This is a genomic window from Pseudomonas sp. CNPSo 3701 (assembly GCF_028674975.1).
GTDB classification, from domain to species: domain Bacteria; phylum Pseudomonadota; class Gammaproteobacteria; order Pseudomonadales; family Pseudomonadaceae; genus Aquipseudomonas; species Aquipseudomonas straminea.
In genome coordinates, this window is the sequence record NZ_JAQZSI010000006.1 from 1 (window position 1) to 56,087 (window position 56,087).

Here is a 56,087-nt window from a genome sequence, read left to right on the forward strand (position 1 = left end):
TCGGGCTGGAAAAGACCATGGCCCAATACTGAGCGGCGCCAGGCAGGCGGCCAGAACGCACGCTGACCTGGGTATCGTTTCGCTCAACCGCAGGCTACGTAAGAGGCAGCCGTAAAGGCCGTACCGTAGCGATAAGTCGCTAGAGGTAAGTAGCCTGAACCTGACCTGGGTTTCGCTTCGCTCAACCGCAGGCTACGGAAGAAATAGCGGTATCGGAGCAGAGCCGGTTAGCGAGGTAACACTCGGGTAATGTTTGTCGCTCAGATAATCGGTATAACTGTGCGTTGCTTTCAGGGTCTCATTTAGAATGGTCGGTATTTTCGAGAACTCCATCTATGCCCGAGTCGGCCGCTCAACAGTCATTAGCTGAAGTACCTCTGACGGAACTGGTCGCCTGCCACGAATGCGATCTGCTGATGCGTCGGCCTGTGATTAGCGATGGTGAGCGCGTCGAGTGCCCGCGCTGTGGCTATGAACTCTACAGCCACCGCCCCCAAGTGATACGCCGGAGCCTGGCGCTGGTCTTGGCTGCATTGCTTCTCTACGTACCGGCCAACTTCCTGCCCATCATGCAGATGACCATGCTCGGGCAGAGCTCCCACGACACGGTATGGAGCGGTGTGCTAGGGCTGTATGACGCTGGCATGCAGAGCATCGCCGTAGTGGTGTTTCTGTGCAGCATGGCAGTTCCACTGCTCAAATTGCTATGCCAACTCTTGGTGCTGCTGAGTATCTGCCTGAAGGTCGGTCGGGGTTACGGGTTTCTGCTGTACCGCATTTATCACCATATGCGTGAATGGGGCATGCTCGAGGTCTACCTAATCGGCATTCTGGTTTCCATCGTCAAGCTAGCGGATATCGCCGAGTTGTCCGTTGGCTTTGGGCTGTTCTGCTTCATTGCGCTGCTTTTGGTGCAGGTCTGGCTGGAGGTGACCATGTCCCCCCACCAGATCTGGGAAGCGCTGGCCGGGGAGGACGCCCGTGCGCGCCATTGATGCCGGCCTGATCATCTGCCACGAATGCCACCAGCTCAATCGCCATGAGCCCGAGCTCAAGCGGCAGTTCTGCTCCCGCTGTGGTGGGCGCATTCACGAGCGTCGGCCCAATAGCCTAGCCCGCACCTGGGCGTTGTTGATCACTGCGGCGATTCTCTATATTCCCGCGAACGTGCTGCCGATCATGACGGTCAATTCTTTCGGCAAGGGAGCGCCCGACACCATCATGTCCGGCGTGATCACTCTGGTTGACAATGGCATGCTGCCGATCGCCATCGTGGTGTTCGTCGCCAGCATTCTGGTGCCGACCTTCAAGCTGGTGGGCATCGGCCTTTTACTGTATTCGGTGCAACGACATCAACCGATGTCGGCTCGCCAACGCATCTTGATGTACCGCTTCATCGAGTGGATCGGACGCTGGTCCATGCTGGATATCTTCGTCATCGCCATTCTCGTGGCAGTGGTGCGGTTCGGCAGTCTGGCCAGCGTCGAACCGGGTGTGGGAGCGGTGGCTTTCGCCAGTGTGGTGATTCTCACCATGTTGGCAGCACTTACCTTCGACCCACGGTTGATTTGGGATAACACGGAATCGGATGACGACCATGAATGATCTGCCCACCGCCAGGACGCGTCCGGCCTCCAACTGGTCTGCCATATGGGTACTGCCGTTGATCGCGCTGCTGATTGGTGGCTGGCTGGCCTGGCGCGCCTATAGCGAAGCGGGCATTGAGATCCAGGTGGTGTTCGCCAGCGGCGAGGGTATCGAGGCTGGCAAGACCGAGGTGGTCTACAAGGGTATGTCGATCGGCAAGGTCACCAGCCTGACCCTGGACAAGAGCGATAAGCAGCGTGGGGTAATCGCTACGCTGGAGATGAACAAGGATATCGAGCCTCAGCTGCGTACCGGCACCCGCTTCTGGCTGGTCAAACCGAGCGTCAGCCTGGCTGGTATCACCGGGCTGGAGACGCTGGTTTCCGGTAACTACATTGCCTTTAGTCCGGGCGCTGGTGAGCCGGCTTATGACTTCCAGGCTCTGGCCCAGGCGCCACCTTTGTCTGATGAACAGCCTGGTCTCCACCTGACCCTCAAGGCCGAGCGGCTGGGCTCACTGAATCGCGACAGCCCGGTGTTCTTCAAGCAGATCCAGGTCGGGCGTGTGAAGGACTACAAGCTCGCCGACGATCAGGCCTCGGTTGAAGTGAAGATATTCATCGAACCGGCTTATGCCCATCTGGTGCGCAAACACACGCGTTTCTGGAATGCCAGCGGGATCAGTGTTGACGCTGATTTCTCCGGAGTGAAAGTTCGCAGTGAGTCCCTGACCAGCCTCGTCGCCGGCGGCATTGCCTTTGCCACTCCAGAGCACCGCAAGGACAGTCCGCCGACGGATCCCAGCAAACCCTTCCGTCTTTATGAAGACTTCGATGCGGCCCAGGCCGGTATCAAGGCGGTGGTCAAACTCAGCGATTTCGAGGGCCTGCAGGCCGGGCGTACGCCGGTCATGTACAAGGGTATTCAGGCCGGTGTCCTGAAGACTCTCAAGGTCGATCCGGATCTGAAGAGTGCCACCGCCGAACTGGCCATGGACCCGATGGCCGAGGACTATCTGGTCGAAGGCAGCCAGTTCTGGGTGGTCAAACCGTCGATTTCCCTGGCCGGCATCACTGGGCTGGAGGCGCTGGTCAAGGGCAACTACATCGCCGTTCGCCCCGGTGAACTGGGCGGCCCGCCACGCCGTGATTTCGTCGCCCGAGCCAAGGCGCCGCCGCTGGACCTCGGCGCCGAAGGTCTGCATCTGGTGCTGTTCAGCGACACGCTCGGTTCGGTGGACGTCGGCAGCCCGATTCTTTACCGGCAGATGAAGGTCGGTTCGGTGCAGAGCTTCCAGCTCGCTCGCGATAACAAGCAGGTGGTGCTGGGCGTGCACATCGAGCCCGAATATGCCGGGTTGGTGAACCGTACCACGCGCTTCTGGAACGTCAGCGGCATCACCCTCAAGGGTGGTTTGTCCGGTATCGAGGTGAAGAGCGAGTCGCTGCAGACGCTGCTGTCTGGCGGCATCGCTTTCGAGACCGATGACCTCAAGGCGCCCGCCGATGCCAAGCGCGTGCAGCGCTTCAACCTTTACGCCGACCGCGAAGCGTCGCTCAAGAGCGGCGATGAGCTGAGCATTCGCGTGGAACGCGGTGACGGCCTCTCGCCTGGCACCGAGATTCGCTACAAGGGCCTGCAGGTTGGCAAGATCGAGCGGGTCGAGCTGACCGGTGATCTGCAGGCGGTGATGCTGCATGGCCGTATCACCACCGCAGCACAACAGGTTCTGCGGCCCGGCTCGCGCTTCTGGGTGGTCAAACCTGAGATCGGCCTGACCGGCGCCGCTAACCTGGATACGCTTATCGGCGGGCAATACATCGAAGTGCAGCCATCCAGTCAGGGCAGCGGCCGGCAGACCGACTTCGTCGCGCTCAAGCAGGCGCCCGAGCAGGTGGTCGAGGAGGCGGGCCTGCGTCTGGTGCTCAGTGCGCCGCGCCGGGGTTCGCTGAAGGCCGGCTCACCGGTGACGTACCGAGAAATACAGGTCGGCAAGGTGACTGGCTACGAGCTGGGCGCAACGGCTGACCGGGTGCTGATCCATATCCTCATCGAGCCCCGCTATGCCGCGCTGGTGCACACCGGCACGCGCTTCTGGAACAGCTCCGGATTCGGTGTGGACTTCGGCCTGTTCAAAGGCGTGCAGGTGCGCACCGAGTCGGTGGAAACCCTGGTCGCTGGCGGCGTGGCCTTCGCTACACCCGAGCCGACCGGCAATGCCGCAGTACCGGGCCAGACCTTCGCATTGTTCGATGAGGCGCAGCCGGAGTGGCTACAGTGGGCGCCGAAAATCGCCTTGCCCAAGTGATGAAGGCAGCTGCGCGTCGGCCCTGCTGCGTTAAAAACAGGCTCGGAATGCTCATGTACAAAAGTACAGTCGCCCGCGACCCCGGCCGCTTCCTCCTGTTTTTGCGGGGCCGCCCAGGCCTTGCAGGACTCTAGCTCGCAAGCCTTCAAATAATGTGAAAAGAAAAGGCCCGCGTACTCCGCGGGCCTTTTCTTTACGGCAACAAGATCACACCAGCTCGGTGGCATCCTGCTCGCTGCTGGCAGGTGCAGCGAACTGCTCGCGGCGCTTGATGTACTTCCAGTCCGCTTCGTCGATGTAGATGCCGTTCGGGCCGCTGCCGCCTTCCAGGTCGATGGCCACGGTGGCCGAGACCTGGGGTTTCACCGAGGCGAGGATCGGCACGAAGCCGAGCTGCAGGCTGGTTTCGATCAGCGCCTGCTGGTTGCGCTCATCGATGTCCGCCGCCTCGTCGAGGTAGTAGGGCAGGCGCACTCGGCCAGCCAGGTCGCGGTCCATCAGGTGCAGCAGCAGGTACATGTTGGTCAGCGCCTTGATGGTCATCGTGGTGCCGTTGGAGGCTGCGCCATCGATGTCGGTGTGGATAACCGGCTGGCCGTGCACCTTGGTGATCTCGAAGGCCAGCTCGAACAGGTCCTTGAGGCCCAGCTGGTTGCCGTTGGCGGCGACCAGGCGCGACAGGTAGTCCTTGGCCTCTTCGTTCCTGGCGTCCTGCTCGGCATTCTGGGTCAGGTCGAACACCGACAGGGTTTCGCCTTCCTCGTACTGGCCGGCGCTGTGGATGATCTGGTCGATATGCCGCAGGGCTTCCTTGTTCGGCGCCAGCACGATGCGGAAACTCTGCAGGTTGGAGACCTGGCGCTTGTTGATCTCGCGGTTGAACAGCGCCAACTGGTGCTCGAGGTTGTCGTAGTCGCTGCGGATGTTGCGCAGGGTACGGGCAATGTCGGTGACCGCTGCGCGGCGCGCCTTGGCGAGCGTCAGGGCTTCGTCCTGACGGTGGGCGTAGGCATTGACCAGCAGTTGCAGGCGGCGCTCCATGTCGTCTTCGCTGTCGAACTTGGCGACGCCCTTCAGGCGCACCTGGGCGTACAGCGCCTCGATCTGCCCGTCTACGCGCTGCAGGCCCTGCCAGGTGTCCTGATAGTCGTTGAGCAGCGGCAGCAGGTTGTCCAGGGAGTCGTCGACCGGCTCCATGTACGGCGTACCGAACGGCAGGTCGGCGGGCAGCAGCTGGCGACGGCGCAGGGCATCTTCGAGGGTGCGTTCCTTGGCCTCCAGGTCGGCGATCTGCCGGCCGACCAGTTGCAGCTTGGCGGACAGTTGCTGGACGCGTTCGGTGAAGGCGTCACTGGCGCGCTTGAGCTCATCCTGGGCGGCTTCCAGCTGGGCGAGCTTCTCCAGCTTCTGCGGCTCCTCGGCGGCCAGGGTCTGGCTCTTGCGGAAGTCTTCCAGGGCCTTCTGGGCATCCAGTACCGCCTGGTACAGCTGCTCGGCCTGGGCCTTGCTGGCGGCGCGGTCGGCGGCGACCGATTGCTGGGTCTTGAGCTGCTTGAGCTCGCGGTCGAGACGATCCTTCTGGTCGCGCAGCGCGGCGCGGTCGGCCAGGGCCTGCAGGGCTGGCGGCTCGACGTGGGACAGGTCGATATCCAGACCGGGCACCTGGAAGCGCTCGCCCTTGAAACCGTCGAGGATGGCTTCGAGGGATTTCACCCACACATCGCCCTCGTCGAGCTGGATGCCTTTCTCACCTAGCGGCAGGCTGAACAGCTGGCCGTTGAACAGGCGCATCAGGCGATCGACATCGGCCTGGGAGAACTCTTCACGCAGGCGCGAGTAGCTGTTGTTGTCGGCGTGGTCGAGCTGCTGCTTGACCGACTTGAGGCGTTTTTCCAGGTCGCGCAGGCGCTCGTCCAGGTCTTCGCTGGAGAACTGACGGGACTGCGCCAGGGCGCCGGCCAGTTCGTCGTGGGCATCCTTGGCGGCCAGCAACTGGGCTTCCAGCACCTTGATGTCGTCGACCAGGGCAAAGCGGTTCTTCAGTACCGCCAGCTCGCCCAGCCAGCGCTGGATCTCGCTGATCTCGCGCTCCATGCGCATCAGTTCCTGGGTGCCGCCACGCTGGTCGTTCTGCAGGCTGTCCTGCTCGTTACGATAATGCTCGGCCTGGATGACCAGCTCTTCCTTGCGGGCATCGGCGTAGTCGTGCCAGGTGCCCAACAGGTTGTCGAGCAGCGGCGAGAGGCGATGCAGCTTGCCGCGCAGCTGTTCGCGCTGGGTGACGCCGGATGCCAGGGCTTCGATCAAGGGGCCGGCAGTGACCAGCGCCTGGTAGTCCTGCTCCATGCGGCGCACGTCGCGGAAGGCTTCCTCGGTGGCGGCGATGTAATCGACGCTGCCCGAGCGCAGGCTGTGCTCGAAGGCATCGAGGAACAACTGCTTGAGCTTCGCCGCGGTGATCTCGCGCATGTGCAGGAGGTTGATGAACAGAGCGCGGAAGGTCTTCAGGCTCTGTTCGCTGGTCGAGCGCAGCGGGATCAGGGTCAGGTCCAGCGGGATGCTGGTGTGGCCGCCGACCAGCAGACGACGCAGTTCGTCGGGCTTGAGCTCGTAGGCGGTGATACCGGCCTGGCCGAGGTTCTTGAACAGCTCGCGTTGGCGCAGACAGGTGCCGTTCTGCTGGTAGTGATCCAGGTCCAGCTCGCCCTGGTAGGCGAAGAACTGGTGGCCGAAGCCGCCGCCCGGGCCGCGACCGGCCACGCCGATCACATGGGGGCCATGGGGCAGGGCGACTTCGACGAGGATGTAACTGGTGTCGGTGGCGAAGTAGAACTTGCGCGACTGCTCCAGGCTGTACTTGCCGAAGCTCATGTCCGACATCCGCGCCAGGATCGGGAACTGCAGCGCGTTGATCGACGCCGACTTGCCGAGGTTGTTGGCGCCGTACACCGACAGCGGGTTCTCCAGCGGGAACAGGCCGAGGCTGTAGCCAGCGGTGTTGAGCAGGGCGAAGCGGCGGATACCGTAGCGTTCCTGGGTCATGCGTCTTGCTCCTGTGCGGCGCGCTCTTCGGCCATGGCGCGGGCCATGGCGTCTTCTTCGGATTCTTCTGCAGCGTCGTCGAGGGTGATGATCGGGTCACCACTGTCGTCGTCGATCAGCACCGGTGCCGGCAGCGGCAGGTCGGTACTGTGCAGGCTGGCGGCCAGGTCGCGGTCGTGCTGCACTGCCAGGCACACGTCGAGGAAGCGGTGCATCGGCGGCAGGAAGCGGTACACGCCGTTGCTGTCTTCGGCGAAGCCAAGCTGGGTCAGGCGGCGGATGACCTTGTCTTCGAGCTCTTCATGGGTGGTGACTTCGGCCTGCAGGAACAGGTCGCGGTATTTGTCGAGCAGTGCCGGCAGCTCGTCGCGGCCGATGGTGCCGCCGTCGAGCACGGAGAGTGGGTCACGCCCCTGGTCGGCCAAATGCTCGACCAGGATGAAGGTGAACAGCGCCAGGCGCTGAGCCGTCTTGTTGACCTGGGGCGCGGCCTGCTCGGGCACGAAGTAATAAAAGCCACGCGGGTCGCAGACCAGCTCGAAGCCCAGGGCGCGAAACAGCGCGCGATACTGATCCTGCATGCTGGACAGCTGGGCGTAGCACTCGGGCTCGCTGCGCGAGATGTGGTAACCCTTGAACAGGTCGCGGAACGCGGCCGCGAGCTGGGTCATTTCTTTCAGGTCGATATTCATAGGTGATGCTCTTTGGCAGTTGCAGCCGTGGCTGCAACTGAAACGATTGGGCGGCCAATGGTGGACAAGCTTCGCGTTGTCCACCCTACGCCGCGCTTAAGCATTAGGACGGCCCACCAGGGCATAGGAGCTGATGCTGATTTCGTGCTCGCGGGTCAGGTAGGTCTGGCGCTCCAGGCGGTCACGCTGGAAGCGCGACTCGCGCGACAGGCGCGAGAACCAGTACAGCAACTCGTCGGTGGCGCCTTCGGGCTCCTGTTCCAGCAGCCAGGTCATCAGATCCGGCAGTGGCAGCGACTGCTCGCAACGGTCGATCATCTCCCGGGCGGTTTTCGGCGCACGCGGGTTGTCACCCTTGCGCTTGCCGGTGGCTTTCGGGAAGTGGTTGGGCTTGGCCTCGAAGCGCGCCAGGGCATAGACGTAGGCCTCGACCTGGGAGGCGCTGCCCAGGAAGTTGCTCTGCGGTCGGGTGAACAGCGGCATGGCGGCCTGTGGCACGGCGTCGATGCCTTTCTTGCGGATTACCGACAGGGCCAGCGCCGCACCACGGGTCACGGCGTTGTGGCGACGGGCTTCCTCGCGCAGCGGCAGCAGCAGTTCGCGGGCCTTGCGCAGGGTCAGCTGGGCGCTGGTCTGCATTTCCAGAATGCGTGCGTGGGTGCGCAGCAGCAGATCGTCGTCGACCAGTTGGCCGAGGCGCTGCTGCTCGCCGAGCAGTTTGAGCAGCACCTGCTCTACGCGGCGCACGCCTTGCTCGAAGGCGCCATCGGCGGCGACCAGCTGGATCATCGGCTCGACGTATTCGTCCCAGGTGGCCAGCACTTCGGCGTAACGCTGGCGCAGGGGAATCTGCCGGTCGCTGGTCTTGGCCCGCTCGGCCACGCCGATCAGCGCCTGCTCGTCGTTATTGAGCTTTTTCAACACATCGCGCACGCGCATGTCGAGCAGGCGCAGCTGGCGGGCCAGGTCGTTGCCGTCGCGCACTTCGAAGGCGTCCTGGATGTAGCCGGCCAGGCGCTCGAGGTGACGCAGGTAGGCTTCGATCTCCAGGCACAAGCCTAGGCGGTGCTCACGGCGCAGGTACGACAGGAAGTCGTGGATCTGCGCGTTGAGCTCGAAGCGGTTGGGGCTCTTGGCCACCGGCACCAGGATGTCCAGGCGGATCCACTGGTCGAGCACGGCGGTGACATCCACCGCCGTGCTTTGCGGTGGTAACTGGGCAGTCAGCTGGTTGCGCAGCTCCACCAGGCTCAGGGTGCCGGCATCGAAGCGTTCACCGAGCGGTTCGAGTAGGGCCCAGTGCTCGGCGAGGGCGCGCAATACGCGTTTGGGGTCGATCATCGCGGGACGGTCGCTCGCTTGCGAAAAAACGCCGATTGTACGGGAAACGGAGCCCGACCTTTAAGGGCAGCGACACATTGTCATGCACCGGTCACGCCGGGCGGGCATGCTCGGCGGCAGTCGGGCCGGGCAACGCGTCGAAATACCCCGATATGGACAAAATATGCTCAACGGCCTTTCGATCTGTGGCCGTTGTCGGCACAATTCGCGTCCGCTTTTTTCAGGAGGCTGGCGGGCTCCTGTTGGCCGACCTTTATTACGGACTGCGCAATGATCAAAACGCCGTACTACCTCATCGACAAACAGAAGCTGTTGGGCAACATGGAGAAGATCGCCTACGTGCGCGAACACTCCGGTGCCAAGGCGCTGTTGGCCCTCAAATGCTTCGCCACCTGGTCGGTCTTCGACCTGATGCAGCAATACATGGACGGCACTACCTCCAGCTCGCTCTACGAGCTCAAGCTAGGCCGCCAGAAGTTCGCTGGCGAAACCCATGCCTACAGCGTGGCCTGGGCCGATGACGAGATCGAGGAGATGCTCGCCAACTGCGACAAGATCATCTTCAACTCCATCGGGCAGCTCGAGCGCTTCGCCGAACAGTCCGAGGGCAAGGTGCGCGGCTTGCGCGTCAACCCGCAGGTCAGCAGCTCCGACTATCTGCTGGCCGACCCCGCGCGCCCGTTCAGTCGCCTCGGTGAATGGGACCCGTCAAAGATCGACGCGGTGATCGATCAGATCTCCGGTTTCATGTTCCACAACAACTGCGAGAACGGCGACTTCGGCCTGTTCGACAAGATGCTCAGCCACATCGAAGAGCGCTTCGGCCACCTGCTGCACAAGGTCGAGTGGGTCAGCCTCGGTGGCGGCATTCACTTCACCGGTGAAGGCTATGCGCTGGACGCCTTCTGCGCGCGCCTCAAAGCCTTCTCCGAGAAGTACGGTGTGCAGGTCTACCTGGAGCCGGGCGAAGCGGCCATCACCGGCAGCGCCTCGCTGGAAGTCACCGTGCTCGACACTCTCTACAACGGCAAGCACCTGGCAGTGGTGGACAGCTCCATCGAAGCGCACATGCTCGACCTGCTGATCTACCGCCTCAACGCCAAGCTGGCGCCCAGCGAGGGTGAGCACACCTATATGGTGTGCGGCAAATCCTGCCTGGCCGGCGATATCTTCGGCGAATACCAGTTCGAGAAGCCGCTGCAGATCGGTGACCGCCTGTCGTTCGTCGACGCGGCAGGTTACACCATGGTCAAGAAGAACTGGTTCAACGGCCTGAAGATGCCCGCCATCGTGGTCAAGCAGCTTGACAGCAGCGTCGAGGTGGTTCGTGAATTCGGTTTCGACGATTACCTGTCGAGCCTGTCGTAATACCGCAGCACCTTTCTCAACGAGCGCAGTACCCTGGAGGTGAAACAATTGAAGAAGAACGTCCTTATCATTGGTGCAGGAGGTGTCGCCAAGGTGGTGGCCCACAAGTGCGCGCAGCACAACGACGAACTCGGTCGTATTGCCATCGCGTCACGGAACATCTCCAAATGCCAGGCCATCATCGACAGCGTCAAGGCCAAGGGTAGCCTCAAGGTTCCCGCCGACATCCAGGCCTTCTCGCTCAATGCATTGGACATCGAGGCGACCAAGGCGCTAATCCGCGAGACCGAATCGCAGATCGTCATCAACGTCGGTTCCGCCTTCCTCAACATGTCGGTGCTGCGTGCGTGCATCGATACCGGCGTGGCCTACCTGGACACCGCCATTCACGAAGAATCGGGCAAGATCTGCGAAACCCCGCCCTGGTATGGCAACTACGAGTGGAAACACCTCGAGGAATGCCAGCAGAAGAACATCACGGCCATTCTCGGCGTCGGTTTCGACCCGGGTGTGGTCAACGCCTATGCGGCCCTGGCCCAGCAACAGCATTTCGACAAGATCGAGTCGATCGACATCCTCGACGTCAATGCCGGCAGCCACGGCAAGTATTTCGCGACCAATTTCGACCCGGAAATCAATTTCCGCGAGTTCACCGGTACCGTCTACAGCTGGCAGAACAGCCAATGGACGAGCAACCGCATGTTCGAGGTCAAGCGCACCGACGACCTGCCGGTCGTGGGTTCGCAGAACCTGTACCTGACCGGCCACGACGAAGTGCACTCGATCTCCAAGAACCTGGACGTGCCCAACGTGCGTTTCTGGATGAGCTTCGGCGAGCACTACATCAACGTGTTCACCGTGCTGAACAACCTTGGCCTGCTCAGCGAGCAGCCGGTAAAAACCGCTGAAGGCCTCGAAGTGGTGCCGCTGAAAGTGGTCAAGGCCGTGCTGCCGGATCCGGCTTCCCTGGCACCGGGCTACACCGGCAAGACCTGCATCGGTGACCTGGTCAAAGGCACCAAGGATGGCAAGGCCCGCGAAGTGTTCATCTACAACGTGGCCGATCACGAAGAAGCCTATGCCGAGACTGACAGCCAGGGTATTTCCTACACCGCCGGCGTGCCCCCAGTCGCCGCAGCCCTGCTGGTCGCCCGTGGTGAGTGGGATGCCAAGCGCATGGCCAACGTCGAAGAGCTGCCGGCCGAGCCGTTCCTCAAGGCGCTGGACGTGATGGGCCTGCCGACTCGGATCAAGGATGAGCACGGCGATCGTCCCTGGGATCAGTCGCTGTAAGACTGGCCTACGCAGTCGCTGCATGAAAAAAGGATCGCCTCGGCGATCCTTTTTCGTTTGCGGCATCAAGGTCAGACGGTGACCACTCCCAGGAGTACCGCCGCGGCCAGCATCACCAGGCTGATGCCCCAGGCCCACAGCACCGTGTAGCGGATGTGCTTGTACAGCTCGACGCCGGCCAGGCCGATGGCCAGGTACACGCTCGGCACCACCGGGCTGATACCAAAGCCGGTGTTCTCGCCGATCAGCATGGCGTTGGCCACCGAGGCCGGGTCGACGCCGGCCGCCACGGCCACGTCACGGATCACCGGCAGCAGGGCGAAGTAGTAGGCGTCCGGCGAGAACAGCATGCCCAGCGGCACACCGAAGGCGCCGATGATCACGTGCAGCCAGTTGGCCGAGCCCTCGGGCAGGATGTTGATCATCCAGTGCGCCATGCCTTCGGACATGTCGGCGCCCGACAGCACGCCGAGCAGGATGCCGGCCGCGAGCATCACCAGGGCCATCTGCATGGCGTCGCTGGCGTGGCGCAGCACTGCCTTGTTCTGCTGGTCCAGGCTCGGGTAGTTGATCACCAGGGCCACGCCCAGGCCAACCATGAAGCAGGCGAACAGCGGAAAGGCGCCCGTGAACAGGCAAACCAGAATGGCCAGGGTCAGCGCCAGGTTGGCCCAGTAGCGCCAGTCGCCGGGACTCAGTTGCAGGCCGCTTTCATCGGCGCGCGATGCTTCGGCTGGCGCCTGGCCGGTGATCACGCCTTGCGCAGCGTGCTGACGTTGGGCACGCAGGCCCAGGAACACCGCCAGAGCCATGACCAGTGCCAGGCCGACCACCTGGACGGGAATCAGCGAGATCCACAGTTGCGAGGCTTCGATGCCGGTCACTGCCGAAGCGCGGGCAGTGGTGCCGCCCCAGGGCACCATGTTCATCACTCCGGCGCTGAGCACCACCAGGCACAGCAGCATTTCGCGGCGCATGCCCAGGCGCAGGTACAGCGGCAGCAGGGCGGGAATCACCAGCAGGAAGGTCGCCGCACCGATGCCGTCCAGGTGGGTGACGGCGGTCACTGCCACGGTGACCATCGCCACCGCCAGCGGGCGGCCGCGGGTGCTCTTGAGCAGAAAGGTCACCAGCGGAGCAAACAGCCCGCGCTCGCGCATCACGCCGAAATACAGGATGGCGAAGATGAACAGCGTAGCAGTGGGTGCGACGGCCTTGAGGCCTTCGGTGATAAACTTGCCGATTTCGCCGAGGCCGAAGCCGGCCATCACGCAGGCGATCACCGGCAGGGTGACGAAGGCAACCAGCGGGGTGACACGTCGCATGAGAATCAGCGCGACGATGGTGAACATCAGGATGAAGCCGAGTGCGGTAATCATGTCGAACTCTCCGGTCTTATTCTTGTTGGAGTCGCAGGGTGAGCAGGGCAGGGCTATGAAGGCGCGGGCAGCCTCAGGTCGAGTAGCGCGTAGCTCAGGCTCTTGCCGTGGCGGTCGATGCCGGGGCTGGCGTTCACGCCGCCTTCCAGGGCGTTTTCCACCACGAAGTTGAGGCCGCCCAGGTTCGGCAGCTCGAACCGGCGCACCGCGCCAATCTGGCGGTGCGCCAGGCAGCCGGCCACCCGATCTGCGGTCAGCTCGGCGGCCAGCCAGGCGTAATGCGCCGAGTCGTAGGCGAACACCGCCACGCTCAGCATGTTGCCCTTGTCGCCCGCGCGGGCGTAGGCGTAATCGCAAAGCAGTACGTCGCTCATCAGAACCACTCCACCTGTTGCTGCACCGCGGTGCGGGGTATGAAGAAACTCGCCGTACCGATGGATTCGGTCAGGTGCCGGCGCACGCCGCCACCGCCAGCCGGGCCGTTGGTGTAGAGCGATTCGGCGTCGAGCAGCAGGTTTTCCAGTAGTGCCTTGTCACGGTCGACGAAGCTGATGCGCAGGCGCACGTCCTGCGGGTCCTGGGCGCTGGTCAGACGCTGTTCAAGCCACTGGCCGCGGGCATCGTTGAACAGGCTGGCGACGCCGATCAGGTCGATCCACGGTGTCAGTTGCGGCGCCAGGCGTGCGCAGCGCTGCAGCAGCACATCGCGGGCCAGTGCCGCGCGAGCCAGGGCGCCGGGGCCGGCGTAGGAAATCTCCGCTTCGGCGAACCAGTTACCGCGCAGGCCGATCAGCCCCTTGAGTTCGGACGGGCGCGCATGACCCTGTATGCCCTCGACCTCGACCAAATCAGGGCCAACCTGGCGTAAGCGGGCCTGGCTAAGGTCCAGGGTCACATCTGGGGTCAGGTAGGCAGCCGGGTCGTGGACTTCATAGAGCAGCTGTTCCTTGACCGTGCGTTCAGTGACGCAGCCACCGGTGCCAGCGGCCTTGCCGATGGTCACCCGGCCGTCGGCTTCGATGCTGGCGATCGGGCAACCGACGTTGGCCAGGTCCGGCACATCCTTGAGGCCCGGGTGGGCGAAATAGCCGCCCGTGACCTGGGTGCAGCATTCGAGCAGGTGGCCCACGGTGGTGGCCAGGGCGATGCGATCCCAATCCTCGGCTTGCCAGCCGAAGGCGTGACGCAGCGGACCGACTGCCAGGCTGGGGTCGGCGACGCGGCCGCAGAGTACGATATCGGCGCCTTCATCCAGTGCCTGCACGATGCCGTCGGCGCCGGTGTAAACGTTGACCGATACCACCTCGCCGTCAAGCGAGTCGGGCAGCCAGGCTTGTATGGCATCACTCGCGTCGAGCAGGTCGTCACCGAGCACACAGGCAATGCGCGCCGTTGCAAAGCGCCCGCCCTGCAGCTGCTGGCGCAGACGCCGGGCCGCAGCGCTGGGGTTGGCCGCGCCGCCGTTGGTGATGATCGGGATACCAGCGGCCAGGCAGGTTTCCAGCACCGGTTCGAGAAAGTCGAACAGCCGGCTGGCATAGCCGCTGTCGGGGTTGGCCAGGCGGCGCAATTGCGCTTCGGCCAGTGTGCGCTCGGCAAGCAGTTCGAAGAACAGGAAGCGCCGGCCGTCGCGTGCGGCAAGGTCATTGGCCAGGGCCAGAGCGGCATCGGGCCGATCATTGGCGAAGCCTGCCCCGCAACCGATATGGACTGTTGTCATCGTTATGATCCAGGTCGAGGTCTGCCGGCAGGGTGCGACTTCCTGATTTAGTTGTGAATTCGAAATGTGATATCAATTGATAAAACAATTCTATAAAAGCGCCCGCCATGGATATCAGCTTCCGCCAGCTTCAAGCCTTCGTGCTTATCGCCGAGCAGCGCAGCTTCAGCCGCGCCGCCGAACAGATCCATCTGTCCCAGCCGGCGCTGAGCTACAGCCTGCGCAAGCTGGAAGAGGCCTTGGGCCTCTCGCTGTTCGCCCGCAATACCCGTAGCGTGGAGCTGACCGAAGCCGGCGTGCGCTTTCTCGAGCAGGCCCGGCGCCTGCTGCGCGATATGCACCACGCGGTGCACGACGCCCATGAGCAGTTGCATCTGCAAAGCGGTTCGCTGCGCATCGGCGTGCTGCCGTCGGTGGTCATCGAGCCGTTGCCGCGGGTGCTGGTCGACTACCGACAGCGTTATCCGGGCATCGAGATCAGCCTGCGCGATGGCCGCGCCGGAGAGATCCGCCAGTGGGTCAGCAACGCCGAAGTGGACTTCGCCATCACTTCGGTGGCCGATGAGCCGGGCGTACTGGATTTCCAGCCGCTCTACGACGACAGCCTGGTGCTGCTGGTGCATGGCCTGAGCCGCTTGCGCGGCAAGAAGCTGCTGTCGGCGCTGCAATCGCTCGACTACGTTGCCACCACCCGCGACACCAGTCTGCGCACCATGGCCGATGAGACCTTGGCACGCATGGGCTTGCTGCGCGAGCCGGCATTCGAGGTCGCCTACATGAGCAGTGCCGCTGCGCTGGCGCGGGCGGGGCTGGGTTATGCGTTGCTGCCGGCCAGTGTGGCGGATACCTTCAACGGCGATGGCAGCCTGTCCGTGCATCCATTGCCGATGGCGCCGGCCCGTGGCATTGGTGTGCTGCAACGCAAACCCTGCTACCTGAGCCCGCCGGCCCAGGCCTTCGTCAGCCTGCTCAAGCAGCAGGACGAAGCCATTGGCCTGTAGCTACGGCTGACGTTTGGGGCTACCCGTGGCAGGCGATTCACGCGACAATCAGCGCCCTCGAAAATCGATGTGCCGGGTACCTGACGTTTGAACACCGAGCTGCGCCGCCGCGCCTATCTGGATGCCATGCAAGTGGCCAGTTGGCTGCCGCGCGTCGAACTGCCATTCGCGGCGCCGTCGCGGCCCGAGCTGCTGGTCGCCTTCGAGCCGGAAGTCGAGATCGTCGTCGAGAAACCGGCGGTGCAGGTCGAGGTAACTGCGCCGGCCGCGCAACCTGCCGCCGGCGAAGTCGTCACCCGCGAACGCCCACGCATCGAAATGCCCAAGCCGGGCTCGGGGAGCAAAACCGACGAGCCAGCCGCTGAACAAACCAGTGCCGCACCGGCACCGCGCGAGCGGCCAGCCCCGCCACCGCGTTTCGCCCTGCAGTTGCTGCGCGCCGGCAGCTGCGCGCTGCTGGTCGAGCTGCCCACCGGCGAGCCGTTCCAGAGCCGCGATCCGGCTTACCTGCTGCTCAAGGACCTGCTGCGCGCCGCTGGCCTGCCGGATGCCCCGCAGATCATCGGCGAGCCGGTGCGCTGGCCGCTGCTGGTGCGCGGCAACATGGACCAGGGCCCCCAGGCGGCGCTGGATTTCGTGCAGAGCTTTATCGGTGCGCGGTTGGAAGAGCAGGAGCCCTGCGCCTGCCTGTGGCTGATCGGCCTGCCCGCAATTCGCTTCGCTGGCGATGCCGATGCGAAAGCCTACAACCGCGAACTGCAGGTCGAGGAACTGGGCGCCGCCTGGGCACTGCCGGGCCTGGAGCTGCTGATGGACGAGCCTGAGCGCAAACGCGATTTGTGGCACGCCATGCAGCGCGTGCGGCGGCGCTGGCTGGAGGCCTCGGTATGAGTGACGCGATCAGCTTCCGACGGGCCACCGAGGCGGATATCGATGCGGTGCTGAAGATCGAATACGCCGCCTTCAGCCATCCATGGACGCGCGGCATCTTTCTCGACAGCCTGAAATCCTACGAAGTCTGGCTGATGTTCGAGGGCAGCCAGCAGGTCGGCCACGGGGTGATCAACGTGATCATCGACGAGGCGCATCTGCTGAACATTACCGTCAAACCGGAAAGCCAGGGCCGCGGCCTGGGCCTGCGCCTGCTCGAACACCTGATGGCCCGTGCCGCCGAGCTCAAGGCAGGGGAGTGCTTTCTCGAAGTACGCTCCAGCAACCAGGCGGCGTACCGTTTGTACGAGCGTTACGGTTTCAACGAGATTGGCCGTCGGCGCGATTACTACCCGGCGCCGGGCGGTCGTGAAGACGCGCTGGTGATGGCTTGCACGCTGGTGGAGTGAGCTAGCGGCGCGCCCAGCGCCGTTCCCGACGCTCTTCCTCAACCTGGCTCAGATCGTACTTATCCAGGAGTTCCTGAGATTGCTCTTCCCCTTCAGGCTGACCCGCCTGTTTCGTCTCATCGGCCGGCCGAGCGGTTTTTGGCGCAGCGGCCTGGCCCTGTTTGCGTGGCACCAACGGCTCCACCACATCGCGCAGAATCGGCGGCTCGGCCGGTTGCTCGGTGGCCGCTGGGCGGCTGACAGGTGGTTGCTTGTCGGTCATGACGAACTCCGGATCAGTCATTGGCTCTAGCCAATGGACGACCGCAGGCCAGGAAGATTCAGCGTTTCGGTCATTAACCCGCTATTGCGTGAGCTTGTTCGGCGCGCGAATCGCCTTGTCAAAAAGGCCAGTGCATCCGTATGGTGCGCATCGACCTTTCTCGGGAGCCGCCGCCGTGAGCGATCTCAAGCACCTGTTCGACAACAATGAGCGCTGGGCCGAAAACATCACCCAGAATGACCCGGACTTCTTTCCCCGCCTGGCCCGCCAGCAAACCCCGGAGTACCTGTGGATCGGCTGTTCGGATGCCCGCGTGCCGGCCAACGACATCGTCGGCCTGTTACCCGGCGAGTTGTTCGTGCACCGTAATGTAGCCAACGTGGTGCTGCACACCGATCTTAATTGCCTGTCGGTGATCCAGTACGCGGTCGATGTACTCAAGGTCAAACACATCCTGGTCACCGGCCACTACGGTTGCGGCGGCGTGCGCGCAGCCATGCACGATGCGCAGTTCGGCCTGATCGATGGCTGGTTGCGCAATATCCGCGACCTCTATTACGAGCAGCATGCGCACCTGGCCGCGTTATCCGACGAGGAAGCGCGAGTCGACCGCCTGTGCGAGCTGAACGTGATGAAGCAGGTCGGCAACGTCAGCCGTACCAGCATCGTCCAGAACGCCTGGCACCGCGGCCAGCAATTGTCGGTACACGGTTGCATCTACGGCCTCAAGGATGGCCGCTGGAAGGATCTCGACGTCACCGTCAGCGCTGCCGATCAATTGCCAGAGCAGTATCGCCTGCGCCCACCGCAGACATGAGTGTGGGTAAACCTTCGCGTCAGCTGGCGATTGCCGGTGTGCTGATGGCGGTGCTGTGCTGGGCGGGCAATGCCCTGGTAGCCCGCGCTTTCGCTGGCGAGATTCCACCCTTCGCCCTGGCCTTCTGGCGCTGGAGTCTGGCGCTGGTTCTGGTCCTGCCGTTCGTGGCATTGCCGCTGTGGCGTCACCGCACTGCGCTGCGCCATGCCGGCTGGCGCCTGATTGTGATCGCCGCCTTCGGCATCGCTGGCTACAACACCTTTCTGTACAGCGCGGCGCAGACCACCGCGGCGATCAACATCACCCTGGTCAACACCTGCATTCCGCTGATGACCTTCATCTTCGCCGGGCTGCTGCTCGGCGACTGGCCGGCGCGGCGCGCCTGGTGGGGCATGGCACTGGCGGTATGCGGGCTGCTGGTGCTGATCTGTCGCGGCGACTGGCAGACGCTGGCAGGCATGGCCTTCAATCATGGCGACCTGATCATGCTGCTGGCGGTGCTCGACTGGGCGCTTTATACCGTGCTGCTCAGGCGCTGGTCCAAATACCTGGCCCCGATTCCGCCGCTGGCGCTGCTGGGCATCTTCATGCTCCTGGGCGTGCCGATGATCCTGCCGTTGTATCTGTACGAGCTGTCCACCGGCCCCCAGCTGCTGGCCACGCCAGCCAATCTCTCGGCCATCGCCTACACGGCAGTGTTCGCCTCGCTGGTCGCTTATCTCGGCTGGAACAATGGTGTGAAGGTGTTGGGCGCCTCGACCGCGGCGATGGGTAACTACCTGATGCCGGTGTTCACCGCGATTCTCGGCTGGATCCTTCTGGGCGAAGCACTGCAGCTGTTCCACTGGTTCGGCGGGGCGATGATCTTCGCCGGGCTGCTGCTGGCCACCTTGCCGAAGCGCTCGCAGCGGGCGGCGGCCTGAGCCGATTGGCGGCTGCCACCCCACGTGTTGCGGTAGGCTGGCAGCAATTACCACGGGCCATGTAGTGCTAATTTGCCTGAGCGGAAAACTTTCGCGCAGCCACAGGGGTCTATGCCGATGGCTGGCGTTGGCGACTTGTGCTGATGCCGTAACGGGCATGAAGGCGATTGAGTTGCTAGTGTTATGCCGTCTGCAGAAGGATGAATTGTGAGTTAATGGATTACTCGCATGTCGCTCTCCACCGAAAAACTGCCTCCGTGCACAGGCTGACGGCCCGTTATCCGTTGCTTCGTGGTGTCTGCTGGCGCGCCATCGTGCTGGCCACGCTGGTGCTCGGGCTCAGCGGCTGCATGCATAATCAGGCCAATGGCCCCTTTTCCAGCAACAGCATCGCGGCCAGCCCCGGCGAGTTGTTCCAGACCCACTCCGACCGCATGGCCACCATCGGCATGCGCAACAACCTCAACGGCTTGTACCGGCTGATGGACAAGCTCTATCAGCGCAACCCGCGCGAGTGGCAAAAGACCGGTCTGGCTAGCCGCCAAGCGGCGGTACTGGCAGTGCGGCAATCCATCGAGCAGGGCAGACCGCCACCAGCATTGGCCGGCCGACAGGACATCGCAGCCCTCAGCTATGCGCTGGGCCCGGAATTCGAGGGGGATAGAGTCGGCGCCTTCATCTACGCCATCGGCAGCATGGTGGTCACCGCCCACGGCGGGCGCACCGAGTTCTATATCACCGACACCATCGACGCGCAGTTCGTGCACAATGCGGCACGTAACATCGAAAAGGCTACCTGGCTGCTGGCCACCCGGCGTGATGTCCAGGGTAACCCGCTGCTGTTATCCAACGAGTTGTCCGAAAACGGTCGCAACCTGAGCTTCGCCGTGGAGTTCGGCAAGATAGTCGCCCGTCTGGATTACCTGAGCGATGTGCTCGACGAGCGCTATCGGCGTATCGGCGTCAACTACGCCCACAGCCTGCTGTTCCTGAATTTCCTGCCGGTGCAATAGGCGCCCCTGGCGAGCGCCATCGTCTTGGAATCTACTCACGAGCCTTCGGCTCGACTACAGCGCTTTGAATGCAGAAAGGCGAGAGCGGACGTAGATCTCTGCTGATGTTGTAGGAGGGGTCGGGCGGCGATCCGCTTTAGCCGCGAGCTCTTTGTCGGCCTTGATAAAAAGCTCGGGGCTGAAGCCCCTCCTACGAGATCGCTGGATGTCCGCTTCTGCCTTGTCACAGCCTCTTCATACTGGCCAAAAAGATCGTGAACAGGCTCTTACACCTTGCGTACGAACTCGGACTTGAGCTTCATCGCGCCGATGCCGTCGATCTTGCAGTCGATATCGTGATCGCCGTCGACCAGGCGGATGCCCTTGACCTTGGTGCCGACCTTGACCACCAGCGAGGAGCCCTTGACCTTCAGGTCCTTGATCACGGTGATGGTGTCGCCGTCCTGCAGTACATTGCCGACCGAGTCTTTGACCACTTTGGTGTCATCACCCGCCGCCTCGTTGTCGGTGGCCGACCACTCGTGGGCGCATTCCGGGCAGACCAGATTGGTGCCGTCTTCGTAGGTGTATTCGGAGTTGCAGGCGGGGCAGGGTGGCAGCGTGCTCACGGGAAATCCTTCTGAGGCCGTGGAGAAAAAGGCCGCAGATTATATAGGGTTTTACACGCCGCCGGGGATTGCTGTCAGGCGTCCGGTAAAACGGCTTCGGCCTCGATCTCGATCAGCCATTCGGGCTCCGACAAGCCGGCGACCACCACCCAAGAGGTAGCGGGCGGCTGTTCGGGAAAGAAGCTGCGCAGCGCATCGACGATACATGCCTGCTCGTCACGGGCCTGGGCGACGATGTAGATGCGCAGCATCAGCACGTGCTGCAGGCTGCTCCCGGCGGCCTCGAGAATCCTGCGTACGTTGTGCAGCGCCGCGTGGGTCTGGCTGGCCAGATCGGTGCCGACAAGCCGTTCGTGTTCGTCCACGCCGACCTGCCCGGACAGATGAATTCGCTGTCCGCCCTGGCTTATCACCGCCTGGCTGAAACCATACTGTAGGGTGTTGAAGACCGAATCAGGGTTGAGGGTGTGCCTGTGCATCGATGCGTCCTTGATCGGTAACGGCCCGGCAGTCTAGCGTTGCAGCCGCAGGGCGGCAGGTCGAGACTGTTGCACCGTTTGTACGGTGTGGTGCGGATAACCCGAACTCATGGCGGCTTCGCTGCCTCCAAAAGACTGTGGTGACTCGGTCCGGTCCGGGCGCTGCACCTGCCGATGATTAACGGGTCATGCTGTTTGGCCCGCCATAGCCAGTGGAGGCGCCATGTTTTTCCCCCAGCTGCCGGGTGTCAGCCTGTTTACAGTGCTGAAGAAAACCGTCACCGACTTCATCGACGACGAGCTGCCCACCTATGCCTCGGCCCTGGCATTTCAGATGTTCTTCTCGTTGTTTCCCTTCCTGCTGTTTCTGGTAGCGCTGATCAGCCTCCTGGATCTGCAGCCGTTCTTCGACTGGCTGCGCCAGCAGGCCGAGCTGCTGCTGCCGCTCTCCACGGTGGAGCTGGTCAACCCGGTCATCGATCAGTTGCAGACGCAGAAGGCCGGGCTGTTTTCCATCGGTATCGTGGTGGCGCTGTGGACAGCGTCCTCGGCGGTGCGCTCGACCATGGATGCGATGAACAAGGCCTACGGCGTCAAGGAAGGGCGCAAGCCCTGGAAGCGCATCCCGCTGTCGCTGCTATACACCATCGGTATCGCCGCGGCGCTGCTGACCGCTGCGGCTCTGATGGTGCTCGGGCCGCAGGTGATGAACTGGCTGGCGCATCAGCTCGGTATCGAGCAGGTGGTGGTCACCCTATGGAATTTGTTGCGCCTGCCTGTAGCGGTGTTTCTGCTGATGATCGTGGTGGCGGTGGTGTATTACGTGGCGCCTGATGTGGAGCAGCGTTTTCGCTTCATAACCCCCGGCTCGGTACTGGCAGTGGTGGTGTGGATCGCCGCCTCAGTGGCCTTCGCATACTACGCGCAGAACTTCGCCAACTACAACGCCACCTACGGCAGCATCGGCGCGATCATCATCTTTCTGCTTTACCTGCATATTTCCTGCGCTGTATTGCTGTTTGGCGCCGAGCTCAATGCGGTGATCGAGCATTTCTCTCAAGACGGCAAGGAGCCCGGCGACAAGGAAATTCTCCCCGAAAACGAACCCTCTACCTGACCGCGGGTTGCTCCGGCGGCCAGTTCAGCAGGCCGCTGTCGCTGAAACGCTGGGTGCCGAACAGGCCGTCGGCGAGCTTGCCGCGCAACTGATAGGGCAGGCTCTGCCCGGGCTGATAGTTGCTGGCGCCCCACGCCTGGCGCAGCACCGAGTAGGCGGAAATGGTCACCGGTACGCTGATGACCGTCTCGCCAAAGCGCGGCACCTGGCCGCGCTGGTCGCTGACGCCGCGAGCCAGCGGCTGATCGTTGATATCCAAGGCAAGTGAAATACCGTTGAAGTCGATGGCGCTTTCGTTCGGGTTCTGTACCCGCAGCTTCACCGCGAAGCGCGCTTCGAGCCCCTCAGACGGCAGCGGTTCCAGGCCCACTAAATCGATATGCAACGGGTCACGCGAAGCCCAGGACGCGCAGCCGGCCAGGTTGGCGATCAGCAGCAGGGTGCATAGGTGACGCAGGCGCATGGCAATTCTCCGGTAGCTGAATCCTGCAGTTGTGACCGCGCCCGTGCCCGTTCGGCTCAAGCCTTGGCGCGCTGCTTGGCCATCAGCACCAGGGCGATGCCACCCAATACCGCCAGTGAACTCAAACCAAGGCGCAGGCTCAGCGCCTCTCCCAGTAGCAGGGCGCCGGCCAGTGCGGTGATGATCGGCACACTCAACTGTACGGTGGCGGCCTGAATGGCTTTCAGCCGGGTGATGGCCGTGTACCAGATGGCGTAACCCAGCCCCGAAGTCAGCGCGCCGGACGTCAGGGCGTAGAGCACGCCGTGCATATCCCAACTCGTGCTGTGCAGCAGCGCCAAGCTGAGCAGTACGGCCATGGGTACGCTGCGCACGAAGTTACCGGTGGTCGCCGCCAGGGCATCGCCGGCGCTGCGCCCCAGCAGTGAATAGACGCCCCAGGCGATGCCGGCGATCAGCATCAGCAGTGCACCGGTCAGCGGTGGCGCGCTGGCGCCGGGCAGCAGCAGGATCAGCAGGCCGGCGAAGGCCAGCAGCAGGCCGGCCAGGCTCAGCGGTCCGGGCCGCTCGCCCTGGTGCCAGCCCCACAGCAGCATGCTGATCTGCACCGCGCCGAACAGCAGCAGGGCGCCCGCGCCGGCATCCAGGCTTACATAGGCGAAGGAGAACGTCGCGGCATAGGTGAACAAGGCGACCGCGCCACGCCAGCTGCCGGCCATGGGTGTCATGCCATGGCGCAGGTGTAGAAGCAACGTCAGCATCATTGCACCAGCGAGCAGGCGCAGGCTGGTGAAGGTGGCGGGATCGATCTGGGAGGTTTTCAGGGCCAGGCGACAGAGCAGCGAGTTGCCGGCGAACGCCAGCATGGCGCAGGCGGTGAGAAGCAGGGTACGTACTGACATGGCCATCCTCGTGCGCAGGTCTGGCAGCGGAGCGTGGTCCGCGAGGTGCAGCAGATCTAAGCATGTCCGTCGGTGGCCGGCCATGGGCCCAAGGTCTAAGCCGGGCTAGGGTTACGCAGCGCCTTGCTGTGCTGGAGCATGTCGGTCAAGGCATCGACCATCGCGTGGGCGTGCGCCTGCAGGTCGTAGGCATCGGGGTTCATAAGCCAGTGCGCTTGCAGACCATCCATGTAAGCGTGCAGGCAGATCGCTGCGCGCCGGCAGTCGAGATCGGCCGGCAGTTGCCCGCGTTTGACGGCGTTGCGTAATGTTCTGGCAATGCGTTGGTCGCATTCTTGCTGGAAAGCCTGCATGCGCTTGCGCAGGTCGCCCAGTTCGGCGTTGTACTCGCATTTGTATTGCAGAATTTCACCCACGCGGCGGCATTCGTTGTCGGCTTGCATGCGCGCCAGAAGCTGCACCAGAAGCTGGCGCATGTTGCCCAGTGGATCGGGTTCGTCCTCGCTCTCGCAGGCGCGGGCTAGCTCTTCCTGGGGCAACATGCGGCGGTCGAGCATGGCCTGGAATACATCGACCTTGTTCTGAAAGTGCCAGTAGATGGCGCCGCGGGTCACGCCGGCTGCACTGGCGATATCAGCCAACGAGGTGCCGGACACGCCATTGGCGTAGAACACCCGTTCGGCTGCATCGAGAATGTGCGCGCGGGTTTCTTCGGCTTCCTCTTTGGTGCGTCGTGCCATGGGTACAGCTTCCACGGTTAAAAAATGGATGAAAACTCTTCTGGGGAGTCACATGCGGGCTCAGTGTCACACAAAAAGATCCGTTTACAAACATTCTCGAACGTAAGTATATTTGCGCTCTATTTCCCAGTATCCACCTCGGCTATCTGCCAGGTACCCGCGCCCTGCGGCTCGAATCACTTAGACATGAGGTCCTTTCAGATGCAGAAGAAGCCAGCCTTCGCCGCTACGGTTTCCGCTATCGCTCTGGCTACGCTGACGCTCGCCGGCTGCAAAGACGAGGCGGCGCCACCGCCGAAACAGGCACCGACTGTCGGTATCGTCACCCTTAAGACCGAGCCCTACACGCTGACCACCGAGCTGCCGGGCCGCACTGCGGCGTTCCGTATCGCCGAGGTGCGTCCGCAGGTCAACGGCATCATCCAGAAGCGTCTGTTCAAGGAAGGCTCCGAGGTCAAGGCCGGTCAGCAGCTGTATCAGATCGATGCCGCCGTCTATGAAGCCGCTGCCAAGAGTGCCGAAGCGACCTTGGCCTCGGCCAAGTCGCTGTCCGAGCGCTACAAGAGCCTGGTATCCGATCAGGCGGTGAGCCGTCAGGCCTATGACGAAGCCCAGGCTTCCCGCTTGCAGGCTGAGGCTGCTCTGGAACAGGCACGCATCAACGTGCGTTACACCAAGGTGTTGGCGCCCATCGCCGGTCGCGTTGGCCGCTCGGCGGTGACCGAAGGTGCGCTGGTCAGCAGCGGCCAGAGCACCGCCATGGCGACCATCCAGCAGCTCGACCCGATCTACGTCGACGTGACCCAGCCAACCAAAGACTTGCTGCGTCTGCGCCGCGAGCTGGAAAGCGGTCAACTGCAGAAGGCCAGCGACACCGCCGCCAAGGTGCAGCTGCGCCTCGAAGACGGCAGCACCTATAAACACGAAGGCACTCTGGAGTTCTCTGAAGTGTCGGTCGACGAAGGCACTGGTTCGGTGACCCTGCGCGCCGTATTCCCCAACCCGGATCACACTCTGCTGCCGGGCATGTTCGTGCACGCGCGTCTGCCGGCTGGTGTGAACAAGGAAGCGATTCTCGCGCCGCAGCAGGGCATTACCCGCAACGCCAAGGGTGATCCGACCGCGCTGGTGGTCAATGCCGAGAACAAGGTCGAGCTGCGCCAGGTCAAGGCCGAGCGCACCGACGGCAACCGCTGGGTGGTGCTCGATGGCCTGAAGTCCGGCGACAAGCTGATTACCGAAGGCCTGCAGTTCGTGCAGCCAGGTGCCGAGGTGAAGACCACCGAGGCCAAGAACGTGGCTGCGCCAGAACAGGCCGCTGCTGACCAGGCTGAACCTGAACAGGCCGAAAGCCGCTAAGGAGCGATTACACGATGTCGAATTTCTTCATCGACAGGCCGATTTTCGCCTGGGTGATCGCCTTGGTGATCATGCTGGCGGGCGGCCTGTCCATCCTCAAATTGCCCGTTAATCAGTACCCGAGCATCGCCGCGCCGGCGGTGAGCATCCAGGTCAACTACCCGGGGGCTTCCGCACAGACCGTGCAGGACACCGTGGTGCAGGTGATCGAGCAGCAGATGAACGGCATCGACGGGCTGCGCTACATCAGCTCGGCGAGCAACTCCGATGGCAGCATGGAGATCATCGTCACCTTCAACCAGGGCACCAACCCGGACATCGCCCAGGTTCAGGTACAGAACAAGCTGCAGCTGGCCACTCCCTTGCTGCCTCAGGAGGTTCAGCAGCAGGGCCTGCGCGTTACCAAGGCGGTGAAGAACTTCCTGCTGGTGATCGGTGTGGTATCCACCGACGGCAGCATGACCAACCAGGATCTGTCCAACTACATCGTCGCCAACATGCAGGACCCGATTTCCCGGACGCCGGGCGTCGGTGACTTTCAGGTGTTCGGTGCCCAGTACGCCATGCGTATCTGGCTCGATCCGGCCAAGCTCAACAACTTCCAGCTGACCCCGGTCGACGTGCGCACCGCCGTTCAGGCGCAGAACGTGCAGATCTCCTCCGGCCAGTTCGGTGGCCTGCCCGCTGGCCCTGGCCAGCAGCTCAACGCTACCATCATTGGCAAGACTCGCCTGCAGACGCCGGAGCAGTTCCGCAACATCCTGCTCAAGGTCAATCGCGACGGCTCTCAAGTACGCCTGGGCGATGTCGCCAAGGTCGAGCTGGGCGGCGAGAACTACAACATCCGTGCACAGTTCAACGGTAACGCCGCATCCGGTCTGGCGATCAAGCTGGCCACCGGTGCCAACGCCCTGGATACCGCCAAGGCGATCCGTGCCACCATCGACCAGCTCAAGCCGTTCTTCCCGGCCGGCATGGAAGTGGTGATGCCGTATGACTCCACTCCGGTGGTGCAGGAATCGATCCACGGCGTGGTCAAGACCCTTGCCGAAGCCTTCGTGCTGGTGTTCCTGGTGATGTACCTGTTCCTGCAGAACTTCCGCGCCACGCTGATCCCCACTCTGGCGGTGCCGGTGGTATTGCTTGGTACCTTTGGCGTGCTGGCGGTATTCGGCTACAGCATCAACACCCTGACCATGTTCGCCATGATTCTGGCCATCGGCCTGCTGGTGGACGACGCCATCGTGGTGGTGGAAAACGTCGAACGGGTGATGCGCGAGGAGGGCCTGTCGCCACGTGAGGCGACGCGCAAATCCATGGGCCAGATCCAGGGTGCTCTGGTGGGTATCGGCGTTGTGCTCTCGGCGGTGCTGCTGCCGATGGCCTTCTTCGGCGGTTCGGTGGGGGTGATCTACCGGCAGTTCTCGATCACCATCGTGTCGGCCATGGTGCTCTCGGTGATCCTGGCGCTGATCTTCACCCCGGCGCTGTGCGCCACCTTGCTCAAGCCCATCGCCAAAGGTGATCACCACGAGAAACGCGGCTTCTTCGGCTGGTTCAACCGTACCTTCGAGCGCAGCGTCAACGGTTACGAGCGTGGTGTGCGTGGCGTGGTCAAGCACCGGGTACCGTTCCTGATCCTTTATGCGGTGATCGTCGCCATCGCCGGCTGGTTGTTCACCCTGATTCCTTCTGCGTTCCTGCCTGAGGAAGACCAGGGCGTGCTGTTCGCTCAGGTGCAGACGCCTTCGGGCTCCAGTGCCGCGCGTACCCAGGCGGTCGTAGATGACATGCGCAAGTACCTGCTCGAAGACGAGAAGGATGTGGTCAACTCGGTGTTTACCGTGACCGGCTTCAACTTCGCAGGTCGCGGCCAGAGCTCGGGTATGGCGTTCATCATGCTCAAGCCGTGGTCCGAGCGTACCGCGGCAGGCACCAGCGTTGCCGAGCTGGCGCAGCGTGCTCAGGGTCGCTTCTTCGGTGGCGAGTTCCGCGATGCCATGGTGTTCGCCTTCGCGCCGCCAGCGGTCATGGAGCTGGGCAATGCCACCGGCTTCAACCTGTTCCTGCAGGATCGTGCAGGTGTTGGCCAGGCGACCCTGAACCAGGCCCGTGACAAATTCCTGCAGCTGGCCAACCAGAGCCCGGTGCTCAGCAGTGTGCGCGCCAACGGCCTGCTCGACGAGCCGCAGTACAAGCTGATTGTCGACGACGAGAAGGTGCGTACCCTCGGTGTGTCGCTGTCGGACGTCAACACCACCCTGCAGATCGGCTGGGGTGGTAGCTACGTCAACGACTTTATCGACAAGGGCCGGGTCAAGAAGGTTTACCTGCAGGGTCAGAGCGACTCGCGCATGAACCCTGAGGACCTGAGCAAGTGGCACGTGCGTAACGATCAGGGCCAGATGGTGCCGTTCAGTGCCTTCGCGACCGGCGAGTGGGTCTACGGTTCGCCCAAGCTGTCGCGCTACAACGGTGTGAGCGCCATCGAGATTCTCGGTGCGCCGGCGCCTGGCCACAGTTCTGGTGAGGCCATGGCCGAAGTGGAGCGCATTGCCGCCGAACTGCCGCAGGGCATCGGCTACGACTGGACGGGGCAATCCTACGAGGAGCGCCTGGCTGGTTCGCAAACCCTGGCCCTCTACGCGCTGTCGCTGCTGGTGGTGTTCCTCTGCCTGGCGGCGCTGTACGAGAGCTGGTCGATTCCGTTCTCGGTGATCCTGGTAGTGCCGCTGGGTATTCTCGGTGCGCTGCTGTTCACCCTGGGCCGCGGGCTGTCCAACGACGTGTTCTTCCAGGTGGGTCTGATCACCACCATCGGCCTGTCGGCGCGTAACGCGATCCTCATCGTCGAGTTCGCCAAGGCGCTGCACGAACAGGGCAAGAGCCATCTCGAGGCCGCCGTCGAGGCGTGTCGTATGCGTCTGCGCCCGATCATCATGACCTCCCTGGCATTCATCCTCGGCGTTGTGCCGCTGGCCATCGCCAGTGGCGCGGGTTCAGGCAGCAAACACGCCATCGGTACCGGTGTGATCGGCGGTATGCTTACTGCCGCGGTCCTGGCGATCTTCTGGATTCCGCTGTTCTATGTGGTGGTCAGCTCGATGTTCAAGGACAAGAGCGTCAAACAATCCAATGATGAGGAGGCCGTCCAGTGAGGCAGTCCCTGTTGTCTCTGGCAGTCGCGGGCATCGTGCTCAGCGGCTGCACCATGATCCCTGACTACCAGCGCCCGCAGTCGCCCGTCGACAACGTCTGGCCTCAGGGCAAAGCCTACGAGGGCAGTAACGTGCAGGGTTCGGTGGCTGCCGCCGATCTGGGCTGGCGCGAGTTCCTGCGTGACCCGGCGCTGCAGCGCCTGGTGGAAACCGCGCTGAACAACAACCGCGACCTCCGCGTTGCGGCGTTGAATGTCGAAGCCTTCCAGGCCCAGTACCGCATCCAGCGTTCCGAGCTGTTCCCCAACATCTCGGCCGATGGCAGCGGTACTCGCCAGCGCACACCGGCCGACCTGTCGCAGACCGGCCGTTCCACGGTTGGCGGCCAGTACAGCGCGACCGTGGGCGTGAATGCCTGGGAAGTGGACTTCTTCGGGCGTCTGCGCAGCCTCAACGAGCAGACCCTGCAGCAGTACTTCGCCACCGAAGAAGCCCGGCGCAGCACCCAGATCAGCCTGATCGCCAGTGTGGCCAACGCCTACCTGACGCTGCAGGCTGACGAGGCACTGCTCAAGCTGACCCGCGATACCCTTGGCACTTATCAGCGCAGCCTGGAGCTGACCCAGCGCAGCTTCGACGTCGGCGTGACCGACGCGCTGTCCCTGAGCCAGGCGCGCACCGCGGTGCAGACCGCCCAGGCCAACCTGGCGCAGTACACCCGCCAGGTCGCCCAGGATCGTAACGCCCTGGGCGTGCTGCTCGGCGGCCCGGTGCCGGCCGACCTGCCGCAAGGCGATGGCCTGGACAAGCAGCTGCTGGCCGACGTGCCGGCGGGCCTGCCGTCCGACCTGCTGCAGCGGCGCCCCGACGTGCTGCAGGCCGAGCGTGAACTGCTCGCCGCCAACGCCAGCATCGGCGCCGCGCGTGCAGCGTTCTTCCCGAGCATCAGCCTGACCGCCAACGCCGGCACCGCCAGCCGTCAGCTATCGGGTCTGTTCGACGGCGGTTCGGGCACCTGGCTGTTCCAGCCGCAGATCAACCTGCCGATCTTCACGGCCGGTCGCCTGCGCGCCAACCTTGACTACGCCGAGATCCAAAAAAACATTCAGGTGGCGAACTACGAGAAGGCAGTGCAGACCGCCTTCCAGGAAGTCGCCGATGGCCTTGCAGCCCGCGGCACCTACGAGGAGCAGCTGCAGGCGCAGCGTAACCTGGTGGAAGCCTCGGAGAACTACTACGACCTGGCCGACCGCCGCTTCCGTACCGGTGTGGACAGCTATCTGACCCTGCTCGATGCCCAGCGCCAGCTGTTCAGCGCCGAGCAGCAACTGATCGGCGTACGCCTGTCGCAGCTGACCAGCGAGATCAACCTGTACAAGGCGCTCGGTGGTGGCTGGAACGAGCGTAACCAGGCTGCGCCGGCCAGCGAGCCGGCCCCGCAGTCCTGACCGTAGCAAGCGACCAACAAAAAGCCCGCGTAAAAACGCGGGCTTTTTCATGTCTGCGGTTCGGTCATTGCGGCGTCTGCACGCGGCTGGAACTGCTCATCTTGTGGCGGATCAGCTGGATCACGCCCGGCAGGATCGACACGATGATGATGCCAACGATCAGGTAGTGCAGGTTGCTCTGCACCGCCGGCAGATTGCCGAAGAAATAGCCGCCGTAGGTGAACAGGGTGACCCAGAGGATCGCGCCGACCACGTTGTAGGCGGCGAAATGTGCGTAGCTCATGCGGCCCATGCCGGCGACGAAGGGCGCGAAGGTGCGCACGATCGGCACGAAGCGCGCCAGGATGATGGTCTTGCCACCATGGCGGGCGTAGAACTGCTGGGTGATTTCCAGGTGACGGCGGCGGAAGATCTTCGAGTCCGGGTTGCGGAACAGGCGCTCACCGAGGAAGCGGCCGATGGTGTAATTCACCGCATCGCCGAGAATCGCCGCGGTGATCAACAGCAGCACCAGCAGGTGTACGTTCATCTCGCCGTGCACGGCGATGGCGCCGGCCACGAACAACAACGAATCACCGGGCAGGAACGGCGTGACCACCAGGCCGGTTTCGCAGAACACGATCAGGAACAGGATCGCGTAGATCCAGGTGCCGTACTGGGCGGTCAGGGCCGCCAGGTGCTGGTCGATATGCAGAATGAAATCGATAACCAGGTGAATGAATTCCATCTAAGGCTCCAACGATTGGGCAGCCCGCCATGGATCGGGGCGGGTTGCACGGGGGCAGCATTATGCTCGCATCGGTGTACAAAGGCGCGAGGCCAGAGCAGGGTTTTGAGCCTACGTCGTGATAAGCGTTCCGTTAGACAACGTGATGACGATCAATGTAGGCGGGCAGGGTGGCCGATTCGGCCGAAGTCAGGGTTTGCTGCGTGGTTGGACGTGCAGTTCGGTGGTTTGCGCATCCTTGGCCTGCATCGTGGCCGGGTCGCGTTTGCCGATGTCCTGTGCGGCGCGCTGCTTGGCGAGTGCCGCCATACGTTCGGACCAAGCGAATTGCAGCTCGCGGTATTGCGGCGCCACGGCGGCGCTGTTCAAACGTGCCTGCTCCTGCCAGAACGCGGCATCACCACGCCACCAGGGATCTTCCCCAGGTGCCACAGGCTCGATGGGTGCTGCTGCAGGCGTTGCAGGAGAGCTCGCCGAGGCTGGAGCCGATACCGGCGCAGGCGCCAGCTTTATGGTGGTGGGCTGCTCCGGCGCCGGATACAGGCGCGCGAACAGCTGCATGCCCCCATAAGCCAGCGCGGCGCCGACCGCCACGGCGATGGCGCTGCGGGCGAAATCGCTGCGCGGGCTTTTGGGCTTGCTTGCTGAAGCTTTCATCATCCATCCCTAGAAGAGAAAGAACCGACACGAGGCATGGCGGAACCTGCGTGAATGATAGCCACTTGAGCGGCGCCGTTGAGCTTTATTTACGTGTCGGTACAGCGTGCCAGAGCGGTTACCTACCCTTGATGATGCGCTGGATGGTGCCGGTGTTGTTGTTCAGCAACACGTAATCGGTACCGATCTTCACCCAATGCTCGTGCTCCTTGTCTTCGGGCTCCGGCAAGTTGTGTTTTTTCAGGTCCTTGATCGCATAGTCGTCACGCCAGTACTTGTGCGGTGCCGGGGTGCCTTCCTTGAGATCGCCGATGTGCATCGGGTCCTTGGCTTGCGGGTCTTCCTGGTCGGGCTGCTGCTTGAGCACCTGACCTTGGTAGGCCTCGCGGGCCGGTTCCTGTTGGGCTGGGTCGGCCGCATGGGCCATGCCGCTGGCCAGCAGGGCGCCGAACAAGATGCTGAGGGTAGGCGTGGTTTTCATGTGACTCTCCTTAATCCGTGTCCATAGAGATGGACACGGCAGGTTGCCGAACACTCAACCTAAATTTTCACCACCTAACCGGCCTGTCGTCCTCTTATACGCCTTTGCAGATGACACTTATGCACACGCCGCCGAACGGCAGGTTTTTTCCATGAACCTTCAGGCTTTGGCCCGGCACTATCTATTCAGGTCCCAGTAATCGAGTGAGTCATGCCTGTTCCCGTTTTTCTCGCCCTGGTGTTCGGCTGCGTCGGCGCCGTGCTCATGGGCATCGGCCTTTCCCGCCGGCGCGCCAGCCGCGACTGGCTGTGCGCGCAGGGGCGCATCATCGCCAGTGAATGGGGGCTGAGTACGCCGAGCCGCTACCCGCGTTTTGAATGGCGCGACGAGCACGGCAACCTGCACATGCACGAAAGCAGCATGAGCAGCTGGCGCCACTACCGCAAAGGCGATCCGGTGGCGGTGCGCTACGATCCGGCGTTTCCCAAGCGCGCGGTGATCGACACCCCGGTGCAGCGCGGCGCCTCGTTCTTCTGGCTGGGCGTGCTGCTGTGCGCCATCGCTGTCGCCTTCCTGTTGGTCGAGCTGCTGCTCAACTGAGCCCGCTTGCTGACCGCAGTCGCTGGTCGATTGCCAGCTGAGCACATACGTCCAATAACGCCGCTCGACCCAGCGGCATAGTGGCTGCACGGTCGGGGTGCAGCCGCAGGCTTGCTGATCGTCATGCCGCAGGCGTTGGCCTCGCGGGTCGATTTCGCTGTCAGGGACGTTCCACCATGCCAACCACTGTGCCGAGCGATGTGGTGACCCTGGTCATCCAGCACCAGGTGCGCCCCGGTTGCCTGCCTGCCTATGAAGCCTGGCTCAAGCGCGCCCTGGCCGCCGCCGAACAGCAGCCGGGCCACCTGGGCGTCAACGTGATCCGCGTCCCAGGGCAGGGTGATGCCTTCACCACCGTGCTGCGCTTCGCCGAAGGCTGGCAACTGGACGAGTGGATCGCCTCGGATCGCCGGCGTCTGCTGATCGACGAAGTGCTGCCGCTGCTCGAAGGCGGCGACCAGATCCAGGTCAGCCGCGACCACGAATTCTGGTTCACCCCCGAACATGCCCAGGCACCCCAGCCGCTGAAGTGGAAACAGGCGGTGCTGACCTACCTGGTCATCTGCCCGCTGACCATGATCATCCCGCAGTTGTGGCTGCCGCTGTTCCAGCAGTACCCGACGCTGGGCGGCGTGGTGCCGAGCAACCTGCTGATCACCCTGTGCATCGTCGTGCCGGTGGTGTTCTGGATCATGCCGGCGGTCACCCGCTGGTGCGCCGGCTGGCTGAGCGCCCGCTGAATTTTTCCCACATTCCTATCCGAGAGGTTATCGCCATGAGCACATTCACCACCCGCGACGGCACCGAGATCTATTTCAAGGACTGGGGCAGCGGCAAGCCCGTGCTGTTCAGCCACGGCTGGCCGTTGGACGCCGACATGTGGGAATACCAGATGCAGTACCTGAGCAGCCGCGGCTACCGCACCATCGCCTTCGACCGTCGCGGTTTCGGGCGCTCCAGCCAGCCGTGGACGGGCTACGACTACGACACCTTCGCCGACGACATCGCCCAGCTGATCGAACACCTCGACTTGCACGACGTGACCCTGGTGGGCTTTTCCATGGGCGGCGGCGACGTCAGCCGCTACATCGGCCGCCACGGCACTTCGCGGGTGAGCAAGCTGGCGCTGCTCGGTGCGGTCACGCCGATCTTCGGCAAGGCCGCGGATTTTCCCGAAGGCGTCGACGCTTCGGTGTTCGCCGGCATCAAGGACGGCCTGCTCAAGGACCGCGCGCAGTTCATCAGCGATTTCGCCACGCTGTTCTATGGCATCGACAAGGGCCACGCGATCTCCGATGGCGTGCTCACCCAGACCCTCAACATCGCGCTGCTGGCCTCGCTCAAGGGCACCGTCGACTGCGTGACCGCCTTCTCGGAAACCGATTTCCGCGCCGACATGACCAAGGTCGATGTACCGACCCTGGTGATCCACGGTGACGCCGACGCCATCGTGCCGTTCGAAACCACCGGCCGCCTCGCCGCGCAGATGATCGAGGGCGCCGAACTGAAGGTGTACGAAGGCGCGCCCCATGGCTTCGCCGTGACCCATCAGCAGCGTCTGAACGAAGACCTGCTGGCCTTCGTGTCCCGCTGATCGACCGGAGCGCCCAGCCATGACCGATGATCCCAAAGACCCGAAACGCCGCCAGGTCGTTGCTGCCGGTGGCCTGCTCGGCGCGGCTGGCGCGCTGTGGTCCGCCTTACCCTTTGCCGGCGGTGCCGGCTATGCATTCGGAGCTAACATGAACGACGCCGACCTGATCCTGCTCAACGGCAAATTCCACACCGTGGACCCCGAGCGCCCGCATGCGAGCGCCGTGGCGATCAAGGATGGCCGCTTCATCGCGGTCGGCAGCGACGCCGAGGCCATGGCCACCAAGGGCGCCGCCACCAAGGTCATCGACCTCAACAAGCGCACCGCGATTCCCGGCCTCAACGACTCGCACCTGCACCTGATCCGCGGCGGCCTGAACTACAACCTCGAGCTGCGCTGGGAAGGCGTGCCGTCGCTGGCCGATGCCCTGCGCATGCTCAAGGACCAGGCCGACCGCACGCCTACCCCGCAATGGGTGCGCGTGGTCGGGGGCTGGAACGAATTCCAGTTCGCCGAAAAGCGTATGCCGACCCTGGCCGAGATCAACCAGGCGGCGCCGGACACCCCGGTGTTCCTGCTGCACCTCTATGACCGCGCCTTGCTCAACCGCGCGGCCCTGCGGGTGGTCGGCTACACCAAGGACACGCCCAACCCGCCCGGTGGCGAAATCCAGCGCGACGCCAATGGCGAACCCACCGGCATGCTGATCGCCCGCCCCAACGCGATGATCCTCTACTCGACCCTGTCCAAAGGGCCGAAGCTGCCCCTCGAATACCAGGTCAACTCGACCCGCCAGTTCATGCGTGAGCTCAATCGCCTGGGCCTGACCAGCGCCATCGATGCCGGCGGCGGTTACCAGAACTATCCGGACGACTACCAGGTGATCCAGGAGCTGGCCGACAACGACCAGCTGACCGTACGCATCGCCTACAACCTGTTCACCCAGAAGCCCAAGGAAGAACTGGCCGACTTCCAGCAGTGGACCAAGACCGTCACCTACGGCCAGGGCACCGACTACTTTCGCCATAACGGCGCCGGCGAGATGCTGGCGTTCTCGGCCGCCGACTTCGAGGACTTCCTCGAGCCTCGCCCGGACCTGCCGCCGAATATGGAGGCCGATCTGGAACCGGTGGTGCGCCACCTGGTCGAGCACCGCTGGCCGTTCCGTCTGCACGCCACCTACGACGAATCCATCTCGCGCATGCTCGCCGTGTTCGAGAAGGTCAACCGCGACATCCCGTTCAACGGCCTGCCGTGGTTCTTCGACCACGCCGAAACCATCACCCCGAAGAACATCGAGCGGGTGAGGGCGCTGGGCGGTGGCATCGCCATCCAGCACCGCATGGCCTTCCAGGGTGAATACTTCGTCGATCGCTACGGCAAGCAGGCGGCGGAAAGTACCCCGCCGATCAAACGCATGCTCGCCGAGGGCGTGCCGGTCGGCGCCGGCACCGATGCCACCCGCGTGGCCAGCTACAACCCCTGGACCTCGCTGTACTGGCTGGTCAGCGGCAAGACCGTGGGCGGCACCGCGTTGTACCCCGAAGGGCTGTCGCGGGAAGTCGCGCTGCAACTGTTCACCCAGGGCAGTGCCTGGTTCTCCAACGAGCAGGGCAAGAAGGGGCAGATCCGCGTGGGTCAGCTGGCCGACGTGGCGGTGCTTTCCCAGGACTATTTCAGCGTGTCCGAAGAAGCGATCAAGTACCTGGAATCGGTGCTCACCGTGGTGGGCGGCAAGGTGGTCTACGGCGCCGACGAGTTCGACAAGCACGGCAACCCACCGCTGCCGGTACTGCCGGACTGGTCGCCGGTGGCCAAGGTACCGGGGCACTGGAAGCCCGCTGCGCCGCTGCAGGCCGCCGTGCACCAGTGCGTCGGCTCCTGCGCGGTGCACGCCCACAGCCATGAGCGAGCGCGGCAGAGCAAGGTGCCGGTGAGCGACTACGCCGGCTTCTGGGGCGCGTTCGGGTGTTCGTGCTTTGCGTTCTGAGGTCTGTTTCTGATCGCTCCCACGCTCCGCGTGGGAGCGCCCAGAGCTGCATTCCCACGCGGAGCGTGGGAACGATCATCAACCACGAATCATTTTTTATCGGCGTCTCGCCGCGCCTCGGGCACCGCTGTGCCCATTTTTTACCGACACCGACTGCTTTTTAACGAGATAACCCATGACCAGCGTCACCCAACCAACCACCTCCGGCCCCTGGAGCCCACTGCGCACATCGGTGTTCCGCTGGCTATGGCTGGCCAGTATCGCCTCGAACATCGGCACCTGGATGCACGAGGTCGGTGCCGGTTGGCTGATGACCTCGCTGTCGGCCAGCCCGCTCGCCGTGGCGCTGGTTCAGGTGGCGGCGGCGCTGCCGATGTTTTTCCTGGCGCTGCCCGCGGGCGCCCTGGCCGATATCGTCGACAAGCGTCGCTATCTGCTGACCGTGCAGCTGTGGATGGCGTCCGTGGCGGTGCTGCTCGCCGGCCTGACGCTGCTGGGTTTGATGAACGTACCGCTGCTCCTGCTGCTGACCTTGGCCATGGGCATTGGTACCGCACTGATGATGCCGGCCTGGTCGGCACTGACGCCCGAGCTGGTCGGCAAGAGCGAGCTGCCGGCTGCCGTGGCGCTGTCAAGCCTGGGCATGAACGTGGCGCGGGCCATCGGCCCGGCTATCGCAGGTGTGCTGGTGAGCCTCAGCGGCCCCTGGCTGACCTTCGCCCTCAATGCCGTGTCGTTCTTCGCGGTAATCGCGGCGCTGTACACCTGTAAGCGCACGCCTACGGTGAGCATCCTGCCCGCGGAGCGGCTGTTCGGTGCGGTGCGTCTCGGCGTGCGTTATGCGCGCAGCGCCAAACCCCTGCAGGCCGTGCTGGCGCGCACCTTCGCGTTCTTCGTTGGCGCCAGTGCCGGCATGTCGCTGCTGCCGTTGCTGGTGCGCCGCGAGCTGCACGGTACGGCGGCGGACTTCGGCATCCTGCTGGGCTGCGTAGGCGCTGGCGCCATCGGCGGGGCGATGTTCCTGCCCAAATTGCGTGAGCGGCTGCGCAGTGACCTGATCGTCGCCGGTGCCAGCCTCGCCTATGCCACGGTGCTGTTCGGCCTGGCCTTCATTCGCGATTTCACCCTGCTGATTCCGGTGATGCTGGTCAGCGGCGCTGCCTGGATCGCCGTGCTGTCGAGCCTGCAGGTCGCCGCGCAAACATCCGTGCCGAGTTGGGTGCGCGCCCGCGCCCTGGCCGTCTACATCCTGGTGTTCTTTGGTTGCAGCGCCCTTGGCGGCATCGTCTGGGGCTCGCTGGCCAGCGAGTACTCGCTGAGCGTGGCCCTGGCCGGCGGCGGGGCGATGCTGGTGCTCGGCGTGCTGCTGTCCTGGCGCTTCCGTTTGCCGGTCACCGATGCCGAGGACTTGGCGCCTTCCGTGCACTGGCCGGCCCCGGTGCTGAGCGCTGATCTGGATCGCGAGCGTGGCCCGGTGATGGTCACCCTGGAATACGACATCCCCCGCGAACACGCCGAGGCGTTCAGCCACGCGATGCTCGCCGTGCGCGCCATGCGTCGGCGCAATGGCGCGCTGTCCTGGGGGCTGCTGCAGGACAGCGAGAACCCGCATCTCTGGCAGGAATTCTTCTTCGATGCCTCCTGGCTCGAACACCTGCGTCACCACGGCCGCGTCACCGTGGCCGAACAGCGCATCGAGGCCGCCGCCCGGCAATACCAGCGCGAAGGCGTACCCGTGCGCATCCGTCATCTGCTCGGCGTACCCGAGCCGCGCAACCCCGATCCACGTTCTCCCAACCCAACCGGAGTTTCATCATGAGCAAGCCCTACAATCGCCTGGACAAAAACAACGCCGCCGTTCTGCTGGTCGATCATCAGGCCGGTCTGCTGTCCCTGGTGCGTGACATCGACCCGGACAAGTTCAAGAACAACGTGCTGGCCCTGGCCGACCTCGCCAAGTTCTTCAAGCTGCCGACCATCCTCACTACCAGCTTCGAAACCGGCCCCAATGGCCCGCTCGTGCCCGAGCTGAAGGAGCTGTTCCCGGACGCGCCATACATCGCCCGCCCTGGCCAGATCAACGCCTGGGACAACGAAGACTTCGTCAAGGCGATCAAGGCCACCGGCAAGAAGCAGCTGATCATCGCTGGCGTGGTGACCGAGGTGTGCGTGGCATTCCCGGCCCTGGCCGCCATCGAAGAGGGCTTCGACGTGTTCGTGGTCACCGATGCTTCCGGCACCTTCAACCAGATCAGCCGCGACTCGGCCTGGCAGCGCATGACCGCCGCTGGCGCCCAGCTGATGAACTGGTTCGCCGTGGCCTGCGAGCTGCACCGCGACTGGCGCAACGATGTGGAAGGACTGGCGAAGATCTGCTCGGACCACATCCCGGACTACCGCAACCTGATCACCAGCTACTCGGCGCTCACCGAAGGCAAGTAACAGGTGAGGGCGGCTGGCGTCTCAGCCGTCCACCCATTCAGCGGGCCGCGGCGGATTTCCCGTCGCGGCCCCATCCATTTCCGCGGTGCAGCCTTTTCCGGGAGCCCATCGTGAACCGCAACGACCTGCGCAAAGTCGACCTGCAGCTGCTGGTCGTGTTCGAAAGCCTGATGCACGAGCGCAACCTCACGCGTACGGCGGAAAAACTCTACCTCGGTCAGCCGGCGATCAGCGCTTCGCTGACCCGCTTGCGCGACTATTTCAACGACCCGCTGCTGGTACGCAACGGACGCGAGATGGAGCCCACGCCCCGCGCACTGGAAATCTTCCGCCGCCTGCCGGCTGCCCTGGATGGCATTTCCCAGGCGATCAGCGAGGTGCGGGATTTCGACCCCAGTAGCAGCACCGCGGTGTTTCGCATCGGCATGTCCGATGACGTCGAGTGTGGCCTGCTGCCCCAGTTGCTCGCCCACCTGCGCCAACAGGCGCCCGAATGCGTACTAGTGGTGCGCAACGCCAACTTCCTGCTGCTGCCCGGCCTGCTCGCCACCGGCGAGGTGTCCATCGGCATCAGCTACACCACTCAGCTGCCGGCCAACGCCAAGTGCCGCAGCCTGCGCGACATCCGCGCCATGGTGATCCGCGCCGCCGACGGCACGCCGCCACTGACCCTGGACGATTACTGCACGCGGCCCCACGCGCTGGTGTCGATGTCCGGCGATCTGTGCGGCAACATCGACCAGGACCTGGCGCGCCTGCAGCGCAGCCGCAAGATCGCCCTGGCCGTGCCGCACTTCAACGGCCTGGGCGCGCTGCTGCGCAACTCCGACATGATCGCCACCATTCCCGACTACGCCGCCGAGGCATTGGTGCAGGGCGGCGGCCTGGTGATGGAAGAGCCGCCGTTCGAGATCGTGCCGGCGCAGCTGACCATGGTCTGGCGCGCCGCCCAGGACCAGGACCCGGCCGAGCGCTGGTTGCGCGAGCAGATCCTCAGGTTCATGGCCGCCTGAGCCTTGAAGGCGAGCGGACAGCAACACTTTAGTGCTGCCTGAAAGCACCCCCGGAGGGGCTGTTTAACCGGCGGCCATGCCTAGATAATCGACGCCAGGATTTACAAAACTGACAGCTGCCCCACGCCAGGGCGGCTGCTTTCCCTTGCGTTCGAGACTGTGCATGACCAGCAAAACCGTGGCGATCGTGCTCTTCGCCGATGTTCTGATGCTCGACGTGGCAGGGCCGATCGAGGTGTTCTCGGTGGCCAACCGCTACCTGCCCGAGAGCGAGCACTACCGCATCGTCACCCTGGGTGCGGAATCGCTGAGCGTGCGCGCCTCCAACGGTATCGTCCTGCAGGCCGAACAACTGGCCGTCGATGCGCCGGTGGCCTACGACACCCTCCTGGTGCCCGGCGGCCCCGGTGCCTACAACGATAGGCATCCGCACCTGTACGGCTGGCTGCGTGACGCCGCCCAGGCCTCGCGCCGGCATGCCGCGGTATGCACCGGCGCCTTCATTCTTGGCGAGGCCGGTCTGCTCGACGGTCACCGGGTGACCACCCACTGGCACTACCTGGACCGCTTTGCCAAGCGCTTTCCCAAGGCCCAGCTGGAGAGCGACCAGCTGTTCACCAAGGACGGCAAACTGCTCAGCTCCGGCGGCGTCACGGCGGGGATCGACCTGGCGCTGTCGATGCTCGCCGATGACCACGGCAAGAAGCTCGCGCTGGACGTCGCCAAGGTGCTGCTGGTGGTGATCAAGCGCCAGGGCGGCCAGGCTCAGTTCAGCCCGCTGCTGCCACCGACCGCCCAAGGCACTACGCCCCTGGATCGGGTGCAGCAGTACGTGCTCGAGAACATTCAGGAGCCGTTCACCGTCGAGCTGCTGGCCGAGTTCGCAGCGATGAGCGTGCGCAACTTCGCGCGCGTGTTCACCCGCGAGCTGCAGATGACGCCCATGGAATTCGTGCTCAACGCCCGGGTCGACCACGCCCGTTCGCTGCTGGAAAGCACCGATCTGCCGCTGAAAACGGTGGCCTTTCGCAGCGGCTTCGGCAGCACCCGGCATATGCGGCAGATGTTCGACAAGCGCCTGGGCCTGACCCCGGTGCAATACCGTCACCAGTTCGGCTGATCGGCTGGCAAAGGGCCACGACGCCCGCGCTAGAGCGTTTCATCGGTTGTCCGAGTTGCGCACCGCAATGGCCGAATCCGTCCCCCTGTGACGATGTCTGTGGGCAGACGAACGGTAGAGAATGATTCTCTTATCAGAACAGGAGCGGCAGAGCGCCGAACAGCCGAGACCCGATGGGTGACGTCCGGCATGGCGGGATGCTGAACAGGTCATGCGCGATCTCGAACCCATTGGCAGCGACACCGTCCTGCGTTTCGGCCGCTTCGAGTTGCATCCGCAGCGTCGCCTGCTGCTCGACGGCGACCGCCCGCTGCCTATCGGCGCCCGCGCCCTGGACATCCTGCTGGTGCTGGTGGAGAGCGCCGGCAAGATCGTCAGCAAGGAAGCGATCATCGCCCGGGTGTGGCCGAAAACCTTCGTCGAAGAGATCAACCTGCGTGTGCACATCTCCGCCCTGCGCCGGGTGCTCGGGGTGTGCCCGCAATCGCGGGACTACATCACCAACGTGCGTCAGCGCGGCTACAGCTTCGTCGCCCATGTCGAGCAGGTCGGCCAGTTCCAGAATGACGCGCTTGGGGCGGCCAGCGACCTGCCCAGCCGACCGGTGCGCATCGAAGGCCGCGACCGACTGATCGAGGACCTCTCGCGGCGTTTGCACACACGCCGGCATATCACCCTGATCGGCCCCGGCGGGGTGGGCAAGACCACCGTGGCCCTGCGCGTCGCCCAGCAGCAGCTCGGCTATTTCGCCGATGGCGTGCGCTTCGCCGATCTGGCGACGCTCACCGAGCCGGCGCAGCTGGCGACCACCCTGGCCTCGGAGATGGGCATCGCGGTGCCCGAGGGCGTCGACGCCCAGGCTCACCTGCAGGCGACTCTGGCCAACCGGCAGATGCTGGTGCTGATGGATAACTGCGAGCACCTGGTCGATGCCTGCGCCGCGCTCAGCGAAGCGTTGCTGCAGGCCGCGTCAGGCCTGCGCATACTCGCCACCAGCCGCGAGGCGCTGCGCACCGCCGAGGAATACGTACAGCCGCTGGCGCCCCTGGAGGCGCCGCCGCTCGGCAGTCATCTGCGTCTGGCCGCGGCGCTGCGTTACCCGGCGGTGAAGCTGTTCGTGCGCCGGGCGCGAGCCCGCCAGGCGGATTTTCGGCTGCTGGAAAGCGATGTGCCGCGGGTGGCCGAACTGTGCTGGCGGCTCGACGGCCTGCCACTGGCCATCGAACTGGCCGCCGCGCAGCTCGACGCCCAGAGCCTGGACGGCATCCTCGCCCAGCTCGACAACCACAGCTATCTCAGCCTGCTCGGGCGGCGCAGCACGCCGGCTCGGCATGCCAGCCTCCAGGCGTCACTGGAGTGGAGCTACGGGTTGCTCAGCGCCGAGGAGCGCCGTTGCCTGCAGGGCCTGGCGCGCTGCGATACGTACTTCACGGTGGCGGATGCACAACAGGCCCTGGCCGAGGTGCCGGTCAGCGCCACCGCGCGCTGCGCTGCCGTGGCACGTCTGGTGGCGCTGTCGCTGATCGGCCTGCGCCGTGACGGCGAGGCGGTCTACTACCACATGCTCGGCTGCACCCGCGCCTTCGCCCGGCACAAGGCTGAGGAGGCAGCGCTTGCCAGCGCCTGGCAGATTCCTGCCCTGGGCTGAGAGCTCAGCAGGCCAGCTTCCGTAAAACCTCGGCCCGAATGGTTTGTTTGCGCCTCCAGGCCAGCGGGCTCACGCCCTGGCTTTTGGCGAACACCCGGCAGAAATGTGCCTGGTCGAAGAAGCCGCACTCCATGGCGATCTGCGTCAGCGACAACGGCGAGTCGCGTAGCAACTCCATGGCCTTGTCGACCCGCTGCTGGCGCAACCACACGTGGGGCGACAGCAGGGTGCTCTCCTTGAACTTGCGGGTGAAGTGGCTGCGCGACAGGGCGCAGGCCTCGGCGATTTCGGCGACCGAAATGCCGGCATCCAGGTTGGCCAGCATCAACTGTTTGGCGATCGCTTCCTGCCAGGCGGCGAGCTTGCCGGCCGATGCCTGCGACGGTGCGGAACCCTGGATGCCCTTCATGCTGATATCCCAACTGGCGCCTGGCAGCACCGCGGTTTGGCGGCGCCGTGCGACCTCGTGTCGCGGGGCAGAAGGGATTGTTGAAGAGCGCGGTGTTACGGGCGAGTTGCGTAATGTTAATTAAGGTTAAGGGCCGGCTTAACCTTGGCAGGCAGTGTGTCAGTCCCAGTTATCGATGATCCCGCGCTGCAGGGCAATGCTCACCGCGTGGGTGCGGTTACGGGCCATGAGCTTGGTCATGATGCTGCGCATATGGCCTTTGACCGTGTCCTCGGAGATTGCCAGCTGCGTGGCGATATCGCCGTTGCCCAGGCCCTGGGCGGTGCGCTGGAGCACTTCGGTTTCCCGCGGAGTGAGGCCATCCTCGGCGATGGCGGCGAGCAGCTCGCTGGCGATCGGCTCCGGGAAGTGGCGCTTGCCGGCGGCCAGGCAGTGAATGGCGCTGACCAGCTCCTTGCGCAGCATGCTCTTGAGCAGATAGCCACGGGCGCCGGCCTGCACTGCCTGCAAGGCGCGGGCGTCGCCGCTGTAGGTGGTGAGCACGGCGATGCAGGCATCGGCGAACTGCGCGCGAATCGCGCGGATCGCTTCGGTGCCGTTGAGGCCGGGCATCTGCAGGTCCATCAGCGTTACGTCCGGGCGCAGCTCGGCGAACAGCGCCACGGCCTGCTCGCCGTCATCGGCCTCACCGACCAGCACGATTTCCGGGTGAGCTTCAAGCACCGCGGCGATGCCTTCGCGAAGCAGCGGATGATCATCGACCACCAGCAGGCGAATGGGCTTGTCACTCATGGGGCGTTTCTCTCTGTGGTGGGTGGCCGTGGCGCAGGAACCAGCGGCGCCAGGTTTGCCAGGTCTGTTCGGCATAGGACAGCGCCGCATTGATCCGCAGTTCCACCCGGGTGCCGCCGCTGGCCAGCGCCTGCACGTCGAGCGTGCCACCGACCTGCGCCGCACGCTCATGCATGCCGCGCACGCCCCAGCGCTCAGGCCTGCCATTGGCTGTGGCGTAGTCGGCGGTGATGCCCTGGCCGTCGTCCTCGATGCGCAGACGCAAACCGCGCGCATCGTAATTCAGCATCACGGTGATCTGCCGCGCTTTGGCGTGGCGTATTGCGTTACTGATCGCTTCGACAGCGATGCGATAGGCGGCGTCCTGCACGCCGGCATGCAGCTGGCGCTGGTCGCCGTTGACGTGCAGAGCGACCTCGATGCCGGGTTCGTCCAGGCTCTGCACGAATCGGCTCAGCTCGGCCGCCAGCCCCAGACCGCCGGTGCCGGCTTGGCGCAGGTGCTGCACCCGCTCGCGGCCTTCCTGCATCACCTCGTCGGCGCGGTCCAGGGCACGCTCTAGCCGCGTGCGGGCCGTGTGATCGGTTGCCAGCGTATCGGCAGCTGCCTGGAAGCGCAGCATCAGACCCTGCACGCTTTGCAGCAGGGTATCGTGCAGTTCGCGGGCGATGCGTTCACGCTCACTCTGCTGGGCGTGCAGTTGCAGGCGCAGCCGCCGGCGCTCACGGCGCAGTGCACGGCGATGCAGCCACCAGAGCATCAGCAGCAGCGCCGCGCCCGTCGGCATATAGAACAGCGGGCGCAGGTAGAATGCCGGCGCCACGCTGAAGGTCAGCACGGTCGGGGCCGCCGGCTCGCCACCGCTCTGGTCGAACACCTGCACCTCAAAGCGGTAATCGCCCGCCGGCAGCCCGGTGTAGGTGGCGCGTCGCTGGCGCCCGGCCTCGATCCACTCGCTGTCAAAGCCCTGCAGCCGATAGCGGAAGGCCAGGCTTTGCGGAGCGCGCAGGTTCAGCGCTGCGTAGTCGATGACCAGGCGCTGGCTGCCCGCTGGCAGCTGCAGCGGGGCGGGCAGCGGCTGCGGAACGCCATCGACCTGCACGCTCTCGATCATCACTGGCGGCAGTGCAGCGACCGCCGGCTGGCGCGCCGGGTCGAGCAGGCTCACGCCAGCGCTGGTGGAGAGCCACAGCCGGCCATCGGCGCCGACCACACCGGTAGGCAGCGGCAGTACGCGGTAGGGGTCGTTGGCCAGGCTGCCATCCAGGCTCACCGAGCGGTAGCGCAGGCGATAACCCGGCTCGGCCAGAGCTCGTACTATCTCGGCCGCCGGCAACTGCAGGATGCCGCCCTTGCCATGTACCCACAGGTCGCCGTCGCGGCCGGGCAGCAGCGCATAGATATTGTCGAACTGGCCGTTGGCCGGCAGTGGCAGCATCTGCAAGCGCTTACCGTCGAAGCGCGCCAGACCGTGTTGGCCGCCAAACCAGGAAACCCCGTCGTGGTGCAGCTGCGCGGTCACGTGGCCGATCCGCAGCCCATCCGCTTCGCCCCACTGGCGCAGCCCGTCGCCCTGGCGGCTGACCAGCAGGTTGTCGCGGTAGCCGAACCACAGTCGCCCCTGTTCGTCGCGCCCGGCGCTGACCGGCATCATCTGGCTTGGCTGTTCGCTGACGCCAGCCACCGCCTGCCATTGCTCGCCGCGCAGCACGAACAGACCGAGCCCGTTGATCGACACCCACAGGCTGCCGTCGTCGGCATGGACCATTGCCCGTACCGAGGCTTCCTCCGGCGCCTGCTCGGGCAGCCGGGCCTGCAACTCGGTACCGGCTGATGTGGCGTGCCAGATGCCATGGGGCCCCCCGGCCCAGACGTCGCTGTCGGTGCCGGTGAGCAGGGCGGTCACCGGCTCGGCGATGGGCCAGCGCTGCAGCTCGCCGTTGTACAGGCGCAGCAAGCCGCGGTTGCCGCTGGCTGCCCACAGCGCGCCATCGCTGGCCACCGCCAGTGCCGCGTTCAGGGTGCCGGCCGGCAGCGGCGCGGGGCTCAGTTCGCGCAGCCGAAAACGGTCGAGCCCGGCATTGCTGCCGGCCCATACCGTGCCGTCGCGATCCTCCAGCAGCGGCCAGAGGTAATCGGCGCTCAGGCCTTCGCGGCGGGTCACCCGCTCGGCGTGGGCAATGTCCAGCGGCAACTGCGCCTTCTGGTAACGGAGCAACCCGTTGCCCGGCGTGCTGGTCCACAGCCCGCCGGCGTCATCGAACAGCAGGCCGTTGATTGGCGCATCCACCGGCTGGCTCTGCAGGTGCGACTGGTCGCCAGGCATCACGCGGTGCAGGCGGTTGAGGTAGCGCTCGGCGATCCAGATCGAGCCATCTGGCGCCTGGGCGATCTGGCTGGGCCAGTCGAGGCCGCCGTCCACTTCGCTGAATTGCGAGGCGCCGGCAGGGCGCTGATAGAGGTGATGGCTGCTGGCGGCCCACAGGGTGCCGTCGCGGTCGAGGAAGACTGCCCGCGCACTTCTGGCGTTGAAGCCCTGCTCGGCACCGACGGTGGTCCAGCGTTCGCCGTCGAAGCGGGCCAGCCCTTCATGGGTCGCCGCCCAGATAGTGCCGTCGTGATCCCGCGCCAGCCCATACAGTGCGCCACCCGGAAAACCCTGGCCAGGAGCGAAGGTGCGCGTGCTGCGCCCCTGAATCAGCCGGGCACCGCCAGCGCGCAGGCCAACCCACAGGCCATCGTCCACTGCCAGCAGGCTGGCGATCGTGCCCAGCGGCTGCCCGTCGTTCGGCTGGTAGGGCGTAAAGTCAAAACCATCGAAGCGCAGCAGGCCGCTGTCGGCGCCTAGCCACAGATAGCCGTCGCGGGTTTGCGCCAGAGCGCCGACCTGATTGGGGCCGTCATCGTCGGCCATGGTCCAGCGATGGTGTTCGCGCTGCGCCAGCGGTTCGGCTTGTACCGGCATGCCTAGCACACCTGCCAGCAGCCAGGCGCAACAGCCTCTTACCCACAAGGGCTGGCGGCGAAGGTAAGGGGAGACGAGGGCAGTCACGGCAGAAGTAGGACGCACAGGGAAAAGCGGATTGTGCAACCGTGCCCGCCGGCGTGCCAGCGCCACCGCCGAATACCAACCGATTGACGGTGCCAATATCGCCCCATGCGAATCTGTTTACAGGCGTACACTGAACTTGCAGCTGCCGATGCAGCTCTGATGGATCAGATCACACCAGCCAGGAGGGCGCAGCATGGGACCGGAAGACCGAGAGTGGTGGCGCGAAGGCCGCCGACAGCAGGGGCACAACGCCTCATGGGACAACTTCAGCGCCAAGCCCGATCCCAAGGGCGGCAACGTCCTACGTATCCAGCGCCCCCTCAAACTCAGCACCACACCGGCCTACCTGCCATTACCCAACCAGCCGCTGCTCGATAGCCCGGAAAACTCAGGCGCCCGCCGGATACTGCTAATCCTCGGCGTGGTAACCGTGGCGGCGATGATCGTGGCGGGGTTTCTGGTGGTTTAGCGACAACGCATTTACGACGAAAAGGCTTATCAGGTGATAAGCCTTTTTGCTTTATGGCTGATAGCGCATCCAATACTGTTACTGCAAGGCATGCTGTGCTGCACTCCACCAGGCAACTGTTTGCTGGTAATGAAATGCAGCGATGAAATCGCGATGACTGTTTTTTATCTGCAGCTGTCGGCTTTCAGCCCTTCAGTTATTTATTGCCGCTGCAGAGCAGCCAGGCCATTGGTCTGCAAGCGTGTGTGCATGTCTACATGCATACGCGTATGATAGCAATGACTGCATTGACTTCATTGGGAGGGCTCTATGGCAACTATCACTATTCGAAATCTGGATGATGACCTCAAGGCCATGCTGCGCGTCGTCGCCGCCAGCCACGGGCGCTCCATGGAAGAAGAGGCGAGACTGATCATTCGCCAAGCGTTGACCAAGCAAGACAAAAGAGGTGGATTGGGTAGCCGCATTCACGCACGCTTTTCTGCGGTGGGTGGTGCTGACCTTGAGGTGCCTGAGCGAAACACCAAAGCAAGGGGTGCGAGCTTCGGCGAATGATCCTGATTGATACCAACGTGCTTTCCGAACTGATGAAAGCGAAGCCAGCAGTAGAGGTTTTATCCTGGATTGACCAGCAGCCTGCAGGGCAGCTTTATATAAGCTCCATTACTGTGGCTGAAATCCTCTATGGAATCGCTCGACTGCCGGATGGGAAGCGTAAGACTGCTTTCGCTGATCTGGCGAAGCTGATGTTCGATGAGGATTTTGCGGGACGAATTCTGCCGTTCGATGCCGATGCGGCGATTCGCTATGCCAGCTTGGCTGCAGCCAGTGAAGCGAAGGGAAAGGTGGCAGATATGGCCGATGCGCAGATCGCTGCCATTGCGGCTTTATACGATGCGCCTGTTGCTACGCGTAATGTTCGGCACTTCGATCACCTGGGGGTTAGCGTCATAAACCCTTGGGTCGATTGATCCGGGCAGTCAGGGCGTGGTCTCTTAGTCTCCACACATTTTTCGAGCGCGCACAAAAAAGGGCTTACCTTTCGGTAAACCCTTGTTTTGTTTGGTGGCTACGCAGGGACTTGAACCCCGGACCCCAGCATTATGAATCCGGCGAGCACTAGCTTAGCGTCCCATAGCCTCACAGAAACCTATGTCCGTAGCTGGGCTCGCTGCCTAGCGTTCCACAGCGTTTCAGAAAAATGCATGAATGTAGTCACCTACGGTTTACGAGATCAAAAAATCCGGATAGCTTCAATGGTGGCTTTAGGCTATGAGGTAGGCGTCGGGTCGTCCTTCCGTCAGCTATCGTTCGCTGCTATATATCCGCCTGGTTTTTGGGGCGGGGTGTCGTAAGCAAATCAAGCGATCCTCTAGCAGAAAAAAGATTTTTAGTAAAGGGTTGGTTTATGTTGGGCGCAAGGGAAACTGCGAAGATATTCAGTAGCAAAGTCTTAAATGCGCTAGCAAATGACGATTTTTCTTTCATATCTGAAGTTGCGTTAAGTTATTCTTCATCACTGAACGATGTTTTCCAGGTCAGAGATGTTTTCGAAGCATGCTATAAAGACTTAAAGAAAAGTTACAAGGCTGAGTATTACATAAAGAACTTAATTGCCAAGAAGATTTTGATAGGTCGTCATTCTATGAATACGGCGACACTTCTTGGTGAGTTTCGCGTGGGAGCAAATAAAGCAGATTGTGTAATTGTTAATGGGCACAGCACCTGTTATGAAATAAAATCATCTTATGATGATATGTCTCGCCTTCCTAGTCAGCTTGAATCATATCTAAAGATTTTTGATAGGGTTAATGTTGTTACATCTAGTGTCCATGTTGATAAAGTCTTGAAAATTGCACCGGAGGAAGTTGGTGTAATTCAATTGGGTAAAAAAGATTCTTTGGCGGAAGTCCGAGCAGCTACTACGTCTACTGACCCTGTCGATGTTGATGTTTTAATAGCTTCACTTCGTAGAAAAGAATACTTATCGCTTGTTGAAGAGTTGTGTGGGTATATTCCGGTTTGCTCAAATACAAGTATATATGAGGAGTGTAGGTCGTTGTTGCGAGAGGTTAGCTCTCCACAATTGCGTGCTGCATTCTGTAGAGTGATAAAGAATAGTAGGCGGGTTGATAAGGAATATGTCTCTGCTCTGCCTGAAAGCTTGTTGGTTGCAGGTATCGAATATTCGATTTCTTCACCTAGCAGGAAAAGGTTAGTCAAAAATATGAATGTGTACCTAAGTAAGGAAGCTTTATGTACTACCCAATACTCAAGGCAAAGCGACATGAGCTAAGCTCGGTTGTAGAGCTGTCGAGCGCTATAAAGCCTGTGAATTTTCGCCCGGTCTTGGAGCCTGTAAATGGCGGGTTGGCTCCCTTAATTAAGACTATAGAGAAGCTATATTCTAATCTTGTAATTCCCTTGGTTGTGATTAATCCATCTCAGGGTGATTTTTCAAAAGTTTCATCTGCTGGGCTTTATAGTGACTTGCAAAGTGACTCTCGTTCGGCAAATAAGTTTCTTCCTTGTGTGAAGATAAAAGATGCCACTGATATTGTGTCGCTTAGCCTTTTGCTGATATACCCATCCGCAGCGGTTTACCTTGAGAGCAATATTTCTAGTTCTTCATTGGGCCAGATATCAAAAGCCCCCTTGGTATTGCTTAATTCTCAAAAGAACGACCCGGCAATTGTAAGTGCAATTGGTTCTGTAGTTGTTTACTCTGATAGTTTTGCTAAGAGGAAACGAAATGCGGATTATGGGCAGGTCTCATATTATTCCGGGGCTCACACTTCTTATCATCAGGCCGCTAATGTAATCGGTTTCGGTGACTTTACCATTATGGGGGAGGAGTACACTGGTAGCGGCGGTCCTGCATACGTTGTTGCTATCCATGCTTCTTACATAGAGTCAAATGGTAATAATACCATGTACGTAAGGCACTTTTGTTCTTCATCAGATAGCGAGATTACAGCGAATACTCCTGGGAAGTATAAAGAGGCGTTAAAAGAACTCATTATGTTTGACAAGGCAAATCCGGGTGTTTTTGATAAAACTCTTGGGATGTCAGAGTTTTATGACTCTTATTCTACAAACCATTTCCCTGGGTTGGGGCTTGTTAAAGAAATGTCTATCAAGCATCATATAGAAACTATTTGCAATTTTATTGCATAGTTGAGGCGGACGGAGACGGTTAATGCGGTTTGATGGTATTTATGATGAGTTACGCTTACGCCTAGCTCACCTAGATGATGCTGGTACTTGGCGCCAAGTTAACCAGAATCAATATCAGTTTAAGTCTAAGAGTGGTGGTATCTTAAACTGGTACCCTTCAACCGGAACTATCAGTTTTCAAGGCAATCATGCAGCTGCTAGTGAACTCCAATCTTTATTGGAAGGCATATTAAATGCCGACTCCGGCCCTCAGCCCGAAGAGCAGGTTAAAGAAGCTGTCGAGGCCATTCAGCGACTTTCTTTAGATATGCATGAGGTCCAGTCATCTTTTTTGGATGACTCCTATGCGGACTCAGAGCTTGTTATCGGTTTGGTAGGTTCGATCGGTACGAACCTAAAAGCTGTTGCAGAGCTTTTAGAGGAAAGGCTAAAAGCATTTTCATATGCTACTCATCACGTGAAGATATCGTCTGATGTTATAGCTATGCTCGGCGATCCTCCTGCCCCATCTACCAATGAGTTTGATCGAATTTATGGTTATATGGAGGAAGGGAATAAGCTAAGGAAGAACTCTAAGGATAACTCTATTTTGGCTTTGGGGGCCGCTGCAGCTATAAACCAAAATAGGGGAGAGGCGCCACGTCGTAGGGCCTATATAGTAAATTCTCTGAAAAGTCCTTATGAAGTTCAGCGACTAAGAAAAATTTATACCGGTGGTTTTTTTCTTTTAGGTGTGCATGCTGATCATGAGCGGCGAAGAAGCTATTTAGTCAAAGACTTAAGGCTTGATGAGGAACAAGCATCTACCTTGCTGCTGAAAGATGCTAATGAAAGAGAAGAGTATGGTCAGCACACTCGTGATACATACCATCTTTCAGATTTTTTTATCGATTTTGGTGCGAATCACGATTCTTTGAAAATGCAGGTTTGGCGTGTCTTAGATTTGCTATTTGGTAAGCCGTATGTAACTCCAACATTTGAAGAATATGCGATGTTTATGGCGTTCTCCGCATCACTTCGCTCGGCCGATTTGTCGCGTCAGGTAGGTGCTGTCTTAACTCGTGACCAATGCATTATTTCAACTGGCGCTAATGATGTGCCTAAGTCTGGTGGAGGATTGTACTGGCCTCAATTGAATGATCAAAATGAAATAGTTGATCAGGATGATGGTCGGGACTATATGCGCGGGGAAGACTCAAATGCTATACAAAAGAAGCTTATTATTGATGAGATAATAGCCTCTATTCCCCGTGAGTTTCGTGACAAAGTGGCTCCTGCTTTAAAGGGAAGTCGAATAAAAGATATTACAGAGTATGGCCGCGTAGTGCATGCTGAAATGGAGGCATTGCTGTCGGCAAGTCGTTCGTCTGTTAGTGCTTTAGGAGCAACCTTATATTGCACCACATTCCCATGCCATAATTGTGCTAAGCACATCATTGCCGCTGGCGTAAAACGTGTTGTATATGTAGAACCCTATCCCAAAAGCAAGGCGCAAGAGTTTCATTCGGACTCGATATCGCTTAAAAATGACGGGAACGGTGTCCTGTTTCAGCCGTTCATCGGCGTAGGGCCACGTAGCTTCTTTGATTTGTTCTCGACGAACCTCGGAAGCGGCTATCCTATAATCCGTAAGACAGACGAAGGGCAGAAGGTAGCTTGGTCAGAGTCGACGGCTAAGCTACGTACTCAAATGCTCCCATGCTCCTACATGGAACGCGAAAGCATTGCTGCAGGTCTGTTAGATGCATATCTTAAAGGAGAGGCAAATGGGCAAGAATAGGCAAGATTTTTTGCGCCACCTCGAGGAATCGCGTCGTAGCGTTGAGCAATGGCCTTCTTGGAAGCAGGAGGCTCTAAAGGCTTCGTCCAAAAACTCTTCCCCTGTAGCTCAGCCTCAGAGCTCGCAGTCCAAGCGTTGATTCTATTGGAGCCTAGGGAGTAACTGTCCTTGGCTCCAATGTCGTCCCCACTGTTTCACCGTTTTCCCCTCTCTCTGCGGGCGTACCAGCGCCTAGCTACTTTTTTGGTGATCGCTATCCCGCGTTCTGACCGGGCAAGTTTCGGTTAGCCTCGTCATAGTCAGGGCTCGTTTGCCCACATTCTGGGGCAATCTCTCCGCTTGCGAGCCACAGGGCGTACTCTGGATGGATCTTCACCATAGATGAAATGTCGTCCTCGTTCGCCCGTCTTCCGCCCTTCCTCAAGGCATACCACTTCTCCCGGTCAATTCCACTGAGCTCTTCGAGTTTCTTGGCCGTGAGTTTCTTATATTCCCAAATAGCGACTATCCGCTCTCTGATCATTCTAAAATCATCTAAATAATTGGCATATAGTGCTAGTAAGCAAAAGCCATTTGCCTATAATTGGCATTAGATCATTGGCATATAATGCCAATAACAGGTGAGATCACTTGACGATTATAGGGCAAAAGTATGGAACAGTCTGGAATAGTGGGGTTCGACACACAGGGAAACCCGGAACGCGTCAACGATCTGCGTGATGCGCCGTTTTGCTCGAAGCACGTGTTCGCCAAGCTGCTGGGCATCGACACCATCACCGAGGATGTCGTGCGCGGCTGGATCGAATCCGGCACCCTCCCGACCGCCAAGATCGGCCGTCATCGCGTCATCAACCTGCACCGCATCCGCCGTGATATGGAGCGCGGCAAGACCGTGTTCTGTGCAGGGGACTACGGCGATGACTAATACCTTTGTTGTCGAGACCTGCACGTTCCATGGGGTTACCAAGCGCCGTCGTTGGCACCTCGTGCATACCGGTTCTACCCGAGCGGATTGCCGCGCGTACATCAAGAAAACCGTCACAGACCTTTATGTCCACTGGTGTCCTGAGCGTGCTACCGATCTGTTCCGCGTCCGTTACGTGAGGCCAGGTAAATGAGCCATGCAAAAGTACCTGCACCAGCCCCACAGGCCGGACTGCGACTGCTCTGTCTGCTATGTCAAAAGACAGGGGCCTATCAGCCTGTCGCCACGCTGCGCCCAATGCCGCCCCGTTCGCTGTTTTCCGGTCGTTGGCCAAATGCGGCTGGTGAACGGGCATTGGCTGCACGTGAGCAGTACCTACCGCTGGGTCTCGGGCTTTACCTGTCCCCAGCACTCACCAACCCCGCGCCCACCTCGGTACTGGTACGTGGTGGAAAACATCGGCAAGCCAACACCCTACGTCCCGCGCTGGGATCTGTTCGAGCTGGAGTCTGAGCAATGCCCGGCATCGTCCTGACCGTCGCCCAAGCCGCTGAGCTGCTGCCATTGGCCAGCCAGCAGTTGGGCCGCATCCAGCATCAACAGGACGCTGCCAACGAAAAAGGCATCCCTGAAAACTGGGGTGTGGATGAGTGGCAGGAAATCGTAGAAGCCCTGCAAGGCCCAATCGTTCATGGGGTGGTGTATGTCGCCTGAGCTGTTCGTTGTTATCACGTACTGCCTGCTGGTCATCTGCTTTGTGACCATCGGCCTGTTGTTCGCCTTCTTGCTGCTGCGCCGTGAGTTTTGCCCGCGCCGTAGTGGGCAGCCGAATCAGTCGCCTCCGGCGTCCGTGACTGGCCAACGCGATCACACAGCCGGTTCACCGCGTGCACCGCCAGTCGCGGGCGACGGTGGCGAAATGGGATGACAAGGGCAAGGCCCTTGGTGTTGATAGGTTGAAGTAATAACAGGGAGTTTGAAGTATTCGTTAAACCCACATTAATCCGCACTGTTTCACAGCAATATGATATTTGCCTATCCACGGAATTATCACTAGCAAGTCGCGTATAAATACACCCGTAAACCCTTAGCAAGTCGAGTTCTCCGGTAACTATAGCGAAATATCCCGCTTTAGTTGCGCGGCATCGTTCGGCCTGCAAAAGACTAGATCGCGCAATAACGCGCAACTTAAAGAGGAAATACCAATGGCACGTTCGACTATGGAAGTTGCATTCCTGAGCACTCAGAAACTCGCATTCAGCCAAAACGGCAATGACGTGAAAATCGTGAAAGTGTTCTACGGCGATGAGCCGGACGGCGAAACTGAGAACGGCCTGTCCATCGTCAGCATGGATGTTCCTCTGGAAGTGGCCGACGAAGTATTCGCGGCCGGGGCGAAGTTCGACCCGCTCGAAAAAGTCCGCATCACCTTCGAAGTGGCCCGCGCTGGTAAGCAGAAGGGCAACAACCGCTGCCTGCACATCGAGTCCGTCGATTCCAAAGCCCGCGCTACTGCCAGCCCGGCACCTGCTTCCAACACCGGTAAGCCTGCCGACCCGGCCAAAGCCTAACCCTGACCGCCTGGAGCTCACCGCATGGGAATCGACGCCTATCTGGCCAACGTCACCCTCGGTGATCTCTGGGCCCTGCAGTTCATTCAAGGCGTGGTGATGATCGCCGCCCTTGGCCTAATCCACGGGCACCAGAGGTAACGGTTTATGGCTTTCACCTGGGGGCAGTACCTCGTTATCGCTGGGCTCTTTGTGGGTGCTCTCGGGATTGGCGTGTCCTGGGGGGCCTTCCGGCTGGGCTGGAAGGAAATCGTCGACGCTTCAACCAACTGAGGAAAGACCTATGTTCAATCGCATCAAACAGGCCGTCATGCGTGACGGCAACCAAGTGGAGAGCGGTGCCAGTGTCGGTAAAGCACTGGGCGGCAAATCGCTCGCTCTGATCACTGCCGGCGCGGCCTCGCTGACTGCCGGTTCCGCCAATGCAGCAATCACCGTCCCGCCTGAGCTGCTCGAAGTCTTCACCGATCTGGCACTCGCGTTCGGCACCCTGATGGCTGCCGGTGCCGTGCTGTTCGGCGTCATCCGTGGTGGTGTGGCCCTGTTCAAGATCGCCGGTCGCGTGTTCAGCGCTGCGGGCGCCTAAACAGGGTTGGGGGTCGAACGATGCGTACGGCTTTCGGCCTCCGCCTGCTACTTGCTCTCACCCTTATGGGGTGGGGGCAGTTTGGTTTTGCTGAGGATTATTATTGGCAATCCCACTACAACAGCGCGTTAAGCCCTCGTTTTGCTTCCCCGTCTGCCGCCTGTAGCTGGGTTAAAAACCAAGCGAAATCCATTACCTCGATATCTGCCTCTGTAAGAACGTCGACTACTGGTGTCTGTGTTTATTACTTCAACGCCGGTTCAGCTGATCAGCCAGATATCAAAGGACCAGTCGAGGATATTCTGATCACTCGCGGCGGCACCGAATGCCCCACGGGCAAGACTTTCAACCCTAATAACGGCCAGTGCGAAGAACCGCCAAAGAACTGTGAGCCGCTTACCGGTCAACGCTTCAGCTTCTTTGCCAACGTCCCTAACGGTGGTTCCAGTCTGCCCGGTGAATACATCTGCCAAGAAGGCTGCCGAGCTGCGTGGTCTGGCGAGTGCGGCACCAATGATCAAGGCATCTCTGCCTGCTGGGGGCTCGCCACCTATAACGGCCAGGTTTGCCAGAGCGGCGACACGCCGTCCGGTCTCGGTAACCCACCGACTGACCCAACCGATCCGACCACACCGCCAACCGATCCCACTGACCCGACCGAGCCTACAGATCCTACCGATCCGCCTCCGGTCTG

Annotated in this window: 55 protein-coding genes (1 of these 55 running past the window's edge); 36 read left to right on the plus strand and 19 right to left on the minus strand. The window is 62.0% G+C overall.

Annotated elements, in window-relative coordinates; translation table 11 throughout:
• Positions 1-335: 335 nt before the first annotated feature.
• From PVA39_RS17915 to PVA39_RS17925, 3 genes are read left to right on the plus strand one after another with little or no spacing between them, the layout of a single operon-like run.
• Positions 336-995: a paraquat-inducible protein A gene (locus PVA39_RS17915; protein WP_274125184.1), complete on the plus strand. Its 660-nt coding sequence runs from the start codon at positions 336-338 to the stop codon at positions 993-995.
• Positions 982-1,605 (plus strand): paraquat-inducible protein A, encoded by a 624-nt coding sequence (locus PVA39_RS17920; protein WP_013789979.1) that lies wholly within the window; start codon positions 982-984, stop codon positions 1,603-1,605. Before PVA39_RS17915 ends, PVA39_RS17920 begins: the two co-directional genes overlap by 14 nt.
• Positions 1,598-3,895: a PqiB family protein gene (locus tag PVA39_RS17925; protein WP_274125186.1), complete on the plus strand. Its 2,298-nt coding sequence runs from the start codon at positions 1,598-1,600 to the stop codon at positions 3,893-3,895. Before PVA39_RS17920 ends, PVA39_RS17925 begins: the two co-directional genes overlap by 8 nt.
• A 207-nt stretch (positions 3,896-4,102) precedes the next feature.
• On the opposite strand, the gene mksF is transcribed toward PVA39_RS17925, so the two are convergent.
• The 3 genes from mksF to mksB all read right to left on the minus strand — a co-directional run bounded on the left by mksF (position 4,103) and on the right by mksB (position 8,970).
• Positions 4,103-6,937 carry an Mks condensin complex protein MksF gene (gene mksF / locus PVA39_RS17930; RefSeq protein WP_274125188.1) on the minus strand — a complete coding sequence of 945 codons (2,835 nt, stop codon included), beginning with the start codon at positions 6,935-6,937 and terminating at the stop codon, positions 4,103-4,105.
• Complete coding sequence (mksE, locus tag PVA39_RS17935; protein ID WP_027909041.1) at positions 6,934-7,629, minus strand: Mks condensin complex protein MksE; 696 nt, start codon at positions 7,627-7,629, stop codon at positions 6,934-6,936. Before mksE ends, mksF begins: the two co-directional genes overlap by 4 nt.
• A 96-nt stretch (positions 7,630-7,725) precedes the next feature.
• Entirely contained in the window at positions 7,726-8,970 is a 1,245-nt protein-coding gene (mksB, locus tag PVA39_RS17940; protein ID WP_274125189.1) for an Mks condensin complex protein MksB, read from the minus strand.
• Between the two features lie 270 nt (positions 8,971-9,240).
• On the opposite strand from mksB, the gene PVA39_RS17945 reads away from it, so the two are divergent.
• Together PVA39_RS17945 and PVA39_RS17950 are read left to right on the plus strand one after the other, a co-directional pair.
• Complete coding sequence (locus PVA39_RS17945; protein WP_274125191.1) at positions 9,241-10,338, plus strand: carboxynorspermidine decarboxylase; 1,098 nt, start codon at positions 9,241-9,243, stop codon at positions 10,336-10,338.
• Positions 10,339-10,386: 48 nt separating this feature from the next.
• A complete protein-coding gene (locus PVA39_RS17950) occupies positions 10,387-11,631 on the plus strand; it encodes a saccharopine dehydrogenase family protein (protein WP_274125193.1) in 1,245 nt (414 codons plus the stop codon).
• 71 nt (positions 11,632-11,702) lie between these two features.
• On the opposite strand, the gene PVA39_RS17955 is transcribed toward PVA39_RS17950, so the two are convergent.
• The 3 genes from PVA39_RS17955 to PVA39_RS17965 are packed head-to-tail and all read right to left on the minus strand — an operon-like array spanning position 11,703 to position 14,730.
• Positions 11,703-13,010, minus strand: a complete 1,308-nt coding sequence (locus PVA39_RS17955) for a CitMHS family transporter (protein WP_274125194.1) — start codon at positions 13,008-13,010, stop codon at positions 11,703-11,705.
• 53 nt (positions 13,011-13,063) lie between these two features.
• Positions 13,064-13,384: an AtuA-related protein gene (locus tag PVA39_RS17960; protein ID WP_274125195.1), complete on the minus strand. Its 321-nt coding sequence runs from the start codon at positions 13,382-13,384 to the stop codon at positions 13,064-13,066.
• Positions 13,384-14,730 (minus strand): acyclic terpene utilization AtuA family protein, encoded by a 1,347-nt coding sequence (locus PVA39_RS17965; RefSeq protein ID WP_274125196.1) that lies wholly within the window; start codon positions 14,728-14,730, stop codon positions 13,384-13,386. The genes PVA39_RS17960 and PVA39_RS17965 overlap by 1 nt, the downstream gene beginning before the upstream one ends.
• Before the next feature lie 107 nt (positions 14,731-14,837).
• On the opposite strand from PVA39_RS17965, the gene PVA39_RS17970 reads away from it, so the two are divergent.
• From PVA39_RS17970 to rimI, 3 genes are all read left to right on the plus strand, one after another.
• The gene (locus tag PVA39_RS17970; protein ID WP_274125197.1) at positions 14,838-15,731 is read left to right on the plus strand and encodes a LysR family transcriptional regulator; all 894 of its coding nucleotides are present in this window, start codon (positions 14,838-14,840) and stop codon (positions 15,729-15,731) included.
• Positions 15,732-15,818: 87 nt separating this feature from the next.
• A complete protein-coding gene (locus tag PVA39_RS17975) occupies positions 15,819-16,622 on the plus strand; it encodes an energy transducer TonB (RefSeq protein ID WP_274125198.1) in 804 nt (267 codons plus the stop codon).
• Positions 16,619-17,071, plus strand: a complete 453-nt coding sequence (rimI, locus tag PVA39_RS17980) for a ribosomal protein S18-alanine N-acetyltransferase (RefSeq protein ID WP_013789993.1) — start codon at positions 16,619-16,621, stop codon at positions 17,069-17,071. The genes PVA39_RS17975 and rimI overlap by 4 nt, the downstream gene beginning before the upstream one ends.
• Position 17,072: 1 nt before the next feature.
• Here rimI and PVA39_RS17985 read toward each other — a convergent pair whose 3' ends face one another.
• A complete protein-coding gene (locus PVA39_RS17985) occupies positions 17,073-17,333 on the minus strand; it encodes a hypothetical protein (protein WP_274125199.1) in 261 nt (86 codons plus the stop codon).
• A 175-nt stretch (positions 17,334-17,508) separates the two neighbouring features.
• Here PVA39_RS17985 and can point away from each other — a divergent pair, with 175 nt between their 5' ends.
• The 3 genes from can to PVA39_RS18000 all read left to right on the plus strand — a co-directional run bounded on the left by can (position 17,509) and on the right by PVA39_RS18000 (position 20,086).
• The gene (can, locus tag PVA39_RS17990) at positions 17,509-18,150 is read left to right on the plus strand and encodes a carbonate dehydratase (protein WP_147176796.1); all 642 of its coding nucleotides are present in this window, start codon (positions 17,509-17,511) and stop codon (positions 18,148-18,150) included.
• Positions 18,147-19,073 (plus strand): DMT family transporter, encoded by a 927-nt coding sequence (locus PVA39_RS17995; protein WP_274125200.1) that lies wholly within the window; start codon positions 18,147-18,149, stop codon positions 19,071-19,073. The genes can and PVA39_RS17995 overlap by 4 nt, the downstream gene beginning before the upstream one ends.
• A 215-nt stretch (positions 19,074-19,288) precedes the next feature.
• Positions 19,289-20,086, plus strand: a complete 798-nt coding sequence (locus PVA39_RS18000; protein ID WP_443200980.1) for a hypothetical protein — start codon at positions 19,289-19,291, stop codon at positions 20,084-20,086.
• Positions 20,087-20,352: 266 nt separating this feature from the next.
• On the opposite strand, the gene PVA39_RS18005 is transcribed toward PVA39_RS18000, so the two are convergent.
• A complete protein-coding gene (locus PVA39_RS18005) occupies positions 20,353-20,694 on the minus strand; it encodes a zinc ribbon domain-containing protein YjdM (RefSeq protein WP_274125201.1) in 342 nt (113 codons plus the stop codon).
• A 74-nt stretch (positions 20,695-20,768) separates the two neighbouring features.
• Positions 20,769-21,173, minus strand: a complete 405-nt coding sequence (locus tag PVA39_RS18010) for a RidA family protein (protein ID WP_274125202.1) — start codon at positions 21,171-21,173, stop codon at positions 20,769-20,771.
• A gap of 223 nt (positions 21,174-21,396) precedes the next feature.
• Between PVA39_RS18010 and PVA39_RS18015 the strand changes: the two genes are divergently transcribed.
• Positions 21,397-22,290 (plus strand): YihY/virulence factor BrkB family protein, encoded by an 894-nt coding sequence (locus PVA39_RS18015; RefSeq protein WP_274125203.1) that lies wholly within the window; start codon positions 21,397-21,399, stop codon positions 22,288-22,290.
• On the opposite strand, the gene PVA39_RS18020 is transcribed toward PVA39_RS18015, so the two are convergent.
• The 3 genes from PVA39_RS18020 to PVA39_RS18030 form a co-directional block, all read right to left on the minus strand.
• Positions 22,283-22,753 (minus strand): LEA type 2 family protein, encoded by a 471-nt coding sequence (locus tag PVA39_RS18020; protein ID WP_274125204.1) that lies wholly within the window; start codon positions 22,751-22,753, stop codon positions 22,283-22,285. The genes PVA39_RS18015 and PVA39_RS18020 overlap by 8 nt on opposite strands.
• Before the next feature lie 56 nt (positions 22,754-22,809).
• Positions 22,810-23,655, minus strand: coding sequence for a DMT family transporter (locus tag PVA39_RS18025; RefSeq protein ID WP_274125205.1), 846 nt, complete (start codon positions 23,653-23,655; stop codon positions 22,810-22,812).
• Between the two features lie 95 nt (positions 23,656-23,750).
• A complete protein-coding gene (locus tag PVA39_RS18030; RefSeq protein WP_093505620.1) occupies positions 23,751-24,395 on the minus strand; it encodes a TetR family transcriptional regulator in 645 nt (214 codons plus the stop codon).
• A gap of 201 nt (positions 24,396-24,596) precedes the next feature.
• Here PVA39_RS18030 and PVA39_RS18035 point away from each other — a divergent pair, with 201 nt between their 5' ends.
• The 3 genes from PVA39_RS18035 to PVA39_RS18045 are packed head-to-tail and all read left to right on the plus strand — an operon-like array spanning position 24,597 to position 30,360.
• Positions 24,597-25,754 (plus strand): efflux RND transporter periplasmic adaptor subunit, encoded by a 1,158-nt coding sequence (locus tag PVA39_RS18035; RefSeq protein WP_274125206.1) that lies wholly within the window; start codon positions 24,597-24,599, stop codon positions 25,752-25,754.
• Between the two features lie 14 nt (positions 25,755-25,768).
• The gene (locus PVA39_RS18040) at positions 25,769-28,912 is read left to right on the plus strand and encodes an efflux RND transporter permease subunit (protein WP_093505624.1); all 3,144 of its coding nucleotides are present in this window, start codon (positions 25,769-25,771) and stop codon (positions 28,910-28,912) included.
• On the plus strand, positions 28,909-30,360 hold the full coding sequence (locus PVA39_RS18045; RefSeq protein WP_274125207.1) for an AdeC/AdeK/OprM family multidrug efflux complex outer membrane factor: 1,452 nt from the start codon (positions 28,909-28,911) through the stop codon (positions 30,358-30,360). Before PVA39_RS18040 ends, PVA39_RS18045 begins: the two co-directional genes overlap by 4 nt.
• A 64-nt stretch (positions 30,361-30,424) precedes the next feature.
• Here the strand turns inward: PVA39_RS18045 and PVA39_RS18050 are convergent, their stop codons facing one another.
• The 3 genes from PVA39_RS18050 to PVA39_RS18060 all read right to left on the minus strand — a co-directional run bounded on the left by PVA39_RS18050 (position 30,425) and on the right by PVA39_RS18060 (position 32,225).
• Positions 30,425-31,087 (minus strand): DedA family protein, encoded by a 663-nt coding sequence (locus PVA39_RS18050; protein ID WP_274125208.1) that lies wholly within the window; start codon positions 31,085-31,087, stop codon positions 30,425-30,427.
• A gap of 189 nt (positions 31,088-31,276) precedes the next feature.
• Positions 31,277-31,744 (minus strand): hypothetical protein, encoded by a 468-nt coding sequence (locus tag PVA39_RS18055; protein WP_093505630.1) that lies wholly within the window; start codon positions 31,742-31,744, stop codon positions 31,277-31,279.
• Between the two features lie 118 nt (positions 31,745-31,862).
• Positions 31,863-32,225 (minus strand): RcnB family protein, encoded by a 363-nt coding sequence (locus PVA39_RS18060; RefSeq protein WP_274125209.1) that lies wholly within the window; start codon positions 32,223-32,225, stop codon positions 31,863-31,865.
• Positions 32,226-32,435: 210 nt separating this feature from the next.
• Between PVA39_RS18060 and PVA39_RS18065 the strand changes: the two genes are divergently transcribed.
• From PVA39_RS18065 to PVA39_RS18105, 9 genes are all read left to right on the plus strand, one after another.
• A complete protein-coding gene (locus PVA39_RS18065; RefSeq protein WP_093505634.1) occupies positions 32,436-32,825 on the plus strand; it encodes a DUF3592 domain-containing protein in 390 nt (129 codons plus the stop codon).
• A 176-nt stretch (positions 32,826-33,001) separates the two neighbouring features.
• Positions 33,002-33,565, plus strand: coding sequence for an antibiotic biosynthesis monooxygenase (locus PVA39_RS18070; protein WP_274125210.1), 564 nt, complete (start codon positions 33,002-33,004; stop codon positions 33,563-33,565).
• Positions 33,566-33,600: 35 nt separating this feature from the next.
• Positions 33,601-34,419 (plus strand): alpha/beta fold hydrolase, encoded by an 819-nt coding sequence (locus PVA39_RS18075; protein ID WP_274125211.1) that lies wholly within the window; start codon positions 33,601-33,603, stop codon positions 34,417-34,419.
• Between the two features lie 148 nt (positions 34,420-34,567).
• The gene (locus PVA39_RS18080; RefSeq protein ID WP_274125351.1) at positions 34,568-36,409 is read left to right on the plus strand and encodes an amidohydrolase; all 1,842 of its coding nucleotides are present in this window, start codon (positions 34,568-34,570) and stop codon (positions 36,407-36,409) included.
• Between the two features lie 175 nt (positions 36,410-36,584).
• Positions 36,585-38,228, plus strand: coding sequence for an MFS transporter (locus PVA39_RS18085; protein WP_274125212.1), 1,644 nt, complete (start codon positions 36,585-36,587; stop codon positions 38,226-38,228).
• Positions 38,225-38,851, plus strand: a complete 627-nt coding sequence (ycaC, locus tag PVA39_RS18090; protein WP_013790016.1) for an isochorismate family cysteine hydrolase YcaC — start codon at positions 38,225-38,227, stop codon at positions 38,849-38,851. The genes PVA39_RS18085 and ycaC overlap by 4 nt, the downstream gene beginning before the upstream one ends.
• A 110-nt stretch (positions 38,852-38,961) precedes the next feature.
• Positions 38,962-39,864, plus strand: coding sequence for a LysR family transcriptional regulator (locus PVA39_RS18095; protein ID WP_013790017.1), 903 nt, complete (start codon positions 38,962-38,964; stop codon positions 39,862-39,864).
• A gap of 163 nt (positions 39,865-40,027) precedes the next feature.
• Positions 40,028-40,984 carry a GlxA family transcriptional regulator gene (locus PVA39_RS18100; protein ID WP_274125213.1) on the plus strand — a complete coding sequence of 319 codons (957 nt, stop codon included), beginning with the start codon at positions 40,028-40,030 and terminating at the stop codon, positions 40,982-40,984.
• Positions 40,985-41,195: 211 nt separating this feature from the next.
• Positions 41,196-42,632 (plus strand): ATP-binding protein, encoded by a 1,437-nt coding sequence (locus tag PVA39_RS18105; protein ID WP_274125214.1) that lies wholly within the window; start codon positions 41,196-41,198, stop codon positions 42,630-42,632.
• A gap of 4 nt (positions 42,633-42,636) precedes the next feature.
• On the opposite strand, the gene PVA39_RS18110 is transcribed toward PVA39_RS18105, so the two are convergent.
• The 3 genes from PVA39_RS18110 to PVA39_RS18120 all read right to left on the minus strand — a co-directional run bounded on the left by PVA39_RS18110 (position 42,637) and on the right by PVA39_RS18120 (position 46,798).
• Positions 42,637-43,041, minus strand: a complete 405-nt coding sequence (locus tag PVA39_RS18110; RefSeq protein ID WP_274125215.1) for a helix-turn-helix domain-containing protein — start codon at positions 43,039-43,041, stop codon at positions 42,637-42,639.
• Positions 43,042-43,200: 159 nt separating this feature from the next.
• A complete protein-coding gene (locus tag PVA39_RS18115) occupies positions 43,201-43,833 on the minus strand; it encodes a response regulator (protein ID WP_274125216.1) in 633 nt (210 codons plus the stop codon).
• Positions 43,826-46,798 (minus strand): sensor histidine kinase, encoded by a 2,973-nt coding sequence (locus tag PVA39_RS18120; RefSeq protein ID WP_274125217.1) that lies wholly within the window; start codon positions 46,796-46,798, stop codon positions 43,826-43,828. The genes PVA39_RS18115 and PVA39_RS18120 overlap by 8 nt, the downstream gene beginning before the upstream one ends.
• Before the next feature lie 280 nt (positions 46,799-47,078).
• Here PVA39_RS18120 and PVA39_RS18125 point away from each other — a divergent pair, with 280 nt between their 5' ends.
• From PVA39_RS18125 to PVA39_RS18150, 6 genes are all read left to right on the plus strand, one after another.
• Complete coding sequence (locus PVA39_RS18125; protein ID WP_274125218.1) at positions 47,079-47,354, plus strand: hypothetical protein; 276 nt, start codon at positions 47,079-47,081, stop codon at positions 47,352-47,354.
• A gap of 309 nt (positions 47,355-47,663) precedes the next feature.
• Positions 47,664-47,909 carry a FitA-like ribbon-helix-helix domain-containing protein gene (locus PVA39_RS18130; RefSeq protein ID WP_274125219.1) on the plus strand — a complete coding sequence of 82 codons (246 nt, stop codon included), beginning with the start codon at positions 47,664-47,666 and terminating at the stop codon, positions 47,907-47,909.
• Positions 47,906-48,325 (plus strand): type II toxin-antitoxin system VapC family toxin, encoded by a 420-nt coding sequence (locus PVA39_RS18135; protein ID WP_274125220.1) that lies wholly within the window; start codon positions 47,906-47,908, stop codon positions 48,323-48,325. The genes PVA39_RS18130 and PVA39_RS18135 overlap by 4 nt, the downstream gene beginning before the upstream one ends.
• A gap of 437 nt (positions 48,326-48,762) precedes the next feature.
• Positions 48,763-49,650, plus strand: a complete 888-nt coding sequence (locus PVA39_RS18140) for a sce7726 family protein (protein WP_274125221.1) — start codon at positions 48,763-48,765, stop codon at positions 49,648-49,650.
• Positions 49,611-50,531 (plus strand): sce7725 family protein, encoded by a 921-nt coding sequence (locus PVA39_RS18145; RefSeq protein ID WP_274125222.1) that lies wholly within the window; start codon positions 49,611-49,613, stop codon positions 50,529-50,531. The genes PVA39_RS18140 and PVA39_RS18145 overlap by 40 nt, the downstream gene beginning before the upstream one ends.
• Before the next feature lie 22 nt (positions 50,532-50,553).
• Complete coding sequence (locus tag PVA39_RS18150; protein WP_274125223.1) at positions 50,554-52,311, plus strand: anti-phage dCTP deaminase; 1,758 nt, start codon at positions 50,554-50,556, stop codon at positions 52,309-52,311.
• A gap of 253 nt (positions 52,312-52,564) precedes the next feature.
• Here PVA39_RS18150 and PVA39_RS23535 read toward each other — a convergent pair whose 3' ends face one another.
• Positions 52,565-52,834, minus strand: coding sequence for a DNA-binding protein (locus PVA39_RS23535; protein ID WP_443200981.1), 270 nt, complete (start codon positions 52,832-52,834; stop codon positions 52,565-52,567).
• A 129-nt stretch (positions 52,835-52,963) separates the two neighbouring features.
• Between PVA39_RS23535 and PVA39_RS18155 the strand changes: the two genes are divergently transcribed.
• The 6 genes from PVA39_RS18155 to PVA39_RS18180 all read left to right on the plus strand — a co-directional run.
• Positions 52,964-53,236, plus strand: a complete 273-nt coding sequence (locus PVA39_RS18155) for a helix-turn-helix domain-containing protein (RefSeq protein WP_274125224.1) — start codon at positions 52,964-52,966, stop codon at positions 53,234-53,236.
• 196 nt (positions 53,237-53,432) lie between these two features.
• On the plus strand, positions 53,433-53,771 hold the full coding sequence (gene pflM / locus PVA39_RS18160; RefSeq protein WP_274125225.1) for a lysogeny maintenance protein PflM: 339 nt from the start codon (positions 53,433-53,435) through the stop codon (positions 53,769-53,771).
• Entirely contained in the window at positions 53,753-53,950 is a 198-nt protein-coding gene (locus tag PVA39_RS18165) for a hypothetical protein (protein WP_075933356.1), read from the plus strand. Before pflM ends, PVA39_RS18165 begins: the two co-directional genes overlap by 19 nt.
• A gap of 491 nt (positions 53,951-54,441) precedes the next feature.
• A complete protein-coding gene (locus tag PVA39_RS18170; protein WP_274125226.1) occupies positions 54,442-54,807 on the plus strand; it encodes a hypothetical protein in 366 nt (121 codons plus the stop codon).
• A gap of 283 nt (positions 54,808-55,090) precedes the next feature.
• Positions 55,091-55,393, plus strand: a complete 303-nt coding sequence (locus PVA39_RS18175; protein ID WP_274125227.1) for a hypothetical protein — start codon at positions 55,091-55,093, stop codon at positions 55,391-55,393.
• 20 nt (positions 55,394-55,413) lie between these two features.
• Positions 55,414-56,087, plus strand: partial view of a hypothetical protein gene (locus PVA39_RS18180; protein WP_274125228.1) — the beginning only. Its footprint extends 766 nt past the window's final position; 674 of the gene's 1,440 nt are visible here — the first part of the coding sequence; it begins with the start codon at positions 55,414-55,416; its stop codon lies off the right edge, out of view.

Coding starts and splice junctions, on each gene's coding strand:
- PVA39_RS17915 (WP_274125184.1), top strand. CDS start 336: ATGCCCGAGTCGGCCGCTCAACAGTCATTAGCTGAAGTACCTCTGACG.
- PVA39_RS17925 (WP_274125186.1), top strand. CDS start 1,598: ATGAATGATCTGCCCACCGCCAGGACGCGTCCGGCCTCCAACTGGTCT.
- mksF (WP_274125188.1), bottom strand. CDS start 6,937: ATGACCCAGGAACGCTACGGTATCCGCCGCTTCGCCCTGCTCAACACC.
- mksE (WP_027909041.1), bottom strand. CDS start 7,629: ATGAATATCGACCTGAAAGAAATGACCCAGCTCGCGGCCGCGTTCCGC.
- mksB (WP_274125189.1), bottom strand. CDS start 8,970: ATGATCGACCCCAAACGCGTATTGCGCGCCCTCGCCGAGCACTGGGCC.
- PVA39_RS17945 (WP_274125191.1), top strand. CDS start 9,241: ATGATCAAAACGCCGTACTACCTCATCGACAAACAGAAGCTGTTGGGC.
- PVA39_RS17955 (WP_274125194.1), bottom strand. CDS start 13,010: ATGATTACCGCACTCGGCTTCATCCTGATGTTCACCATCGTCGCGCTG.
- PVA39_RS17960 (WP_274125195.1), bottom strand. CDS start 13,384: ATGAGCGACGTACTGCTTTGCGATTACGCCTACGCCCGCGCGGGCGAC.
- PVA39_RS17965 (WP_274125196.1), bottom strand. CDS start 14,730: ATGACAACAGTCCATATCGGTTGCGGGGCAGGCTTCGCCAATGATCGG.
- PVA39_RS17970 (WP_274125197.1), top strand. CDS start 14,838: ATGGATATCAGCTTCCGCCAGCTTCAAGCCTTCGTGCTTATCGCCGAG.
- rimI (WP_013789993.1), top strand. CDS start 16,619: ATGAGTGACGCGATCAGCTTCCGACGGGCCACCGAGGCGGATATCGAT.
- PVA39_RS17985 (WP_274125199.1), bottom strand. CDS start 17,333: ATGACCGACAAGCAACCACCTGTCAGCCGCCCAGCGGCCACCGAGCAA.
- PVA39_RS17995 (WP_274125200.1), top strand. CDS start 18,147: ATGAGTGTGGGTAAACCTTCGCGTCAGCTGGCGATTGCCGGTGTGCTG.
- PVA39_RS18000 (WP_443200980.1), top strand. CDS start 19,289: ATGGATTACTCGCATGTCGCTCTCCACCGAAAAACTGCCTCCGTGCAC.
- PVA39_RS18010 (WP_274125202.1), bottom strand. CDS start 21,173: ATGCACAGGCACACCCTCAACCCTGATTCGGTCTTCAACACCCTACAG.
- PVA39_RS18015 (WP_274125203.1), top strand. CDS start 21,397: ATGTTTTTCCCCCAGCTGCCGGGTGTCAGCCTGTTTACAGTGCTGAAG.
- PVA39_RS18020 (WP_274125204.1), bottom strand. CDS start 22,753: ATGCGCCTGCGTCACCTATGCACCCTGCTGCTGATCGCCAACCTGGCC.
- PVA39_RS18025 (WP_274125205.1), bottom strand. CDS start 23,655: ATGTCAGTACGTACCCTGCTTCTCACCGCCTGCGCCATGCTGGCGTTC.
- PVA39_RS18030 (WP_093505620.1), bottom strand. CDS start 24,395: ATGGCACGACGCACCAAAGAGGAAGCCGAAGAAACCCGCGCGCACATT.
- PVA39_RS18035 (WP_274125206.1), top strand. CDS start 24,597: ATGCAGAAGAAGCCAGCCTTCGCCGCTACGGTTTCCGCTATCGCTCTG.
- PVA39_RS18040 (WP_093505624.1), top strand. CDS start 25,769: ATGTCGAATTTCTTCATCGACAGGCCGATTTTCGCCTGGGTGATCGCC.
- PVA39_RS18050 (WP_274125208.1), bottom strand. CDS start 31,087: ATGGAATTCATTCACCTGGTTATCGATTTCATTCTGCATATCGACCAG.
- PVA39_RS18055 (WP_093505630.1), bottom strand. CDS start 31,744: ATGAAAGCTTCAGCAAGCAAGCCCAAAAGCCCGCGCAGCGATTTCGCC.
- PVA39_RS18060 (WP_274125209.1), bottom strand. CDS start 32,225: ATGAAAACCACGCCTACCCTCAGCATCTTGTTCGGCGCCCTGCTGGCC.
- PVA39_RS18065 (WP_093505634.1), top strand. CDS start 32,436: ATGCCTGTTCCCGTTTTTCTCGCCCTGGTGTTCGGCTGCGTCGGCGCC.
- PVA39_RS18070 (WP_274125210.1), top strand. CDS start 33,002: ATGCCAACCACTGTGCCGAGCGATGTGGTGACCCTGGTCATCCAGCAC.
- PVA39_RS18075 (WP_274125211.1), top strand. CDS start 33,601: ATGAGCACATTCACCACCCGCGACGGCACCGAGATCTATTTCAAGGAC.
- PVA39_RS18080 (WP_274125351.1), top strand. CDS start 34,568: ATGAACGACGCCGACCTGATCCTGCTCAACGGCAAATTCCACACCGTG.
- PVA39_RS18085 (WP_274125212.1), top strand. CDS start 36,585: ATGACCAGCGTCACCCAACCAACCACCTCCGGCCCCTGGAGCCCACTG.
- ycaC (WP_013790016.1), top strand. CDS start 38,225: ATGAGCAAGCCCTACAATCGCCTGGACAAAAACAACGCCGCCGTTCTG.
- PVA39_RS18100 (WP_274125213.1), top strand. CDS start 40,028: ATGACCAGCAAAACCGTGGCGATCGTGCTCTTCGCCGATGTTCTGATG.
- PVA39_RS18105 (WP_274125214.1), top strand. CDS start 41,196: ATGCGCGATCTCGAACCCATTGGCAGCGACACCGTCCTGCGTTTCGGC.
- PVA39_RS18110 (WP_274125215.1), bottom strand. CDS start 43,041: ATGAAGGGCATCCAGGGTTCCGCACCGTCGCAGGCATCGGCCGGCAAG.
- PVA39_RS18115 (WP_274125216.1), bottom strand. CDS start 43,833: ATGAGTGACAAGCCCATTCGCCTGCTGGTGGTCGATGATCATCCGCTG.
- PVA39_RS18120 (WP_274125217.1), bottom strand. CDS start 46,798: ATGCCGGTACAAGCCGAACCGCTGGCGCAGCGCGAACACCATCGCTGG.
- PVA39_RS18125 (WP_274125218.1), top strand. CDS start 47,079: ATGGGACCGGAAGACCGAGAGTGGTGGCGCGAAGGCCGCCGACAGCAG.
- PVA39_RS18130 (WP_274125219.1), top strand. CDS start 47,664: ATGGCAACTATCACTATTCGAAATCTGGATGATGACCTCAAGGCCATG.
- PVA39_RS18135 (WP_274125220.1), top strand. CDS start 47,906: ATGATCCTGATTGATACCAACGTGCTTTCCGAACTGATGAAAGCGAAG.
- PVA39_RS18140 (WP_274125221.1), top strand. CDS start 48,763: ATGTTGGGCGCAAGGGAAACTGCGAAGATATTCAGTAGCAAAGTCTTA.
- PVA39_RS18145 (WP_274125222.1), top strand. CDS start 49,611: ATGTACTACCCAATACTCAAGGCAAAGCGACATGAGCTAAGCTCGGTT.
- PVA39_RS18150 (WP_274125223.1), top strand. CDS start 50,554: ATGCGGTTTGATGGTATTTATGATGAGTTACGCTTACGCCTAGCTCAC.
- PVA39_RS23535 (WP_443200981.1), bottom strand. CDS start 52,834: ATGATCAGAGAGCGGATAGTCGCTATTTGGGAATATAAGAAACTCACG.
- PVA39_RS18155 (WP_274125224.1), top strand. CDS start 52,964: ATGGAACAGTCTGGAATAGTGGGGTTCGACACACAGGGAAACCCGGAA.
- pflM (WP_274125225.1), top strand. CDS start 53,433: ATGCAAAAGTACCTGCACCAGCCCCACAGGCCGGACTGCGACTGCTCT.
- PVA39_RS18165 (WP_075933356.1), top strand. CDS start 53,753: ATGCCCGGCATCGTCCTGACCGTCGCCCAAGCCGCTGAGCTGCTGCCA.
- PVA39_RS18170 (WP_274125226.1), top strand. CDS start 54,442: ATGGCACGTTCGACTATGGAAGTTGCATTCCTGAGCACTCAGAAACTC.
- PVA39_RS18175 (WP_274125227.1), top strand. CDS start 55,091: ATGTTCAATCGCATCAAACAGGCCGTCATGCGTGACGGCAACCAAGTG.